Origin of the sequence: Pseudomonas frederiksbergensis, from assembly GCF_017114915.1 — a bacterium.
Taxonomy (GTDB): domain Bacteria; phylum Pseudomonadota; class Gammaproteobacteria; order Pseudomonadales; family Pseudomonadaceae; genus Aquipseudomonas; species Aquipseudomonas frederiksbergensis_I.
This window is the reverse complement of the sequence record NZ_JAAUOE010000014.1, coordinates 1-55924: the sequence shown is the minus strand read 5'-3', so window position 1 is coordinate 55924 and position 55924 is coordinate 1. Positions and strand designations below refer to the sequence as shown.

59 protein-coding genes (1 of these 59 cut by a window edge) are annotated in these 55924 nt (G+C 60.2%); 32 read left to right on the top strand and 27 right to left on the bottom strand.

Going from position 1 to position 55924, the window contains the following annotated elements:
• The 6 genes from folM to HCU66_RS12830 all read left to right on the top strand — a co-directional run.
• Positions 1-612, top strand: partial view of a dihydromonapterin reductase gene (folM, locus tag HCU66_RS12855; RefSeq protein ID WP_205888836.1) — the 3' portion only. Its footprint begins 99 nt before the window's first position; only the last 612 of its 711 coding nucleotides appear in the window; the start codon falls outside the window, past its left edge; its stop codon occupies positions 610-612.
• Positions 613-634: 22 nt separating this feature from the next.
• Entirely contained in the window at positions 635-1195 is a 561-nt protein-coding gene (folE, locus tag HCU66_RS12850; protein WP_205888835.1) for a GTP cyclohydrolase I FolE, read from the top strand.
• Between the two features lie 2 nt (positions 1196-1197).
• Positions 1198-1569 carry a dihydroneopterin triphosphate 2'-epimerase gene (gene folX / locus HCU66_RS12845; RefSeq protein WP_205888834.1) on the top strand — a complete coding sequence of 124 codons (372 nt, stop codon included), beginning with the start codon at positions 1198-1200 and terminating at the stop codon, positions 1567-1569.
• A 97-nt stretch (positions 1570-1666) separates the two neighbouring features.
• The gene (locus tag HCU66_RS12840; RefSeq protein ID WP_018927179.1) at positions 1667-1963 is read left to right on the top strand and encodes a DUF1244 domain-containing protein; all 297 of its coding nucleotides are present in this window, start codon (positions 1667-1669) and stop codon (positions 1961-1963) included.
• Positions 1956-2294 carry a HopJ type III effector protein gene (locus HCU66_RS12835; RefSeq protein ID WP_205888833.1) on the top strand — a complete coding sequence of 113 codons (339 nt, stop codon included), beginning with the start codon at positions 1956-1958 and terminating at the stop codon, positions 2292-2294. The genes HCU66_RS12840 and HCU66_RS12835 overlap by 8 nt, the downstream gene beginning before the upstream one ends.
• A gap of 259 nt (positions 2295-2553) precedes the next feature.
• On the top strand, positions 2554-3804 hold the full coding sequence (locus tag HCU66_RS12830; RefSeq protein WP_205888832.1) for a 2-aminoadipate transaminase: 1251 nt from the start codon (positions 2554-2556) through the stop codon (positions 3802-3804).
• Positions 3805-3863: 59 nt separating this feature from the next.
• Here HCU66_RS12830 and trxB read toward each other — a convergent pair whose 3' ends face one another.
• Positions 3864-4826 (bottom strand): thioredoxin-disulfide reductase, encoded by a 963-nt coding sequence (gene trxB, locus HCU66_RS12825; protein WP_205888831.1) that lies wholly within the window; start codon positions 4824-4826, stop codon positions 3864-3866.
• Between the two features lie 314 nt (positions 4827-5140).
• Between trxB and cysZ the strand changes: the two genes are divergently transcribed.
• Complete coding sequence (cysZ, locus tag HCU66_RS12820) at positions 5141-5896, top strand: sulfate transporter CysZ (RefSeq protein WP_205888830.1); 756 nt, start codon at positions 5141-5143, stop codon at positions 5894-5896.
• Positions 5897-5936: 40 nt separating this feature from the next.
• A complete protein-coding gene (locus tag HCU66_RS12815) occupies positions 5937-7148 on the top strand; it encodes a glycosyltransferase family 4 protein (RefSeq protein WP_205888829.1) in 1212 nt (403 codons plus the stop codon).
• A gap of 89 nt (positions 7149-7237) precedes the next feature.
• Here HCU66_RS12815 and HCU66_RS12810 read toward each other — a convergent pair whose 3' ends face one another.
• The 3 genes from HCU66_RS12810 to HCU66_RS12800 form a co-directional block, all read right to left on the bottom strand.
• Positions 7238-8341, bottom strand: coding sequence for an NADH:flavin oxidoreductase (locus HCU66_RS12810; protein ID WP_205888828.1), 1104 nt, complete (start codon positions 8339-8341; stop codon positions 7238-7240).
• A gap of 208 nt (positions 8342-8549) precedes the next feature.
• Entirely contained in the window at positions 8550-9032 is a 483-nt protein-coding gene (locus HCU66_RS12805; RefSeq protein ID WP_205888827.1) for a glutathione peroxidase, read from the bottom strand.
• A gap of 124 nt (positions 9033-9156) precedes the next feature.
• Complete coding sequence (locus HCU66_RS12800) at positions 9157-9642, bottom strand: FKBP-type peptidyl-prolyl cis-trans isomerase (protein ID WP_007986735.1); 486 nt, start codon at positions 9640-9642, stop codon at positions 9157-9159.
• Here HCU66_RS12800 and HCU66_RS12795 point away from each other — a divergent pair.
• Genes HCU66_RS12795 through HCU66_RS12785 form a run of 3 tightly spaced genes read left to right on the top strand, consistent with a single transcriptional unit; the run spans position 9611 to position 13014 of the window.
• The gene (locus HCU66_RS12795) at positions 9611-9949 is read left to right on the top strand and encodes a DUF3565 domain-containing protein (protein WP_205888826.1); all 339 of its coding nucleotides are present in this window, start codon (positions 9611-9613) and stop codon (positions 9947-9949) included. The genes HCU66_RS12800 and HCU66_RS12795 overlap by 32 nt on opposite strands.
• A gap of 59 nt (positions 9950-10008) precedes the next feature.
• Positions 10009-12108, top strand: coding sequence for a phosphate acetyltransferase (gene pta, locus HCU66_RS12790; RefSeq protein WP_205888825.1), 2100 nt, complete (start codon positions 10009-10011; stop codon positions 12106-12108).
• Positions 12109-13014, top strand: a complete 906-nt coding sequence (locus tag HCU66_RS12785) for an acyltransferase (protein WP_205888824.1) — start codon at positions 12109-12111, stop codon at positions 13012-13014. It begins immediately after the preceding gene.
• Positions 13015-13268: 254 nt separating this feature from the next.
• Here the strand turns inward: HCU66_RS12785 and cysN are convergent, their stop codons facing one another.
• The 3 genes from cysN to HCU66_RS12770 all read right to left on the bottom strand — a co-directional run bounded on the left by cysN (position 13269) and on the right by HCU66_RS12770 (position 17102).
• Positions 13269-15167: a sulfate adenylyltransferase subunit CysN gene (gene cysN, locus HCU66_RS12780; protein ID WP_205888823.1), complete on the bottom strand. Its 1899-nt coding sequence runs from the start codon at positions 15165-15167 to the stop codon at positions 13269-13271.
• 9 nt (positions 15168-15176) lie between these two features.
• Positions 15177-16094 (bottom strand): sulfate adenylyltransferase subunit CysD, encoded by a 918-nt coding sequence (cysD, locus tag HCU66_RS12775; protein WP_205888822.1) that lies wholly within the window; start codon positions 16092-16094, stop codon positions 15177-15179.
• Positions 16095-16343: 249 nt separating this feature from the next.
• Complete coding sequence (locus HCU66_RS12770) at positions 16344-17102, bottom strand: Nif3-like dinuclear metal center hexameric protein (protein WP_205888821.1); 759 nt, start codon at positions 17100-17102, stop codon at positions 16344-16346.
• Positions 17103-17205: 103 nt separating this feature from the next.
• Between HCU66_RS12770 and algW the strand changes: the two genes are divergently transcribed.
• The 3 genes from algW to HCU66_RS12755 all read left to right on the top strand — a co-directional run bounded on the left by algW (position 17206) and on the right by HCU66_RS12755 (position 20012).
• Entirely contained in the window at positions 17206-18366 is a 1161-nt protein-coding gene (gene algW / locus HCU66_RS12765) for a Do family serine endopeptidase AlgW (RefSeq protein ID WP_205888820.1), read from the top strand.
• Positions 18367-18747: 381 nt separating this feature from the next.
• Positions 18748-19476: a DUF4198 domain-containing protein gene (locus HCU66_RS12760; protein WP_205888819.1), complete on the top strand. Its 729-nt coding sequence runs from the start codon at positions 18748-18750 to the stop codon at positions 19474-19476.
• Positions 19477-19628: 152 nt separating this feature from the next.
• Positions 19629-20012 carry a hypothetical protein gene (locus HCU66_RS12755; RefSeq protein WP_205888818.1) on the top strand — a complete coding sequence of 128 codons (384 nt, stop codon included), beginning with the start codon at positions 19629-19631 and terminating at the stop codon, positions 20010-20012.
• Between the two features lie 86 nt (positions 20013-20098).
• Here HCU66_RS12755 and hisC read toward each other — a convergent pair whose 3' ends face one another.
• From hisC to HCU66_RS12705, 10 genes are all read right to left on the bottom strand, one after another.
• Entirely contained in the window at positions 20099-21151 is a 1053-nt protein-coding gene (gene hisC / locus HCU66_RS12750) for a histidinol-phosphate transaminase (protein WP_205888817.1), read from the bottom strand.
• Between the two features lie 2 nt (positions 21152-21153).
• The gene (gene hisD, locus HCU66_RS12745; RefSeq protein WP_205888816.1) at positions 21154-22479 is read right to left on the bottom strand and encodes a histidinol dehydrogenase; all 1326 of its coding nucleotides are present in this window, start codon (positions 22477-22479) and stop codon (positions 21154-21156) included.
• Positions 22480-22604: 125 nt separating this feature from the next.
• Positions 22605-23240 carry an ATP phosphoribosyltransferase gene (hisG, locus tag HCU66_RS12740; protein WP_007941260.1) on the bottom strand — a complete coding sequence of 212 codons (636 nt, stop codon included), beginning with the start codon at positions 23238-23240 and terminating at the stop codon, positions 22605-22607.
• 126 nt (positions 23241-23366) lie between these two features.
• Positions 23367-24632, bottom strand: coding sequence for a UDP-N-acetylglucosamine 1-carboxyvinyltransferase (gene murA, locus HCU66_RS12735; protein ID WP_205888815.1), 1266 nt, complete (start codon positions 24630-24632; stop codon positions 23367-23369).
• A gap of 22 nt (positions 24633-24654) precedes the next feature.
• The gene (locus tag HCU66_RS12730; protein ID WP_205888814.1) at positions 24655-24894 is read right to left on the bottom strand and encodes a BolA family protein; all 240 of its coding nucleotides are present in this window, start codon (positions 24892-24894) and stop codon (positions 24655-24657) included.
• A gap of 114 nt (positions 24895-25008) precedes the next feature.
• Positions 25009-25314 carry an STAS domain-containing protein gene (locus tag HCU66_RS12725; RefSeq protein WP_205888813.1) on the bottom strand — a complete coding sequence of 102 codons (306 nt, stop codon included), beginning with the start codon at positions 25312-25314 and terminating at the stop codon, positions 25009-25011.
• Entirely contained in the window at positions 25311-25964 is a 654-nt protein-coding gene (locus HCU66_RS12720; protein ID WP_205888812.1) for an MlaC/ttg2D family ABC transporter substrate-binding protein, read from the bottom strand. Before HCU66_RS12720 ends, HCU66_RS12725 begins: the two co-directional genes overlap by 4 nt.
• A gap of 11 nt (positions 25965-25975) precedes the next feature.
• On the bottom strand, positions 25976-26443 hold the full coding sequence (gene mlaD / locus HCU66_RS12715) for an outer membrane lipid asymmetry maintenance protein MlaD (RefSeq protein ID WP_205888811.1): 468 nt from the start codon (positions 26441-26443) through the stop codon (positions 25976-25978).
• Positions 26443-27240: a lipid asymmetry maintenance ABC transporter permease subunit MlaE gene (gene mlaE / locus HCU66_RS12710; protein WP_205888810.1), complete on the bottom strand. Its 798-nt coding sequence runs from the start codon at positions 27238-27240 to the stop codon at positions 26443-26445. Before mlaE ends, mlaD begins: the two co-directional genes overlap by 1 nt.
• Positions 27240-28049 carry an ATP-binding cassette domain-containing protein gene (locus tag HCU66_RS12705; protein ID WP_205888809.1) on the bottom strand — a complete coding sequence of 270 codons (810 nt, stop codon included), beginning with the start codon at positions 28047-28049 and terminating at the stop codon, positions 27240-27242. Before HCU66_RS12705 ends, mlaE begins: the two co-directional genes overlap by 1 nt.
• 276 nt (positions 28050-28325) lie before the next feature.
• Here HCU66_RS12705 and HCU66_RS12700 point away from each other — a divergent pair, with 276 nt between their 5' ends.
• From HCU66_RS12700 to HCU66_RS12655, 10 genes are all read left to right on the top strand, one after another.
• Positions 28326-29300, top strand: coding sequence for a KpsF/GutQ family sugar-phosphate isomerase (locus HCU66_RS12700; RefSeq protein WP_205888808.1), 975 nt, complete (start codon positions 28326-28328; stop codon positions 29298-29300).
• Positions 29300-29824, top strand: a complete 525-nt coding sequence (locus HCU66_RS12695; protein ID WP_205888807.1) for a KdsC family phosphatase — start codon at positions 29300-29302, stop codon at positions 29822-29824. The genes HCU66_RS12700 and HCU66_RS12695 overlap by 1 nt, the downstream gene beginning before the upstream one ends.
• Before the next feature lie 7 nt (positions 29825-29831).
• Positions 29832-30404: an LPS export ABC transporter periplasmic protein LptC gene (gene lptC / locus HCU66_RS12690; protein WP_205888891.1), complete on the top strand. Its 573-nt coding sequence runs from the start codon at positions 29832-29834 to the stop codon at positions 30402-30404.
• Positions 30391-30939, top strand: coding sequence for a lipopolysaccharide transport periplasmic protein LptA (gene lptA, locus HCU66_RS12685; protein ID WP_205888806.1), 549 nt, complete (start codon positions 30391-30393; stop codon positions 30937-30939). Before lptC ends, lptA begins: the two co-directional genes overlap by 14 nt.
• Complete coding sequence (gene lptB / locus HCU66_RS12680; RefSeq protein WP_205888805.1) at positions 30939-31664, top strand: LPS export ABC transporter ATP-binding protein; 726 nt, start codon at positions 30939-30941, stop codon at positions 31662-31664. The genes lptA and lptB overlap by 1 nt, the downstream gene beginning before the upstream one ends.
• Before the next feature lie 184 nt (positions 31665-31848).
• On the top strand, positions 31849-33342 hold the full coding sequence (locus HCU66_RS12675) for an RNA polymerase factor sigma-54 (RefSeq protein WP_205888804.1): 1494 nt from the start codon (positions 31849-31851) through the stop codon (positions 33340-33342).
• 73 nt (positions 33343-33415) lie between these two features.
• Positions 33416-33724, top strand: a complete 309-nt coding sequence (gene hpf, locus HCU66_RS12670; RefSeq protein WP_039010540.1) for a ribosome hibernation-promoting factor, HPF/YfiA family — start codon at positions 33416-33418, stop codon at positions 33722-33724.
• Positions 33725-33736: 12 nt separating this feature from the next.
• Entirely contained in the window at positions 33737-34201 is a 465-nt protein-coding gene (ptsN, locus tag HCU66_RS12665) for a PTS IIA-like nitrogen regulatory protein PtsN (protein WP_205888803.1), read from the top strand.
• Between the two features lie 2 nt (positions 34202-34203).
• Positions 34204-35061: an RNase adapter RapZ gene (rapZ, locus tag HCU66_RS12660; protein ID WP_205888802.1), complete on the top strand. Its 858-nt coding sequence runs from the start codon at positions 34204-34206 to the stop codon at positions 35059-35061.
• 15 nt (positions 35062-35076) lie between these two features.
• Positions 35077-35349: an HPr family phosphocarrier protein gene (locus HCU66_RS12655; protein ID WP_205888801.1), complete on the top strand. Its 273-nt coding sequence runs from the start codon at positions 35077-35079 to the stop codon at positions 35347-35349.
• 68 nt (positions 35350-35417) lie between these two features.
• Here the strand turns inward: HCU66_RS12655 and pmbA are convergent, their stop codons facing one another.
• A complete protein-coding gene (gene pmbA / locus HCU66_RS12650; protein ID WP_019581170.1) occupies positions 35418-36764 on the bottom strand; it encodes a metalloprotease PmbA in 1347 nt (448 codons plus the stop codon).
• Between the two features lie 108 nt (positions 36765-36872).
• Here pmbA and yjgA point away from each other — a divergent pair, with 108 nt between their 5' ends.
• The gene (gene yjgA / locus HCU66_RS12645) at positions 36873-37397 is read left to right on the top strand and encodes a ribosome biogenesis factor YjgA (protein ID WP_205888800.1); all 525 of its coding nucleotides are present in this window, start codon (positions 36873-36875) and stop codon (positions 37395-37397) included.
• Between the two features lie 46 nt (positions 37398-37443).
• Here the strand turns inward: yjgA and tldD are convergent, their stop codons facing one another.
• The 8 genes from tldD to mreB form a co-directional block, all read right to left on the bottom strand.
• Positions 37444-38886, bottom strand: a complete 1443-nt coding sequence (gene tldD, locus HCU66_RS12640; protein WP_205888799.1) for a metalloprotease TldD — start codon at positions 38884-38886, stop codon at positions 37444-37446.
• Positions 38887-38898: 12 nt separating this feature from the next.
• Entirely contained in the window at positions 38899-39753 is an 855-nt protein-coding gene (locus HCU66_RS12635) for a carbon-nitrogen hydrolase family protein (protein WP_205888890.1), read from the bottom strand.
• 67 nt (positions 39754-39820) lie between these two features.
• Positions 39821-43624 (bottom strand): YhdP family protein, encoded by a 3804-nt coding sequence (locus HCU66_RS12630; protein ID WP_205888798.1) that lies wholly within the window; start codon positions 43622-43624, stop codon positions 39821-39823.
• A 75-nt stretch (positions 43625-43699) separates the two neighbouring features.
• Entirely contained in the window at positions 43700-45157 is a 1458-nt protein-coding gene (rng, locus tag HCU66_RS12625) for a ribonuclease G (protein WP_105340071.1), read from the bottom strand.
• A gap of 57 nt (positions 45158-45214) precedes the next feature.
• Positions 45215-45811, bottom strand: coding sequence for a Maf family protein (locus tag HCU66_RS12620; RefSeq protein ID WP_205888797.1), 597 nt, complete (start codon positions 45809-45811; stop codon positions 45215-45217).
• Positions 45812-46013: 202 nt separating this feature from the next.
• On the bottom strand, positions 46014-46505 hold the full coding sequence (gene mreD, locus HCU66_RS12615) for a rod shape-determining protein MreD (protein ID WP_205888796.1): 492 nt from the start codon (positions 46503-46505) through the stop codon (positions 46014-46016).
• On the bottom strand, positions 46505-47629 hold the full coding sequence (gene mreC, locus HCU66_RS12610) for a rod shape-determining protein MreC (protein WP_205888889.1): 1125 nt from the start codon (positions 47627-47629) through the stop codon (positions 46505-46507). The genes mreD and mreC overlap by 1 nt, the downstream gene beginning before the upstream one ends.
• 142 nt (positions 47630-47771) lie before the next feature.
• The gene (gene mreB, locus HCU66_RS12605; RefSeq protein ID WP_002555108.1) at positions 47772-48809 is read right to left on the bottom strand and encodes a rod shape-determining protein MreB; all 1038 of its coding nucleotides are present in this window, start codon (positions 48807-48809) and stop codon (positions 47772-47774) included.
• 210 nt (positions 48810-49019) lie between these two features.
• On the opposite strand from mreB, the gene gatC reads away from it, so the two are divergent.
• The 6 genes from gatC (at position 49020) to HCU66_RS12575 (ending at position 54223) form a co-directional block, all read left to right on the top strand.
• Positions 49020-49307, top strand: coding sequence for an Asp-tRNA(Asn)/Glu-tRNA(Gln) amidotransferase subunit GatC (gene gatC, locus HCU66_RS12600; protein ID WP_007901429.1), 288 nt, complete (start codon positions 49020-49022; stop codon positions 49305-49307).
• 15 nt (positions 49308-49322) lie between these two features.
• Positions 49323-50774: an Asp-tRNA(Asn)/Glu-tRNA(Gln) amidotransferase subunit GatA gene (gene gatA / locus HCU66_RS12595; protein WP_205888795.1), complete on the top strand. Its 1452-nt coding sequence runs from the start codon at positions 49323-49325 to the stop codon at positions 50772-50774.
• 10 nt (positions 50775-50784) lie between these two features.
• Positions 50785-52230 carry an Asp-tRNA(Asn)/Glu-tRNA(Gln) amidotransferase subunit GatB gene (gene gatB, locus HCU66_RS12590; protein WP_205888794.1) on the top strand — a complete coding sequence of 482 codons (1446 nt, stop codon included), beginning with the start codon at positions 50785-50787 and terminating at the stop codon, positions 52228-52230.
• 129 nt (positions 52231-52359) lie between these two features.
• On the top strand, positions 52360-52734 hold the full coding sequence (locus tag HCU66_RS12585) for a septal ring lytic transglycosylase RlpA family protein (RefSeq protein ID WP_205888793.1): 375 nt from the start codon (positions 52360-52362) through the stop codon (positions 52732-52734).
• A gap of 50 nt (positions 52735-52784) precedes the next feature.
• Positions 52785-53846, top strand: coding sequence for a calcium/sodium antiporter (locus tag HCU66_RS12580; RefSeq protein ID WP_205888792.1), 1062 nt, complete (start codon positions 52785-52787; stop codon positions 53844-53846).
• Positions 53843-54223 carry a carboxymuconolactone decarboxylase family protein gene (locus tag HCU66_RS12575; RefSeq protein WP_007941215.1) on the top strand — a complete coding sequence of 127 codons (381 nt, stop codon included), beginning with the start codon at positions 53843-53845 and terminating at the stop codon, positions 54221-54223. Before HCU66_RS12580 ends, HCU66_RS12575 begins: the two co-directional genes overlap by 4 nt.
• A gap of 30 nt (positions 54224-54253) precedes the next feature.
• Here the strand turns inward: HCU66_RS12575 and HCU66_RS12570 are convergent, their stop codons facing one another.
• Positions 54254-55195: an AEC family transporter gene (locus tag HCU66_RS12570; protein WP_205888791.1), complete on the bottom strand. Its 942-nt coding sequence runs from the start codon at positions 55193-55195 to the stop codon at positions 54254-54256.
• 225 nt (positions 55196-55420) lie between these two features.
• Between HCU66_RS12570 and HCU66_RS12565 the strand changes: the two genes are divergently transcribed.
• The gene (locus tag HCU66_RS12565; RefSeq protein WP_205888790.1) at positions 55421-55795 is read left to right on the top strand and encodes a hypothetical protein; all 375 of its coding nucleotides are present in this window, start codon (positions 55421-55423) and stop codon (positions 55793-55795) included.
• Positions 55796-55924: the final 129 nt, after the last annotated feature.

The window sequence follows — 55924 nt, the reverse complement described above, 5'->3', positions numbered from 1 at the left end:
TTCAGCTACCGCAGCGAACGCCCCGGCGTAAAGACCCTGCGCGACCTGGGAGCGACGGCGGTGTTCGCGGACTTTTCCAGCGAAGGCGGGATCCTCGCCTTCATCGGCGAACTGAAGAACCACACCGACAGCCTGCGGGCGATTATCCATAACGCCTCCGAATGGCTGGCCGAGACCCCAGGCACCGAAGCCGCATCCTTCACCCAAATGTTCAGCGTACACATGCTGGCGCCCTATCTGATCAACCTGCACTGTGCCGACTTGCTCAAACGCTCAAGCCCCGCCGACATCGTCCACATTAGCGATGACGTGACTCGCAGGGGCAGCAGCAAACACATCGGCTACTGCGCCAGCAAAGCCGGGCTCGACAGCTTGACCCTGTCCTTTGCCGCGAAATACGCCCCAGCCATCAAGGTCAACGGTATCGCGCCAGCCCTGCTACTGTTCAATCCCGACGACGACGCGGCGTACCGCGCCAGGGTTCTGGCCAAATCGGCACTGGGTATCGAGCCTGGCAGCGAAGTGATTTACCAGAGCCTGCGTTATTTGCTCGATAACCCTTATGTCACCGGCACGACCCTGACCGTCAATGGCGGACGGCACGTCAAGTAATCCGCCCTTGCGAGGATGTTCCATGAACTTATCCCTGCCCCAAAACTTTCGCGAGATCCTGATCGGCCTCGGTGAAAATCCCGACCGCGAAGGGCTGCAAGACACCCCGGTGCGCGCCGCCAAGGCGATGCAATACCTGTGTCATGGCTATGAACAAAGTGTTGAAGAAATCGTCAACGGCGCGCTGTTCGCCTCCGACAACGATGAAATGATCATTGTCGACAACATCGAGTTGTACTCGCTGTGTGAACATCACATGCTGCCCTTCATCGGCAAGGCGCATGTGGCTTATATTCCGACGGGCAAGGTGCTGGGCCTGTCGAAAATTGCGCGGCTTGTGGATATGTTCGCCCGCCGCCTGCAAATCCAGGAAAACCTCACCCGGCAAATCGCCGAAGCCGTGCAGCAAGTGACCGACGCCGCCGGTGTCGCGGTGGTCATCGAAGCCCAGCACATGTGCATGATGATGCGCGGCGTCGAGAAACAGAATTCGACCATGAACACCTCGGTGATGCTCGGTGCCTTCCGCGAGTCGAGCAACACCCGCCAGGAGTTCCTGCAATTGATTGGACGGAGCAAGTAGCAATGCCACAACTTCAACCAGGAATGGCACGCATCCGGGTCAAGGACCTGTGTTTGCGGACTTTCATCGGGATCAACGAGGACGAAATCCTCAACAAGCAGGACGTGCTGATCAACCTGACCATCCTGTATGCCGCCCAGGATGCAGTACGAGACAACGACATCGATCATGCGTTGAACTACCGCACCATCACCAAGGCGATCATCGCCCACGTGGAGGGCAACCGCTTCGCCCTGCTCGAGCGGCTGACCCAGGAGTTGCTGGACCTGGTCATGGTCAACGATTCGGTGCTATACGCCGAAGTCGAAGTCGACAAGCCCCACGCCTTGCGCTTCGCCGAGTCAGTATCGATTACGCTTGCAGCGAGACGCTAGCTTCAAGCTTCAAGCGCCAGGCTGTAAACTTCGAGCCACCGCAACCTATCCTGCAGCTCGAAGCTTGCCGCTTGCAGCTGTCTTGCAGAGACCTCTCATGAACGATCAACAACGCCTGGAACTTGAAGCCGCCGCCTTTCGCCGGCTGGTTGCCCACCTGGACAGCCGCAAGGACGTGCAGAACATCGACCTGATGAACCTCTCGGGTTTCTGCCGCAACTGCCTGTCCAAGTGGTACAAGGCCGCCGCCGATGAACGCCAGATCGACGTCAGCCTCGACGAAGCCCGCGAAGTGGTTTACGGCATGCCGTACGCCGAGTGGAAAGCCCAATACCAGAAAGAAGCCAGCGCCGACCAACAAGCGGCGTTCGCCAAAGGGAAACCCAATGAGTGATTTGAACACCCTGCGCGCCAGCCTCAAGAGCGGCGAACATGCTTTCGCCGATACCCTGGCGTTCATCGCCGCCGGTTACGACTATCAACCCCAGGCCTTCAACAACGGCGGTGTGGAAAATGCCGCCGGGCAGAACGAAGGTTCGTGCAAGACCCTGGGTCTGGCGCTGCTGGAAGGCCTGAGCGATGAAGAGGCTCTGCTGGCATTCGGTGAGCATTACCGCTCGGTGGTGGCCACGCCGGAAGGCAGCGACCACGGCAATATCCGGGCGTTGATTGCCCATGGCCTGGCCGGCGTCAAGTTCACTCAGCAGCCGCTGACACGCCTGTAGGAGCTGGCTTGTGTAGGAGCTGGCTTGTGTAGGAGCTGGCTTGTGTAGGAGCTGGCTTGCCAGCGAAGGCATCCTGAAGAGCGATACACATTCAAGGCCCCCTTCGCCAGCAAGCCGGCTCCTACGGATTGGGTACACCATCAATCCCGATCCACATCCCGACTTTTAAGATTGACCCGGCAACTTTATTTCGTTTGCCGGGCACCTCTGCTCGCGGCTTAGATAAAAAGAAGCCCCCCTTCTTCAGAGTCAGCCCTCCATGCGCAGCGAATCCATCAGCCAGTCGATCTCCATCGTTCACCCTGTCAGCCTCAGCCACGGCAAAAACGCCGAGGTCTGGGACACCGACGGCAAACGCTACATCGACTTTGTCGGCGGCATCGGCGTGCTGAACCTCGGCCATTGCCATCCGCGCATCGTCGAGGCCATTCGTGAACAGGCCACCCGACTGACCCACTACGCGTTCAACGCGGCTCCCCATGTGCCTTACCTCGAACTCATGGATCGCCTGGCTGCGTTCATTCCGGTGGATTACCCGGTCAGCGGCATGCTCACCAACAGCGGCGCGGAAGCGGCGGAAAACGCCCTGAAGATTGTCCGTGGCGCCACCGGGCGCACCGCGATCATTGCCTTTGACGGCGCCTTCCACGGTCGCACGCTCGCCACCCTCAACCTCAACGGCAAAGTCGCCCCCTACAAACAGAAAGTCGGCGTGCTGCCAGGCCCGGTGTACCACCTGCCCTTCCCCAGCAAAGATAATGACGTGACCTGTGCCGAGGCCCTGAAGGCCATGGATCGGCTGTTCAGCGTCGAGATCGACGTGAATGACGTGGCCTGTTTTATCGTCGAGCCGGTGCAGGGCGAAGGCGGCTTTCTGGCGATGGATGTGGAGTTCGCCCAGGCGCTGCGGCGATTCTGTGATGACAAAGGCATCCTGCTGATCGCCGATGAAATCCAGTCCGGCTTCGGCCGCACCGGCCAGCGGTTTGCATTCTCGCGCCTGGGCATTGAGCCGGACCTGATCCTGCTGGGCAAAAGCATTGCCGGCGGCGTGCCGCTGGGTGCGGTCGTCGGGCGCAAATCGCTGGTCGACAACTTACCCAAGGGCGGATTGGGCGGCACCTACTCGGGCAATCCCATCGCCTGCGCCGCCGCGTTGGCGACCCTGGACGAAATGAGTGATGTACATCTGCACACATGGGGCACGCAACAGGAAGAAGCGATTGTCAGCCGCTACGAGACCTGGCGAACCCGCGAACTGTCACCGTATCTGGGCCGTTTGACTGGCGTGGGTGCAATGCGTGGCATCGAACTGATCAATGCCGACGGCACACCGGCGTCGGCGCAGCTGACACAGCTGCTGGCCCTGGCGCGAGACTCGGGTTTGCTGCTGATGCCCAGCGGCAAGTCGCGTCACATCATTCGGCTGCTCGCGCCATTGACCACTGAGGCCGCCGTGCTGGAGGAAGGGCTGGATATTCTTGAGGCGTGCCTGGCGAAATTGTCCTGAGGCCGAATCGTCTGCCCACAAAAAAACCGGCCAAGGCCGGTTTTTTGTTTTCTACGCAATCAGAACGAAGCGTTCTGCAGACCGTCGAGGTAACGCTCGGTGTCCAGGGCCGCCATGCAACCGGCGCCGGCCGAGGTGATGGCTTGACGGTAAACGTGGTCAGCCACGTCACCGGCAGCGAAGATGCCTTCGACGCTGGTGGCAGTAGCGTTGCCATCACGGCCGCCCTGTACAACCAGGTAGCCGTCTTTCAACGTCAGCTGACCTTCGAACAACGAAGTGTTCGGGGTGTGGCCGATGGCGATGAACACGCCGTCGACTTTGATTTCGTCGAAGCTGCCATCGTTGTTCTTCAGGCGAGCACCGGTCACGCCCATGTTGTCGCCCAGCACTTCATCCAGGGTCGCGTTCAGCTTCAGGATGATCTTGCCCTCGGCAACCCGGGCATTGAGCTTGTCGATCAGGATCTTCTCGGCGCGGAAAGTTTCGCGACGGTGAATCAGGGTCACGGTGCTGGCGATGTTGGCCAGGTACAGCGCTTCTTCGACAGCGGTGTTACCGCCACCGACCACAGCCACTGGCTTGTTGCGATAGAAGAAACCGTCGCAGGTTGCGCAGGCCGAAACGCCTTTGCCCATGAAGGTTTCTTCCGACGGCAGGCCCAGGTAACGCGCGCTGGCACCGGTGGCGATGATCAGGGCATCGCAAGTGTAAGTCGCGCTGTCGCCGATCAGGGTGTACGGCTTGGCGGCGAAGTCCACGGCATTGATGTGATCGAACACGATCTCGGTTTCAAAGCGCTCGGCGTGTTCCTGCATGCGCTGCATCAGGGCCGGGCCGGTCAGGCCATGGACATCGCCTGGCCAGTTGTCGACTTCGGTGGTGGTGGTCAGTTGACCGCCGGCCTGCATGCCGGTGATCAGCAGTGGCTTGAGGTTGGCACGGGCCGCATAGACCGCGGCGCTGTAACCGGCAGGGCCGGAACCGAGAATAATCACTCGCGAATGACGAACTTCAGACATGACCTGCTCCTGTTGACCGGCCCGAAACACTGGGCGCGGAACGCCGGATTGCCGGCGGGAATAAAAAAGGACCGTTGAAAGCACTTGGGGAAGGCTTGGGCTCGACAGTCCTGTAAAAAGATTGGGTGCAGCGTATCGAGGGGGCGAAGATTAAGGAAATACGGTTTAACAATCCAGCTCATAGGCGGTCTCTATGTCGTTGCCATGAATGCATAGACGCCTTTGTTACCGTTAATGTCGATGCCACTACCGCGCTTTCGCCTGTCAGGCAAAGCCGGTAAGGTCGGCGCGTTTACCTCTGCTAGGAGCACGTTATGCCCGCCCCTGTTCTGTCCGGCCCGCAATACCTGCGCGAAGGCCTCAAACTGATCCTGAGTCCCGGCCTGCGTCTGTTCGTGTTGTTGCCGCTGGCAATCAATCTGGTGCTGTTCGTCGGATTGATCTATCTGGCCGGCCATCAGTTCAGCCTGTGGGTCGATACGCTGATGCCGTCCCTGCCCGATTGGCTGAGTTTTCTCAGCTACATCCTCTGGCCACTGTTCGTGGTGCTGGTGGTGCTGATGGTGTTCTTTACCTTCACGATGCTCGCCAACGTCATCGCCGCGCCGTTCAACGGCTTCCTGGCGGAGAAAGTCGAAGTGGTGGTGCGCGGCACCGACGACTTCCCGGCCTTCAGCTGGGGCGAACTGATCGCCATGATCCCCCGCACCCTGGCCCGGGAAATGCGCAAGCTCGGTTACTTCCTGCCAAGGGCCATCGGGCTGTTCATCCTGTCGTTCATCCCGGTGGTCAACATCATCGCCGCGCCGCTGTGGCTGCTGTTCGGGGTGTGGATGATGGCGATCCAGTACATCGACTACCCGGCAGACAACCACAAGCTTGGGTGGAACGAGATGCTCGCCTGGCTGCGGCAGAAACGCTGGCAGAGCATGAGCTTCGGCGCGATGGTGTATCTGGTACTGATGATTCCGGTGGTCAACATCCTGATGATGCCGGCGGCCGTGGCCGGTGCGACGTTGTTTTGGGTGCGTGAGCGTGGGGCGGAGAATCTGGTGGCAGAGCGCCGTTAACCGCGTCACAAATCCGTCTTTCAACCGTCACAATGACGACATGGCCTCAGCCGACACTGAGGTCATGACGACAGCTCTGCATATCACTCTGATCACCGAAACCTTCCCACCGGAAATCAACGGCGTGGCCAATACCCTTGGCCGCTTGTTCGACGGTTTGCGCGCGCGTGGACATCAGGTGGAGTTGATACGGCCACGTCAGGGCGGCGACCCAGTCATGGGCAGTAACGATGAGTTGCTGCTGTGTCGGGGCTGGCCGCTGCCGGGTTATCCCGGCTTGCAATGGGGTCAGTCGTCGATGCACAAGCTGCTGCGGCGCTGGAAGCGTCATCGCCCGGACGTGTTGTACATCGCCACCGAAGGGCCGCTGGGGTTGTCGGCGTTACGCGCGGCGCGGCGTCTGGGGATTTCGGTGGTCAGCGGTTTTCATACCAATTTTCAGCAGTACTCCAGCCAGTATGGGCTCGGGTTGCTGACGCGCTTGCTGACCCACTACTTGCGCTGGTTTCACAATCGCTCAACCCTGACCCTGGTGCCCAGCGCCAGCCAGCGACTGGAACTGGAGCGTCGCAGTTTCGAGCGCCTGGCGTTGCTCTCTCGCGGCGTCGACAGCCAGTTGTTTCATCCGGCCAAACGGCTGAAGCCGCTGCGTGAGCAATGGGGACTGGCCGAGGATGACATTGCCTTCATCCACGTAGGACGCTTGGCTACAGAAAAAAATCTAGGCTTGCTCAAGCGCAGTTTCGACACACTGAAAACGACTTATCCACAGCGCAACATGAAATTGATTGTGGTCGGTGACGGCCCGCAACGATCGGAGCTGGAGAAGGCCCTGCCCGAGGCGATTTTCTGCGGTTCCCAACGCGGCGAAGCCCTGGCCAGTCACTATGCGTCGGGGGATGTGTTTCTGTTTCCGAGCCTGACCGAAACCTTTGGCAATGTGGTGCTTGAAGCATTGGCCTCGGGATTGGGGGTGGTGGCGTACGATCAGGCCGCGGCGGCTCAGCATATTCGCCATGGCTACAACGGCGTACTGGCCATGCCCGGGGATGAACAGGCGTTTTGCGATGCGGCACGTTGGCTGCTGGAGGAACGCGAAACCTTGCGCTGCGTGCGGCTCAATGCCCGTCAGCATGCAAGCCGTCAGGGCTGGGCGGCGATTATCGAGCAGTTCGAGGGGCAGTTGCGGGGGGCTTGCCACGATCCTCGTGGCGAGGGGGCTTGCCCCCGTTCGGCTGCAGAGCAGTCGTAAATCCGGGTACTGCGGTGTGCCTGGTAGAAATGAGTTGCCAGGGTCAGGGGCCGCTTCGCGGCCCAACGGGGGCAAGCCCCCTCGCCACATTAAACCAGCGTCATCAACGCCTCACGGCTGAACGGCAAAATGTCCTGCTCACGACCGTCGCGCACTTTGTGCGCCCAGTCCGGGTCCACCAGCAATGCACGACCCACCGCCACCAGATCGAACTCATCGTTATTCAACCGCTCCAGCAGTTTTTCCAGGCTGGCCGGCTGCGCGATCTTGTCGGTGTTGACCATGAATTGCAGGAACTCGCCATCCAGGCCGACGCTGCCGACGGTGATGGTCGGCTTGCCGGTGAGCTTGCGGGTCCAGCCGGCCAGGTTCAGTTCGGAACCGTCGAACTCCGGCTCCCAGAAACGCCGCGTCGAGCAGTGGAAAATGTCCACGCCGGCGTCGGACAACGGCTTGAGGAATTCGCCCAACGCCTCCGGTGTCTGCACCAGACGCGCGGTGTAGTCCTGCTGCTTCCACTGGGAGAACCGGAAGATGATCGGGAATCCCTCTCCGACCGCTGCACGTACCGCCTGAATCAATTCGATGGCGAAGCGCGAACGGTTGGCCAGGCTGCCACCGTATTCGTCGGTGCGCTGGTTGCTGCCTTCCCAGAAGAACTGATCCACCAGATAACCGTGGGCACCGTGGATTTCCACGCCGTCCATGCCGATGCTCCGGGCGTCTTTGGCCGCCTGGGCGAACGCGGCGATCACGTCCTGGATATCCTGTCGGGTCATGCCGTGAACCACGACCTGACCGTCCTTCAACTTTTCCGACGGACCGTAACCCGGCACGCTGGCATCCGGCTCGGTGCCGATACGACGAACGCTGCCCACATGCCACAGTTGCGGAACGATCTTGCCACCCTCGGCATGCACCGCGTCGACAACTTTCTTCCAGCCAGCCAATGCGGCTTCACCGTAGAAGTGCGGCACGTTCGGGTAGCCGTTGGAGGCCTTGTGACCGACGGTGGTGCCTTCGGTGATGATCAGGCCAACACCGGCGGCGGCGCGACGACGGTAGTATTCGATCACTTTGGAATTGGGCACGCCGCCCGGCGAAAACGAGCGGGTCATCGGTGCCATGACGACGCGGGTCGGCAGTTCGAGAGCGCCGAGGTGAAAAGGCTTGAACAGGGCTTTGACAGGCATGGGACGCTCCACGGGACATAGACTTTATGACGCCGATAATATGGAGAGTATCCAGCCTTGAACAGCACTATTGATTTGGGTGATTAAGAGTCAAAAGACAGAACGGATTGTAGGAGCGAGGCTTGCCCGCGAAGGCGTCATGTCAGTCAGCAATGATGTCGACTGACATGACGCCTTCGCGGGCAAGCCTCGCTCCTACAAGGGGATATCAGCTCAACGCTTTTTCGATAGCCTGGACGACAGAAGGATCATCCGGCGCCGTACGCGGCGAGAACCGCGCCAATACGCGACCGTCCTTGCCCAGCAGGAATTTTTCGAAGTTCCAGGTGATATCGCCCGGGAATTCCGCGCCCTCGCCCGCCAGAAGGCGGTACAGCTGATGACGATCATGACCGTTGACTTCCAGCTTGCTGGACAACGGAAAGGTCACGCCATAGTTGAGGCTGCAGAACGCCTGGATCTCCTGTTCGGTGCCCGGTTCCTGCCCGGCAAACTGGTTGCACGGCAAGCCCAGCACACTGAAACCCTTGTCCTTGTATTGCTGGTAGAGGTTTTCCAGCGCCGCGTATTGTGGGGTCAAACCACATTTGGAGGCGACGTTGACCACCAGCACGACACGCCCCTTGAAGGGCGCCAGAGGTAGCTCCTGACCATCCAGGGCTGTCAGTTTAAGGTCGTGAAAAGCACTCATGACGAACTCCAAATTCCTGTGTTCTTCTCAAAACAGCCACTTGGCGGTGCCACCGGAGGACAGCCGCGGACTAAAAAGGCGCCCTCGGGCGCCTCTCCAGCTCTCGAAAGCTTAGCGCAGAAAATCAGTGGTGATGGCCACCTTCGCCATGGACGTGACCATGAGCGATTTCTTCCTGGCTGGCATCACGGATGGCAACGATCTTGACCTGGAAATTCAGGCGCTGACCGGCCAACGGGTGGTTGCCGTCGACGGTGACATCGTCGCCGTCCAGATCGCGAATGGTGACGATCTGCATCTGGCCATCCGGAGCGGAAGCGTGGAACTGCATGCCCACTTCCAGTTCGTCGACGCCTTCGAACATGCTGCGGCTCAGGGTGCTGACCAGTTCGGCGGCGTATTCGCCGTAGGCATCTTCAGGTTCTACGGCGACAGTCAGTTCGTCACCGACTGCTTTGCCTTCCAGTGCCCTTTCCAGGCCCGGGATGATGTTACCTGCGCCTTGCAGGTAGACCAGCGGCGCGCCGCCGGCGGAGCTGTCGATGACCTCACCAGCGTCGTTGGTCAGGGTATAGTCGATGGAGACAGCCTTATTGGCGGCGATCAGCATGGGGCGAGACCTTTTGCATAAGAAAGATGAATGTCCAAGTTTAGCGAAGCAATCGCCCGAAAGCGAACACAACCCGGACAGACGGGTCGCGACGAAAGCCTCGACCATCACAGGTTTCCATCAGGACGAGGATGGGCACTGGGTGGCCGAGCTGTCCTGCGGCCATACCCAACACCTGCGGCACCAACCACCGTGGCAATCCCGGGCCTGGGTGCTGGACCCTTTGCGGCGCCATGAAAAAATAGGCCAGCCCTTTGATTGCGGTTGGTGCGCACAGGGCTCGGTTAGCGATAACCTTGACCACTGAATATCGGTAGACCGCCAACCATAGGCGTTCACCATTGCCTGCTCCCTTAGAGAATCCGCATGCAAACTTTTTTTATCGCGCCCACCGATTTTGGTGTGGGTCTGACCTCCATCAGCCTCGGGCTGGTGCGCACCCTTGAGCGGGCCGGCCTGAAAGTCGGCTTTTTCAAACCGATTGCCCAGCCGCACCCGGGCGACACAGGCCCTGAACGCTCCACTGAACTGGTGGCCCGCACCCACGGCTTGAAACCGCCTCAGCCGCTTGGCCTGGCCCACGTCGAGCGGATGCTCGGCGACGGCCAGCTGGACGAACTGCTCGAAGAAATCATCACCCTGTATCAGCAAGCCGCTGTCGGCAAGGACGTGCTGATCGTCGAAGGCATGGTCCCGACCCGCAGCGCCAGTTACGCGGCGCGGGTCAATTTGCATTTGGCCAAGAGCCTCGATGCCGAGGTGATTCTGGTTTCGGCACCGGAAAACGAAGTGCTGACCGAATTGTCCGGTCGGGTGGAATTGCAGGCGCAGTTGTTCGGTGGGCCGAAAGACCCGAAAGTGCTGGGCGTGATCCTCAACAAGGTCAAGACCGACGAAAGCATGGACGCCTTCGCCTCGCGTTTGAAGGAGCACTCGCCGTTGCTGCGCAGTGGCGACTTCCGCCTGCTCGGCTGCATCCCCTTTCAGCCCGAACTGAATGCGCCACGCACCCGCGACGTGGCCGATCTGATGGGCGCTCAGGTGCTCAACGCCGGCGACTACGAAACCCGGCGCATGACCAATATCATCATCTGCGCCCGCACCATGCGCAACACCGTGGAGCTGCTCAAGCCCGGCGTGCTGGTGGTGACCCCTGGCGATCGCGACGACATCATCCTCGCGGTCAGCCTCGCGGCGATAAACGGCGTGCCCCTGGCCGGCCTGTTGCTGACCAGCGACACCCTGCCCGACCCGCGCATCATGGAGCTGTGCCGAGGCGCCTTGCAGGCCGGCCTGCCGGTGTTGTCGGTGAGCACCGGCTCCTACGACACCGCCAACCAATTGAACGGTTTGAACAAGGAAATCCCGATCGACGATCGCGAACGCGCGGAGATCATTACCGACTTCGTCGCCGGCCACCTGGACGCCAACTGGCTGCACCAGCGCTGCGGTACGCCACGGGAAATGCGCCTGTCGCCAGCAGTATTCCGCTATCAACTGATCCAGCGCGCCCAGGCTGCCAACAAGCGCATCGTATTGCCCGAAGGCAGCGAACCGTTGACCGTGCAGGCCGCCGCCATCTGCCAGGCGCGGGGCATCGCCCGTTGCGTGTTGCTGGCCAAACCGGCGGACGTCGAAGCCGTCGCCCGCGCCCAGGGCATCGAGTTGCCGCCAGGGCTGGAAATCCTCGACCCGGACCTGATTCGTGAGCGTTACGTCGAGCCAATGGTCGCGCTGCGCAAGACTAAAAGCCTCAACGCGCCGATGGCCGAGCAGCAACTGGAAGACACCGTGGTGATCGGCACCATGATGCTGGCGCTGGATGAAGTCGACGGGCTGGTGTCCGGGGTCATTCACTCCACGGCCAACACCATCCGCCCGGCCCTGCAGCTTATTAAAACGGCGCCGGGCTGCACCCTGGTGTCGTCGGTGTTCTTCATGCTGTTTCCCGAAGAGGTGCTGGTCTATGGCGACTGCGTGATGAACCCGCATCCGAGCGCCAGCGAACTGGCCGAGATCGCCTTGCAAAGCGCCGATTCGGCAGCGGCGTTCGGCATTACTCCACGGGTGGCGATGCTCAGCTACTCCAGCGGTGAGTCGGCCAGCGGCGAAGAAGTCGAGAAGGTTCGCGAGGCCACCTTGCTCGCCCATGAACAGCAAAATTCACTGTTGATCGACGGTCCGTTGCAGTACGACGCCGCCGCCAACGAAACCGTGGCCCGGCAACTGGCGCCGAACAGTCAGGTGGCCGGTCGCGCCACGGTGTTCGTGTTCCCCGACCTGAACACCGGCAACACCACCCACAAAGCCGTGCAACGCAGCGCCGACTGCGTCAGCCTCGGGCCGATGCTGCAAGGCCTGCGCAAACCGGTGAACGACCTGCCGCGCGGCGCGCAGGTCGACGACATTGTCTACACCATCGCGTTGACCGCGATTCAAGCGGCCAACCGACCCATGGATGTTTAAATGCTGGATTTTCTCCCTGCACCCGTACGCGGCGTAATCGCCTCGCTGCTGTTGGCGCTGAATACGATTCTGCTCTGCTCGTTTCTGTTCTGTGTGGCACTGTTCAAAGTGTTGCCGTTCGCCCTCACCCAACGTTTCGCGCGCTGGCTGATGAGCCATACCCACGAAGCGTGGATCAGTAACAACAAAGGCTGGATGAATCTGGTTGGCCGCACTCGCTGGCACCTCAGCGGTTTGCAAGACCTCGACTATCGGCACTCCTATCTGATCACCAGTAACCACCAGAGCTGGGTCGACATCATGGTGTTGCAGTACGTGCTCAACCGTCGCATCCGCCCGCTGAAGTTCTTCCTCAAACAGGAACTGATCTGGGTGCCGGTGATTGGTCTGGCGTGGTGGGCGCTGGGTTTTCCGTTCATGAAGCGCTACTCCAAGGCCTATCTGGAAAAGCATCCCGAGAAGAAAGGCAAAGACCTGGAGACCACCCGCAAGACCTGCGACACGTTCCGCGATAACCCGGTGGGGATTTTCAACTTCGTCGAAGGCACGCGCTTCACCGAGGGCAAACACGCCCAACAAGGCTCACCGTTCCGCTACCTGCTCAAGCCGAAAGCGGGCGGTATTGCGTTCGTGCTGGATGCCATGGGCGACCAGTTGGAAGCCATCGTCAACGTGACCATTCACTATCCGGCCGGGCGTCCGGGTTATTGGGATTTGCTCTGCGGCAAAGTGAAAGATGTCGTGGTGCACTTTCAGGAACTGAAGATTCCACCGCAGTTTATTGGCAAGAACTACGAGCAGGATGGGGTGTATCGCCTGGAGTTTCAGGGGTGGATCAATCAGTTGTGGAATGACAAGGATGCGTTGTTGGGGCAGATGCATCGGGAGTATCCGGCCAAAGTTTGAGGTGCTTGTACCGGCCTCNGCAGATGCATCGGGAGTATCCGGCCAAAGTTTGAGGTGCTTGTACCGGCCTCTTAACTGATCGTTCCCACGCTCTGCGTGGGAATGCATCCTGTGACGCTCTGCGTCACGCTTGCGAAGGGACGCGGAGCGTCCCGGGCGGCATTCCCACGCAGAGCGTGGGAACGATCATCACCAGACACAAAAAAACCCGCAGACGATCACTCGTCTGCGGGTTTTTCATTTGCAGCTAACGCTTAGATCGCGCCACGCTTGCGCAGCAGATCCAGCACTTGCTTGACGCTTTCTTCCAGTGACAGCGACTGGGTGTCGATCACCAGATCGGCATCCAGCGGCACGTCGTACGGGAAGGATTCGCCCGGGATGTTGTCGCCACCCGCCGCGTACAGACCTTGCGGATCGCGTTCGGCGCAGACCGTCGGCGACGCCTGGACGTAGACCGTCAGCAGACGCTCCTTGCCGATCAGTTCCCTGGCCTGCTCGCGACCTTCGGCACTCGGGGCAACAAACGCCGCCAGTGTCAGCAGGCCGGCTTCGTTGAACTGACGCGCAACGTGCGCCGCACGACGCCAGTTTTCGGTACGCCCGGCGCGATCATGCGGCAGGCCTTTGTTCAGGTCATGACGCAGGTTCTGGCCATCGAGCACAAACACCGCGCGGCCCATGTCGAACAGCTTGCGTTCAACCGCGTAGGCCAGGGTGCTTTTGCCAGCGCCCGACAGACCGCTGAACAACACGGTGGCCGGTTGCTGGCCGAAGCGCTGGGCGCGCTCTTCGGTAGCCACGTGGGCAAGCTTGCCGTGGTGGGTGCTGCTGCCATGCGCCAGCGGCTGAGCGATGATCATGCCGGCCGCGACCGTACCGTTGGTCAGTCGATCGATGACGATGAACGAACCGGTGGTGCGGTTGCTGTCGTAACCGTCCAGTGCGATGGCCGCGTCGAGGCTGATCTTGACCCGACCGATCTCGTTCAGCTGCAGCGAGCTGGCGGGACCTTCGGCCAAGGTGTTCACGTCCACGCGATTGACGATGCTGGTGATCGAACCCGGCACGTAAGTCGTGGCGCGCTTGATGTCGTATTTCTTGCCCGGCAGCATCGGCTCTTCGGCCATCCACACCAGCATGGCATCGAAGGCGTCGGTCACTTGCGGCTGGTTATCGGCATGCACCAACAGGTCGCCACGGGAGATGTCGATCTCGTCTTCCATGGTCAGCGTCACCGCTTGACCAGGACCTGCGTGCTCCAGTTCACCTTCGAAGGTGACAATGGATTTCACGCGGCTGCTCTTGCCCGACGGCAACACAACGACTTCATCGCCCTTGTGCACGACGCCGCTGGCCAGGGTGCCGGCGAAACCACGGAAGTTCAGGTTCGGACGGTTGACGTACTGCACCGGGAAACGCAGGTCGGTGTAGTTGCGGTCGCTGGCGATTTCGACGGTTTCCAGGATTTCCATCAGCGACTGGCCGGTGTACCACGGCGAGCGCTCGGACTTGTTCACCACGTTGTCGCCCTTGAGCGCGGACATCGGCACGAACGCCATGGTGGTCGGCTTGAACGCGATGCCTTCGGCGAACTTCAGGTAATCGGCCTTGATCGACTCGAACACGCTTTCGTCGAAGCCATTGAGGTCCATCTTGTTGATGGCGACCACGATGTGCTTGATGCCCAGCAACGAGGCGATAAAGCTGTGGCGACGGGTCTGGGTCTGCACGCCGTAACGGGCGTCGACCAGGATAATCGCCAGGTCACAGGTGGAGGCACCGGTGGCCATGTTGCGGGTGTACTGCTCATGGCCGGGGGTATCGGCGATGATGAATTTGCGCTTGGCGGTGGAGAAATAGCGGTAGGCGACATCGATGGTGATGCCTTGCTCACGCTCGGCCTGCAAGCCGTCGACCAGCAACGCCAGGTCAATGTCTTCGCCGGTGGTGCCGACTTTTTTCGAGTCGCGGGTAATGGCTTCCAGGTGATCTTCGTAGATCATTTTGGAGTCGTGCAGCAGGCGCCCGATCAGGGTGCTCTTGCCGTCGTCGACGTTGCCACAGGTCAGAAAGCGCAGCATTTCCTTGCGTTCATGCTGGCCCAGGTAGGCGAGGATGTCCTCGCTGATCAAATCAGATGCGTGCGACATGACAACCCCTTAGAAATAACCCTGACGTTTCTTTTCTTCCATCGAGCCTGCGCCATCGTGATCGATGACCCGGCCCTGGCGTTCGGAAGTTCGCGTCAGGAGCATTTCCTGAATGATGTCGGTCAGGCTGGTGGCCTCGGACTCGACCGCACCGGTCAACGGGTAGTCGCCGAGCGTACGGAAACGCACCTTCTTCTTGACGATGCGCGCCTTGTCTTCGTCGCTCAGGTGATTGAGCAGGCGCTCGTCGTCGATCATGATCCAGGTGCCGTTCATCTCGATAACGTCGCGTTCGGCGGCGAAATACAACGGCACGATCGGGATGCCTTCCAGGTAGATGTACTGCCAGATGTCCAGCTCGGTCCAGTTCGACAACGGGAACACGCGGATCGATTCGCCCTTGTTGACCTTGCCGTTGTAGACGTTCCACAGCTCCGGGCGCTGGTTTTTCGGGTCCCAGCGGTGCTTGCTGTCACGGAAGGAATACACGCGCTCTTTGGCCCGGGATTTTTCTTCGTCGCGACGGGCGCCACCGAATGCCGCATCGAAACCGTACTTGTCGAGGGCCTGTTTGAGGCCTTCGGTCTTCATGATGTCGGTGTGCTTGGCACTGCCGTGGGTGAGCGGGTTGATACCCTGCGCGATGCCCTCGGGGTTGACGTGGACCAGCAGGTCCAGGCCGAGCTCTTCGACCATGCGGTCGCGGAACGCGTACATTTCCTTGAACTTCCACTGGGTGTCGACGTGCATCACCGGAAACGGAAGTTTGCCCGGGAAGAATGCCTTGCGCGCAAGGTGCAGCATCACGGCGGAGTCTTTACCGACGGAGTACAGCATCACCGGGTTATCGAACTCGGCGGCGACCTCGCGGATGATGTGGATGCTTTCGGCCTCCAGCTGTTTCAGATGCGTCAGTTTGTCGACCATGGCTACTCACGAAAACGATCTTATGGACGGCCTTCGGGCCGTGTTCGAGCGGGGAATCCTAGCACAGCGCCCTCTTCTAATCAGGGCCGCGACTAGATCGAAAGGGTATATGAATATACCCCCTCGTTTGGGCACGATCGCGACCTCGTAGGAGCTGGCTTGCCAGCGAAAGCGGCCTTGAATCTTGCAGCGCTCTCAAGGCCGTCTTCGCTGGCAAGCCAGCTCCTACGACGACGGTCCTTCATCGATTCAAATAGGATTCGGGCAATCGATGAAGATGTGCTCGAGGGCGAAACGGCGCGCCAGATAATCGCCCAAGGCCTGCACACCGTAACGCTCGGTGGCGTGGTGACCGGCGGCGATGAAGCTGATGTCGTTTTCCCGGGCGCTGTGGAACGTCTGCTCGGAGGCCTCGCCGCTGAGGTACAGATCAACGCCGGCCAACACTGCCTGATCAATGTATCCCTGGCCGCCACCGGTACACCAGCCAACCCGACGAATCATCGCGCTGCCTTCGATCAGCAACGGCTCGCGCCCCATGACTTCCTGCACGCGGCGGGCGAAATCGCGGGGGGTCATCGCTTCGCTCAACGAGCCGACCAGGCCGACGATTTTCAGGTTGTCCGGATCCAGCGGGCCTTCGACGGTAATGTCCAATTGCCGGGCAAGCTGTACGTTGTTGCCGACTTCAGGATGCAGGTCCAGCGGCAAGTGATAAGACAGCAGGCTGATGTCGTGCTTGAGCAGGGTTTTCAACCGGCGTTGCTTCATGCCGGTGATGCACGGGTTCTCGTCTTTCCAGAAATAGCCGTGATGCACCAGCACCAGATCGGCCTGGGCCTCCACTGCGGCGTCCAGCAACGCCTGGCTGGCGGTGACACCGCTGACGATGCGCATTACTTGCGGCCGGCCTTCGACCTGCAAGCCGTTGGGGCAGTAATCGGCGATCTTCGCACTTGCCAGGTAGCGGTCGGCTTCTTCGACCAGGGTGCTCAGGGCGACGGCCATAAAAGACTCCTAAATATCCCGTTCAGAGGCACGCGCGGCCTCGTATAATGCGCGACATTATGGGCGGTCTCACACCGCCTGCAACTTCTGTAGGACGTGCTTAATGCTCAAGGCGCTGCGTTTTTCCGGCTGGCCGCTGTTGGCCGGCGTGCTTATCGCTCTATTGATTATGCAGCGTTACCCGGAGTGGGTCGGGTTACCGAGTCTGGATGTCAATCTGCAACAGGCCCCGCAAACCCTCGGTCTGCAACAGGGCCCTGTGTCGTATGCCGACGCGGTGACCACGGCCGCGCCGTCGGTGGTCAACCTGTACACCACCAAGGTGGTCAACAAGCCCAGCCATCCGCTGTTCGAGGATCCGCAGTTCCGCCGCTTCTTCGGCGACAACTCGCCCAAGCAGAAGCGCATGGAGTCGAGCCTCGGTTCTGGCGTGATCATGAGCCCGGAAGGTTACCTGCTGACCAACAACCACGTGACCAGCGGTGCCGACCAGATCGTGGTGGCGCTCAAGGACGGCCGTGAAACCCTGGCGCGGGTCATCGGCAGCGACCCTGAAACCGACCTCGCGGTGTTGAAGATTGACCTGAAAAACCTGCCGTCGATCACCGTCGGCCGCTCCGACAACATCCGCATCGGCGACGTGGCCCTGGCCATCGGTAACCCGTTCGGCGTCGGCCAGACCGTGACCATGGGCATCATCAGCGCCACCGGGCGCAATCAGCTCGGGCTGAACAACTACGAAGACTTCATCCAGACCGATGCCGCGATCAACCCCGGCAATTCCGGCGGTGCACTGGTGGACGCCAATGGCAACCTGACCGGTATCAACACGGCGATCTTCTCCAAGTCCGGCGGCTCTCAGGGCATCGGCTTTGCGATCCCGGTCAAACTGGCGATGGAAGTGATGAAGTCGATCATCGAACACGGCCAGGTGATTCGCGGCTGGCTCGGCATCGAAGTGCAACCGTTGAGTCAGGAGCTCGCGGAATCATTCGGTCTGTCGGGACGTCCGGGGATTGTGGTCGCGGGGATTTTCCGTGACGGCCCCGCGCAGAAGGCCGGCCTGCAACTGGGCGACGTGATCCTCAGCATCGACGGTGAACCGGCCGGCGACGGTCGCAAGTCAATGAACCAGGTAGCGCGAATCAAGCCGACCGACAAGGTCACGATCCAGGTCATGCGCAACGGCAAAGAGCTCAAGCTCACGGCAGAAATCGGTCTGCGCCCGCCACCCGCGCCGATCAAGGAAAAAGAAGAAGAGTAAGCCACAGGAGCTGCCGAGTTCGGGCCGCGTTCGGACGATCTTTTACGCCCTCGGCCGCTCCACAACTCCACAATTGCTAACAGCATACATTCTCATTAGACATGCTATATTGTTTCAATATCACGATTGGAACAACGTAACATGTCGTCTCGAGCAAGGCCCGCAGTCAACAGGGACGACCTGGAAATCACCGGGCAAGTGACCGACACCGCGCGAGTGATCGGCGCCTTCGCTTACATCGACCGCCGACATCACCCAAGGCGACAAAACAGTTCCCACCGGCAGCCGAATTCTCGGCGTGGCCCCAGCAACAACGCCACCTTCAGCCCTGCGCAATTTCAACATCAGCCCGATACTCAACCTGTAAAAGGAAAAACCGTCATGCAACACGCCAAATCACTGGTTCTGCTGGGTCTGCTCGGCGCGATGTTCGCCACTCACGCCTCGGCCCACGGCCTGTGGACCGAACAACGTCGCGGCAATATCGAAGTCATCTATGGTGATGGCGCCGAGGACGATGCCTTCAAGGCGCAGAAAATCAGCGGCGCCTGGGCCTATGACGCCGAGGGCAAGATGATCCCGGTTACCGTGCAACGCCTGGCCGACCATGCGCGCCTGCAGCCACTCAAACCACCGGCGGCGCTGGCAGTCGCGCTGAACAACGGCATGTGGTCGCAGACCGCCGACAAAAAGTGGATCAACGAAGGACGCAGCAAGGTGCCGGGCGCGATCGAGTCGACCGAGACGTTCAAGTACAGCCTGGCGATCTACCAGCCGGGGGCAAAGTTGCCGAAGCTCGACCAGATGAAATTGCTGATTCTGCCGGAGGTTGATCCGCTGACCGTCGGGCCGGGCAAGTCGTTGCCGGTACGGGTGCTATTGGACGGTAAACCGGCGGCGGGCGTGAAGTTGGTGGGCGACTATCGCAGCGCGCCGAATACCTTGAGCACCGAAACCGACAAGGATGGCCGGGCGCAGGTACTGGTGCGTAATGAAGGGTTGAATGTGATTGCGGCGCAGGTGGAAATGCCGGTGAAGGACAGTGCGGATGTGGCAACGCGTGGGCTGTTCAGTTCGCTGACGTTCCTGGGTGAAGCGCATCATGAGTGAGGGCCAGTCATAACCATTTAGCAGGAAGACTAATAAAGCTGAGAAAAACGGTATTAACTACTGTCATTTCTGTCAGTAGCTCAGTCCTGTTCGAGCCCATAGCCTAATCCCTGTCATTGGAGGTATCTATTCATCAACGCAGGGATTGGAAAATGGGCATTTCTACCGAATTTGAAAATAAACTTAAAAACTCGAAAAGCACTGGCACATTGAGTGTTCGGCTCAGTCACGGGGAGCGTGTTGATGCCGTTATTGTCACTTTGTTACCAACGGCCGATGGCGGCGGCATTATCCTGGGTGCGAATGGATCAGACAATGTGAGGCTTGGCCACCCGAAACTTCCGGCCGGTACTCACACGGTAACGTTCAGCAGCGGTGATGCAGGCACGTCCATCAAGGGTGTCTCATACACAGCTGAGACCGGAGAGATGACTCTGACAGTGGATGATCCATTGACTGCTGCGAAGGGAACATTCAAGTTCACAACAGAAGATGGCATTGATGCAGAGGGCGAGTTCGATATAAAACCCGTATAGATATCAGCGACAAGGATTGCACTATAAACATCAATTTGCCCCCGTTCCTGCGAAAATCAGGAATCGGGGGTAAACGCTTTCAGACGTTACAAATCGCCTAACCCATCGATCAACGCCTGATTCTGCTCCGGCGCGCCAATCGAAATCCGCAGGAACTGCGCAATCCGCTCCTGCTTGAAGTGCCGAACGATAACGCCTTGCTCACGCAACTTTGCCGCCAGCCCTGCCGCATCGTGCTTCGGGTGACGGGCGAAAATGAAGTTCGCCGCCGACGGCAGCACTTCAAAGCCCTTCGCTTGCAACTGCGCGACCACCTGCTCGCGACTCTCGATGACCAATCGGCAAGTCTTGTCGAAATACTCGCGATCTTCGAACGCCGCCGCAGCCCCCACAATCGCCAGGCGATCCAGCGGATAGGAGTTGAAGCTGTTCTTGATCCGCTCCAGCGCCTCGATCAGGTCCGGATGCCCCACCGCCAGGCCCACCCGCAGGCCCGCCAAAGAACGGGACTTGGACAGGGTCTGCGTCACCAACAGGTTCGGATAACGGTCCACCAGGGTGATCGCCGTTTCACCACCGAAATCGATGTAGGCCTCATCCACCACGACCACCGAATCCGGGCTAGCCTTGAGGATTTGCTCGACAGCCTCCAGCGCCAGCAGGCAACCGGTCGGCGCGTTCGGGTTGGGGAAAATGATCCCGCCGTTCGGCTTGGCGTAGTCCGCCGGGTTGATCTGGAACTGTTCGTCCAACGGCACTGCGTCAAACGTAATCCCGTACAACCCGCAGTAAACCGGGTAGAAGCTGTAGCTGATGTCCGGGAACAGCAGCGGTTTATCGTGTTGCAGCAAACCGTGAAAAATGTGCGCCAGGACTTCATCGGAACCGTTGCCGAGGAACACCTGATTGCCCTGCACGCCGTAATACCTGGCAACGGCTTGCTTGAGCAGATCGCTGTTCGGGTCCGGGTACAAACGCAGGTTGTCATTCAGTTCGGTCTGCATCGCCGCCAGGGCTTTTGGCGAAGGACCGTACGGGTTTTCGTTGGTGTTGAGCTTCACCAGTTTCGCCAGCTTCGGCTGCTCGCCCGGCACGTAAGGCACCAGGTTCTTGACGAACGGGCTCCAGAATTTACTCATGTTCAGTTCCCCTGCTTGTCATCAAGAATGCGGTATTCAGCACTGCGGGCGTGGGCGCTCAGCGATTCGCCACGGGCCAGCACGGAGGCGGTCTTGCCCAGTTCGGAGGCACCCTGCTCGGAGCAGAAAATGATCGACGAGCGTTTCTGGAAGTCGTACACGCCCAGCGGCGAGGAGAAGCGCGCAGTGCCGGAGGTCGGCAGCACGTGGTTGGGACCTGCGCAGTAGTCGCCCAAGGCCTCGCAGGTGTGACGGCCCATGAAGATCGCGCCGGCATGACGGATCTGCGGCAGCCAGGCCTGCGGATCGGCGACCGACAGCTCCAGGTGTTCCGGGGCGATGCGGTTAGCCACTTCGATGGCCTGCTCCATGTCCCGAACCTTGATCAGCGCACCACGGCCATTGATCGAGGTTTCGATGATTTCGGCGCGTTCCATGGTTGGCAGCAGCTTGGCGATGCTGGCGGCCACCTTGTCGAGGAAGTCGGCGTCCGGGCTGACCAGAATCGCCTGGGCGTCTTCGTCGTGCTCAGCCTGGGAGAACAGGTCCATGGCAATCCAGTCCGGATCGGTCTGACCGTCGCATACCACCAGAATCTCTGACGGGCCGGCGATCATGTCGATGCCGACCTGGCCGAACACGTGGCGCTTGGCGGTGGCGACATAGATGTTGCCCGGGCCGACCACTTTGTCGACCTTCGGCACGCTTTCGGTGCCATAAGCCAATGCGGCAACGGCTTGAGCGCCGCCAATGGTGAACACCCGGTCGACGCCGGCGATGCAGGCCGCGGCCAGCACCAGTTCGTTGACTTCACCGCGCGGGGTCGGCACGACCATGACCACTTCGGTCACGCCCGCCACTTTGGCCGGAATCGCATTCATCAGCACCGACGACGGATAGGACGCCTTGCCGCCCGGCACGTACAGACCGGCGCGATCCAGTGGCGTAACCTTCTGGCCCAACACCGTGCCATCAGCTTCGGTGTAGCTCCAGGAGTCCTGTTTCTGTTTTTCGTGATAGCTGCGCACGCGGGCCGCGGCTTTTTCCAGGGCTTCGCGCTGAGGCACGGTGATACGGGTCAACGCCAGTTCCAGGCGTTCGCGCGGCAAAATCAAATCCGCCATGGACGCCACTTGCAGGCCGTCGAACTTCTGGGTGAACTCGACCACTGCCGCATCGCCGCGCTCGCGCACAGCCTTGATGATGTCCAGCACCCGCTGATTGACCGAGTCGTCAGACACACTTTCCCAGCTCAGCAAATGATCCAGATGATGTGCGAAATCCGGGTCAGCAGCGTTGAGTCGGCGAATTGCAGTCGGTGCGGTCATAGCGAGAGCCTCATAGGATTGGCAAAAACTCGGGCGCCCTAAGCTAGCCGTTGATCCGCTTGGGCACCCGAGAATTCTGGCTATGAGGCGGATAGACGGGCGCGACTCAAGGTCGCGCAGGTGAATCAGCCGCGGTGTCGAGACTCCACTGCCTTGCGCAGGGTGTCGATCAACGCCTGGATACGGGCGTGCTGCATTTTCATCGAGGCTTTGTTGACGATCAGCCGCGAGCTGATGGCAGCGATGAAATCCTGTGGCTCCAGGCCGTTGGCCCGCAGCGTGTTACCAGTGTCGACCACGTCGATGATCTTGTCCGCCAGACCGATCAGCGGCGCCAGTTCCATCGAGCCATAGAGCTTGATGATGTCGACCTGACGGCCCTGTTCGGCGTAGTAGCGCTTGGCGACGTTGACGAACTTGGTGGCGATGCGCAGACGGCCCTTGGGCTCGACCGCGCCGACTTTGCCGGCCGTCATCAGTTTGCACTGGGCGATTTGCAGGTCCAGCGGTTCGTACAGCCCCTGGCCGCCGTATTCCATCAGCACGTCTTTACCGGCGACGCCCAGGTCGGCGGCACCATGCTCGACATAGGTCGGCACATCGGTGGCGCGCACGATCAGCAAGCGCACATCGGCCTGGGTCGTGGGGATGATCAGCTTGCGGCTCTTGTCCGGATTCTCGGTCGGCACGATGCCCGCTTCAGCCAGAAGCGGCAGGGTGTCGTCAAGGATGCGGCCCTTGGACAGTGCGATAGTCAACATGGGAAACGTCAGTCCTTATCAAGGTACTCATGCCCGGTCGCAAATGGCGCCGGACACTCATCGAGCCTGAAACAGGCTCGACTTCAACAAATCAACGGACACGTCCCTGTGCCCATGCAGCAGAAACTAGCCCGGTACGCGGCGGATCTTGGCGCCGAGCATCTGCAGTTTCTCTTCGATGCACTCGTAACCACGGTCGATGTGGTAGATGCGGTCGATCAGGGTATCGCCTTCGGCGATCAGCGCCGAGATCACCAGGCTGGCCGAAGCACGCAGGTCGGTGGCCATGACTGGCGCGCCTTTGAGCTTTTCGATGCCGGTGACGATGGCGGTGTTGCCCTCGACCTGGATGTGCGCGCCCATGCGGTGCAGTTCGTAAACGTGCATGAAGCGGTTTTCGAAGATCGTCTCGATCACCGCACCAGTGCCTTCGGCAATGGCGTTGAGGGAGATGAACTGCGCCTGCATGTCGGTCGGGAAAGCCGGGTAAGGAGCGGTCCGCACGTTGACGGCTTTGGGCCGTTTGCCGTGCATGTTCAGCTCGATCCAGTCTTCGCCGGTGGTGATTTCGGCGCCCGATTCGCGGAGCTTTTCCAGAACCGCTTCGAGGATGGTCGGATCGGTGTCCTTGACCTTCACGCGCCCGCCGGTGACCGCCGCCGCCACCAGGTAGGTGCCGGTCTCGATACGGTCAGGCATCACTTTGTAAGTGGTGGTGTGCAGACGTTCGACGCCATCGATGGTGATGGTGTCGGTGCCGGCGCCGGAAACCTTCGCGCCCATGGCGTTCAGGAAGTTCGCCAGGTCGACGACTTCAGGCTCGCGAGCGGCGTTGGCCAGAACGCTGCGCCCCCTGGCCAGAGCGGCCGCCATCATGATGTTTTCGGTACCGGTCACACTGACAGTGTCGAAGAAGAAGTGCGCGCCGCGCAAGCCGCCTTCAGGAGCCTTGGCCTTGATGTAGCCGCCTTCGACGTCGATGACCGCGCCCATGGCTTCGAGGCCACGGATGTGCAGGTCGACCGGACGCGAACCGATGGCGCAACCGCCAGGCAGTGCGACTTCGGCTTCACCGAAACGGGCAACCATCGGGCCCAGTACCAGGATCGAAGCACGCATGGTTTTAACCAGTTCGTACGGAGCGACCAGGGTCTTGATGGTGCGCGGGTCGATTTCGACGCTGAGCTTCTCGTCGATCACAGGCTCGATGCCCATGCGACCGAACAGCTCGATCATGGTGGTGATGTCGTGCAGGTGTGGCAGGTTGGCCACGGTCACCGGGCCATCGCACAGCAAGGTGGCAGCCAGGATCGGCAGGGCAGAGTTCTTTGCCCCGGAAATGCGGATCTCGCCATCAAGACGAGCGCCACCGGTAATAATCAATTTATCCATAAGAATCTCGACGCCCTTGGGCTCAGGTGCGCTCGGCCCAGGCCGCGCTGCTGAAAAATTTCATAGTGACCGCATGGATGCTGCCATCGGTGATCCATGGGTTCAAATGGGCATAGATCTGCTGCTGACGCTTGACCGGGCTCAACGCCGCCAGTTCATCGCTAATCACATTCAGCTGAAAGTTGCAGCCTTCGCCCTCAACTTCTACCTGAGCTCCGGGCAGCTTTCCTTCAAGAAAGCTCTTCACTTCGTTGGCCTGCATGCTCAACCTCAATCGGCGCCCTGTGCGCGCGGGTCGGACATCATACAAAAAAGCCCCGCGCCTGCGAACCCCGCGAAGCAGGACTCTGACGGGGGGCTTCTTTATTGATGTGGTTCAGGGATGCGCCAACAGCTCGGTCAGTTCGCTGACCTGAGCGATTTCGCGCATATCGTCGGGCATCGCACGAATGCTCAGGGCCTTGCCGGCCGCCTGGGCATCGCGCATGAAACACAGCAGCAGCGACAAGCCGACACTGCTGGACTTCTCCACCGCGGAGCAATCGACCACCAGCGCAGCGGCGTTGCTGGACTTGATCAGCGCCTGACCCTGCTTGCGCAGGTCCGGGCCTGTCCGGTGATCCAGCACGCCGCTGAGCAGCAGCTCGCCGGTTTCGCTCATGCGAATGGCCGACTCACTCATTGGGCTTGATTCACGGTGGATTTTTCGGTGGCTTCCTTGGCTTTGGCGACTTCCCCGGCCCAACCGTTGATGGTCTTGTCCAGGTCGTTGCCATTGCGCTGCATCGCGTCAGCGAACTGATCGCGGAACAGCTTGCCGATGTTGATGCCGTTGATGATCACATTGCGCATTTTCCACTCGCCGTTGATCTTTTCCAGCGTGTAAGACACAGGATAGATCGCGCCGCTGCTGCCTTTGACCGTCATGCCAACGCTTGTACGGTCTCCCGACTCATCCTTGGCAGGCTCGACGACGATGCCCTGGTTGTCGTACTCCAGCAAGGCATTGCCATAGAACTGAAACAGGCCTTTTTTGAAGTTTTCCTGAAATGTGCGCATTTGTTCAGGTGTGGCTTTGCGCGAGTACTTGACCGTCATGATGCTCTTGGAAATGCCCTCGGCATCCACAACGGGCCCCACGATGCTGTTCAGCGCCGCATAAAAGTCCTGCGGGTCCTGCTTGTACTTTTCCTTGTTGGCGGCAAGATCCGCCAGCAACCGGGTGGTGGTGTCCTGTACCAGATCATGCGCGGAAGGCGCCGCCACGGCGTTAGCCATCAACGGCAGGGCCGCGAGTAATACCAACAGGCCACGTCGCAAGATAGAGATCATTCAAAAGCTCCTCATTTGGCGTCTTTGCTAACGGTATTGAGCAGGAATTTACCGATCAGGTCCTCAAGCACCAGCGACGACTGCGTGTCATGGATGGTTCCACCATCCTTGAGTGGGGTTTCTTCACCGCCCACGCTGATGCCGATGTATTTCTCACCCAACAGGCCAGCGGTCAGGATAGATGCAGTGGAGTCAGTCGGCAGGTTATCTACGCGCTTTTCCAGTTGCATGGTCACCCGGCCGGTGAAGCTGTCGCGGTCCAGATCGATCGCCGTGACCTTGCCGATGGTCACACCGGCCATGGTCACTTTAGCTCTGACAGTCAAACCGGCGATATTGTCGAAATATGCATAAAGTTTATAGGTGTCGGTGCTCGGGCTTGGGGACAGACCACTGACCCGCAACGCAAGCAACAGCAAAGCCAGGATGCCAGCCAGCAAGAAAAGGCCGACACCGATTTCCAGGGTGCGGTTTTGCATCAGAAATCTCCAAACATCAAGGCGGTCAAAATAAAGTCCAGGCCGAGTACAGCCAAAGAGGCATACACCACGGTCTTGGTAGTGGCACGACTGATCCCCTCGGAAGTGGGCTCGCAGTCATAGCCTTGGAATACGGCGATCCAGGTCACGACGAAGGCAAAAACGATGCTTTTGATAATGCCGTTAAGCACATCGTCGACGAACGTCACGCTGTTTTGCATGTTCGACCAGTAGGAGCCTTCGTAGACCCCCAGCCAGTCGACGGCCACCCACGAACCGCCCCAGATACCCACCACGCTGAAAATCATTGCCAGCACCGGCAGGGAAATGAAACCGGCCCACAGGCGCGGGGCAATGATGTACTTGAGCGGGTCGACCCCGATCATTTCCAGGCTGGACAACTGCTCGGTGGACTTCATGTTGCCGATTTCGGCGGTCAGCGCCGAACCCGCGCGCCCAGCGAACAGCAAGGCCGTGACCACCGGCCCCAGCTCACGCAGCAGCGTCAGCGCTACCATCTGCCCGACGGCCTGCTCCGAGCCGTAGCTGGACAGAATGTTGAAGCCTTGCAGCGCCAGCACCATGCCGATGAACACCCCGGAGACCACGATGATCACCAGGGACATCACGCCCACCGAATGCAGTTGCTTGACCAGCAGGCCAAAACCGCCGCCGATGCCGCCACGACCGACCAAGGCATGAAACAGGAACAGCGCCGAACGCCCGAACACCGCCAGCACATCGATGCCGGCAGAGCCGAACCGACGCACTCTCTCTATTAATGAAATCTTGCGCATCAGCGCTTCCCCAGAAGATCTGCGCGGTAATCCGTCGCTGGAAAGTGGTAGGCGACCGGGCCGTCGGGTTCGCCTGTCATGAATTGACGGATACGTGGCTCGTCGGAGGTCATCAACTCCTTGGGTGTGCCCTGCCCCAACACTTGCCCGTCGCCCACCACAATGATGTGGTCGGCGATGCTCGCGGTCTCGGCCAGATCGTGGGAAACCACGATGCTGGTGATGCCCAGCGCATCGTTGAGCAGGCGGATCAGGCGCACCAGCACGCCCATGGCGATCGGGTCCTGGCCGACAAAGGGTTCGTCATACATGAGGATTTGCGGATCGAGGGCAATCGCCCGGGCCAGCGCGACGCGACGCTTCATGCCGCCGGACAATTCGTCGGGCATCAGGTCGATGGCGCCCCGCAAGCCCACGGCCTGCAATTTGAGCAGGACAATGTCGCGAATCATTTCTTCCGGCAGCGAGGTATGAACACGCAATGGAAAGGCGACGTTCTCGAACACATCGAGATCGGTAAACAATGCGCCGCTCTGAAACAGTACGCCCATGTGCTTGCGCGCATCGAACAGATCGCTGCGCGACAACGTTGGCAGGTTCTGGCCATTGACCCAGACTTCGCCGCTGGTAGGACGCAATTGTGCGCCTATCAGCCGTAACAATGTGGTCTTGCCACACCCGGAAGGCCCCATGATGCCGGTGACCTTGCCGCGCGGGATGCGGATATCGACGTTATTGAAAATGCTACGCGCACCGCGCTTGAAGGTCAGTCCCTTCAGCTCGACCGCGTAGGCGTTATCGGCACTCATCTAAACTCCTTGCGATGCAGCCTCTCACTCGGACGCCTGGCTTTCTGGCGAAAGCACATACCTTCCCGGGCAGGCCGAACTGGCGGCGAACTATATCACTGCAAAGGCCAAGCGCCCAAGGGCCAAGCCGGGCACATCAGGCGAGATGACAGCCTGGAATCACCTATTTAGAGGGATTCGGTAACAAGGAATGACAAACCGCGACGAACTAGCGTGAGGGTTTTGATCATTACCGTTATAATCGCCGCCTTTTCATCAGGCTATACGATTTCTGACATGAGCCCATCCAGCGACCTGATTCAATCTGCACAACGCACCATCCGCCTCGAACTGGAAGCCGTACAAGGCTTGCTGCCCCATATCGACGCAGATTTCGTACGCGCTTGCGAGATGATTCTGGCCAGCAAGGGCCGCGTGGTCGTGGTCGGCATGGGCAAGTCGGGGCACATCGGCAACAAGATTGCCGCCACCCTGGCCAGCACTGGCACCACGGCTTTCTTCGTGCACCCGGCCGAGGCCAGCCACGGCGACATGGGCATGATCACGCGTGACGACATCATCCTGGCATTGTCGAACTCCGGTTCCACCAATGAAATCGTCACCCTGCTGCCGCTGATCAAGCGCCTGGGCATCAAATTGATCAGCGTCACCGGCAATCCCGATTCAGCGCTGGCCAAGGCGGCCGAGGTCAATCTCAACGTTCACGTCGAGCACGAAGCCTGCCCGCTGAACCTGGCTCCGACCTCATCGACCACCGCCGCTCTGGTGATGGGCGATGCCCTGGCGGTGGCGCTGCTGGAAGCCCGCGGCTTTACCGCTGAAGATTTCGCCTTTTCCCACCCCGGCGGCGCGCTTGGCCGACGTCTGCTGCTGAAAGTGGAAAATGTCATGCACGCCGGGCAAGAGCTGCCGCAGGTTCAGCGCGGTACCCTGCTCAAGGACGCGCTGATGGAAATGACCCGCAAGGGCCTGGGCATGACCGTGATCCTTGAGGCCGACGGTAAACTCGCCGGGATCTTCACCGACGGCGATCTGCGCCGCACCCTGGACCGCAGCATCGACATCCACAGTGCCACCATCGAGCAGGTCATGACCGCCCACGGCAAGACTGCCCGCGCCGAAATGCTTGCCGCCGAGGCGCTGAAGATCATGGAAGACCACAAGATCAACGCGCTGGTGGTGGTCGACAGCGAAGACCGCCCGGTCGGCGCCTTGAACATGCACGACTTGCTGCGCGCGGGAGTAATGTAATGAGCACAGACCTGCTGCAACGCGGCCAACAGATCAAACTGGCGGTATTCGACGTCGACGGCGTGCTGACCGACGGGCGCCTGTACTTCCTCGAAGACGGCAGCGAATTCAAGACCTTCAACACCCTCGACGGCCAGGGCATCAAGATGCTGATGGCAGCCGGCGTGCAGACCGCTATCATCAGCGGTCGCAAGACCCCGGTGGTCGAACGGCGAGCGAAGAACCTCGGCATTCCACATTTGTTCCAGGGTCGAGAAGACAAACTGGTGGTGCTCGACGGGCTTCTGGCCCAACTCAACCTAAGCTATGAACAAGTGGCCTACCTCGGCGACGACCTGCCAGACCTGCCGGTGATTCGCCGCGTCGGCTTGGGCATGGCCGTGGCCAACGCAGCCAGTTTCGTGCGCGAACATGCCCACGGCATCACCCAGGCCCGTGGTGGCGAGGGTGCCGCTCGCGAATTCTGCGAATTGATCCTGCGCGCCCAGGGCCGCCTTGATGCGGCCAACGCCGCATACCTGTGAGCCCATCATGCTGAGCAAAAAGATTCGCAACACCCTGATATTCGGTTGCATCGCAGCGCTGTTCGCCGCGGTCGGCTATTGGAATATCAGCCCGGAACGCTTCCTCGACAAGCCGGTTGCGCATGTCGATGAAGCCATGATCGACTACTACGCCACCAACGCCCACAGCGTGCAGTACCTGCCGGACGGCAAACTGCAATACGAGATGACGTCGGACAAGGTCGAGCATGTGAAAGCAACCGATGTGACGCTGCTGACCAAGCCCGACCTGAACATGTTTCGCGGCACCGAGTTCCCGTGGCACGTGCAGAGCGAGCGTGGCGAGGTCAATCCTGGCGGCACTGAAGTGGAACTGATCGATTCGGTACGTATCGCGCGCACCGACGAGAAAAACCGCAAAACCCTGATTACCACCACCCGCATGACGGTGTTCCCGCAGCAGCAATATGCGCAGACCGAGCAACCCGTTAGAATCGACGGCGCTGGCGGTGTATCGACTGGCAAGGGAATGAAGGCGTATTTGAAAGAAAGCAGGATACACCTGCTATCGAACGTAAGAGGACAGTATGAGGCTCGTTAAAACCCTCCCTATTTTGCTCGGTCTGAGCGCAGCACTGGGAAGCGTGAGCGCCTGGGCCCTGCCGACCGATAGAGATCAGCCTATCCGCATTCAGGCCGACGACGCCCAACTGGACGACAAGAACGGTGTTGCCACCTATAAAGGCGACGTGATCATCACCCAGGGCTCGATGAAGGTCACCGGCAATACCGTGACCATCACCCGCACTCAGGCCGGTGACATCGACGTGGTGACTTCGGTGGGCAACCTCGCCTACTTCGAGCAACTGCAAACTGCCGGTGACACCAAACCTGTCCAGGGTTGGGGTGTGACTATCCAGTACCACGCCTCGCAAAACCGCGTTGTGCTGATCGACAAAGCAAAAGTCGTCGACAAGGATAACAACACCACCCAAGGCGAGAAAATCGTCTACGACACAGTCAAGAAGCTGGCGAGTGCCGGTCGCGCCACCGGCAACAAGGTGACCGAGTCGCGCCCACGCATCGACATGGTGATCCAGCCGAAAAAGAAAACCGATGAGCAAAAGGCCCAGTAATGGCAACTCTTAAAGCTCAGCATCTGGCCAAGAGCTACAAGAGCCGCCAGGTCGTGCGTGACGTCAGCCTGTCCATCGACAGCGGTCAGATCGTCGGTCTGCTTGGCCCCAATGGCGCCGGCAAAACCACCTGTTTCTACATGATCGTTGGCCTGGTGCAAGCCGATCAGGGCCGCGTGCTGATCGACAACCTGGACGTCAGCCACCAGCCGATGCACGGTCGCGCGAAGGCCGGCATCGGCTACCTGCCGCAAGAAGCGTCGATCTTCCGCAAGCTTTCGGTATCCGACAACATCATGGCCATTCTCGAAACCCGCAAGGAGCTCGACAAGACAGGTCGCCGCAAAGAGCTGGAAAGCCTGCTGCAGGAATTTCACATCCACCACATCCGTGACAGCCTTGGCATGAGCCTGTCCGGCGGTGAGCGCCGCCGCGTGGAAATTGCCCGGGCACTGGCCACCAACCCGAAATTCATCCTCCTCGACGAACCCTTTGCCGGCGTGGACCCGATTTCGGTGGGCGACATCAAGCAGATCATCCATCACCTCAAGGCCAAAGGCATTGGCGTGCTGATCACCGACCACAACGTCCGTGAAACCCTGGATATCTGTGAAACCGCCTACATCGTCAACGATGGCCAACTGATCGCCGAAGGTGACTCTGCCACCATCCTGGCCAACGATCTGGTCAAGGAAGTGTATCTGGGCCATGAATTCCGCTTGTAAGCGCTGAGGTGCCAGGCCAGTCGCCCGAGCGCTCATTGCAATAAAAAATCAATATATTTTTATTGTTACAGCGCTCTAGGCAAACACTTCAGTTTCAGGCATATAATTTGCTTAAGTTTGGCGCTTCGGCGCCCTGTAGTGGATGGCGCATGCGCGCCGGCGAATAAGGTGTTAAGCCCCTGCCATGAAACCATCGCTAGTCTTGAGAATGGGCCAGCAGCTGACGATGACACCGCAGCTGCAACAGGCCATCCGCCTGCTCCAATTGTCGACCCTGGACCTGCAACAGGAAATCCAGGAGGCCCTGGAGTCCAATCCGATGCTCGAACGCCAGGAAGAAGGCGACGACTTCGATAACGCCGACCCCTTGGCCGACAAAGCCGAACAACAACCCAGCGCCGACATTCAGGAACCCTCCTACCAGGAAGCCGCCCCGACGGTGGATAACCTTGAAGAAGGCGACTGGAACGAGCGCATACCCAACGAACTGCCTGTCGACACCGCTTGGGAAGACGTCTACCAGACCAGCGCCAGCAGCCTGCCGAGCAACGATGACGACGAGTGGGATTTCACCACCCGTACATCGGCCGGTGAAAGCCTGCAGAGCCATCTGCTATGGCAGCTGAACCTGGCACCGATGTCCGACACCGATCGCCTGATCGCCGTGACCCTGATCGATTGCATCAACAATCAGGGCTACCTGGACGAAACCCTCGAGGAAATCCTTGAGGCCTTCGATCCGGAACTGGACATTGAGCTGGACGAAATCGAAGCCGTCCTGCACCGCATTCAGCAATTCGAGCCCGCCGGCATCGGCGCCCGCAACCTGGGCGAATGCCTGCTGCTGCAACTGCGCCAACTGCCCGCCAAGACCCCTTGGCTGGCGGAGGCCAAGCGCCTGGTCACCGATTACATCGACCTGCTCGGCAGCCGCGACTACAGCCAGCTGATGCGACGCATGAAGCTCAAGGAAGATGAACTGCGTCAGGTCATCGAACTGGTCCAGAGCCTCAACCCGCGCCCGGGCTCGCAAATCGAGTCCACCGAAGCTGAATATGTCGTTCCCGACGTGATCGTGCGCAAGGACAACGAGCGCTGGCTGGTGGAGCTGAACCAGGAGTCGGTGCCTCGCCTGCGGGTCAACGCGCAATACGCCGGTTTCGTGCGCCGCGCCGATACCAGTGCCGATAACACCTTCATGCGTAATCAGTTGCAGGAGGCTCGCTGGTTCATCAAGAGCCTGCAAAGCCGCAACGAAACGCTGATGAAAGTGGCCACTCAGATCGTCGAGCATCAACGCGGCTTTCTGGAGTACGGCGACGAAGCCATGAAGCCGTTGGTGCTGCATGACATCGCCGAGGCGGTGGGCATGCACGAATCGACGATTTCACGGGTGACCACGCAAAAATTCATGCATACCCCACGGGGCATCTATGAACTGAAATATTTTTTCTCCAGTCACGTCAGCACCTCCGAAGGCGGTGAATGCTCGTCCACGGCGATTCGCGCGATCATCAAAAAACTGGTTGCCGCGGAAAATCAGAAAAAGCCGTTGAGTGACAGCAAGATCGCTGGTTTACTGGAGGCACAAGGCATTCAGGTGGCTCGCCGCACCGTCGCCAAGTACCGCGAATCCCTCGGGATCGCGCCTTCGAGCGAACGCAAGCGGTTGATGTAAGCCACGCCACAGCGTTCCAGTGGTAGATCATCTGATCTACCGCTTTATGCACTGGCAACGAAGGAGAAGCTGTATGCAAGTCAACATCAGTGGACACCAACTGGAAGTGACCGAACCTCTGCGCACCTATATCGGCGAAAAACTCGAACGATTAGAGAGGCATTTCGACAAGATCACCAACGTGCAGGTCACGATGAACGTCGAGAAGCTGCTGCAGAAAATCGAAGCCACGCTGCATATTCCCGGCGGAGAAGTGGTCGCCAATGCCGAGCATACGGACATGTATGCCGCTATTGACCTGCTGACCGACAAGCTGGATCGCCAACTCAAAAAGCATAAGGAAAAGACCCAGAGCCTCCTCCAGGGCGCGACCGGTCGTTAACATCCCCAATCCATGATCCGACTTGAAAGCATCCTGACCCCCGGCCGTTCCCTCGTGAACGTGCCGGGCGGCAGTAAAAAACGCGCCCTCGAACAGATTGCCAACCTTATCCACAAAGAAGTGCCGGATCTGGAGATGCAAGATGTCTTCGAGGCTCTGATTGCCCGTGAAAAACTCGGCTCTACCGGTTTTGGCAACGGTATCGCCATCCCCCACTGCCGCCTCAAGGGCTGCGAATCGCCCATCAGTGCCTTGATGCACCTGGATGCCCCCATCGATTTCGACGCCATCGACGGAGCGCCGGTTGACCTGTTGTTTGTACTACTGGTCCCGGAAGCCGCCACCGATGCGCACCTGGAGTTGCTGCGCCAGATCGCCAGCATGCTTGATCGCAAGGAAGTACGTGAAAAGCTGCGCAGTGCCCAGAGCAACCAAGCCCTGTATCAAGTTGTCCTTGACGAGCAAAACGGTCACTAATCATGCGCCTGATCATCGTCAGCGGCCGCTCCGGCTCCGGTAAAAGCACTGCCCTCGATGTTCTCGAGGACAACGGCTATTACTGCATCGACAACCTGCCTGCCGGCTTGCTGCCGGAACTGGCCGAACGCGCGCTGATTCACACTGAACTGGCACAACCGCTGGTGGCCGTGTCCATCGATGCTCGCAACTTGCCGAGCCACCTGTCACGCTTTCCCGAACTGCTGGAAGAAGTCCGCAGTCGGCATATCCAGTGCGATGTCCTGTACCTGGACGCCGACGAAGAGACCCTGCTCAAACGTTTTTCGGAAACCCGCCGTCGTCACCCGCTGAGCAGCGCCAATCGCTCGCTGGCGGAGGCGATAGAGGACGAAACCAATTTGCTGGGGCCGATCGCCGATCTGGCCGACCTCAAGGTCAACACCACCCATCTGAACCTGTATCAACTGCGCGATACCATCAAGCTGCGCCTGCTGAATCAGCCAGAGCCCGGTACTGCGTTCCTGGTGGAGTCTTTCGGGTTCAAGCGTGGCATGCCGGTGGACGCCGATCTGGTGTTCGATGTGCGCTGTCTGCCCAACCCTTACTGGAAACCGGAGCTACGGGCACAATCCGGGCTCGATCAACCGGTGGCCGAGTACCTGGCGGCACAGCCGGACGTCGAGGAGATGTTCCAGGATATTTCCTCGTACCTGCTCAAGTGGCTACCCCGCTTTGCCGCCAGCAACCGCGCCTATGTCACCATTGCCATTGGCTGCACTGGCGGCCATCACCGCTCTGTCTACCTGACCGAACGTCTGGGTCAGGTCCTGCAACAATCCCTGAAGAACGTCCAGGTTCGCCACCGCGACCTCAGCTAAAGGATTCACATCGCGATGCCTGCTCGGGAAATCGAAATCATCAACAAATTGGGCCTGCATGCCCGCGCGTCCGCCAAATTCGTTGGGGTGGCCGGGCAGTTCCCGTGCCAGATCAGGGCCGGCCGCACTCCGGAATCGATGGTCGACGGTAAAAGCATCATGGCCATGATGATGCTGGCCGCGGGCAAGGGCACCACAATCCACCTGAGTACCGAAGGTGAGCAGGCTGACGAGGCGCTGCAGGCATTGGTGGACTTGATCAACAATTTCTTCGACGAAGGCGAGTAAACGTCAAAAAGATCCAAAAAAAACGCCACCCGATCGGGTGGCGCTTTTTTTTGTGCAGCAATCGCAGCTTAGCTACCCGCCACCGTCATCCGCTCGATCAACACCGAACCGGTGCGAATGTTGCTGCGCAATTCCAGGTCATTACCCACCGCAATGATCTGCTTGAACATGTCGCGCATGTTGCCGGCGATGGTCACTTCCTGGACCGCGAACTGGATTTCGCCGTTCTCGACCCAGAAACCCGCTGCGCCACGGGAGTAATCGCCAGTGACCATGTTCAGGCCCTGCCCCATCAATTCAGTGACCAGCAGGCCACGACCCATGCGGCGCAACAGGGCCGCCTGATCTTCGTCGCCATGGGTGACGAACAGGTTGTGCACGCCGCCGGCATTCGCGGTGCTCGGCATGCCCAGCTTGCGGCCGGAATAGGTGCCAAGCACGTAGGACACCAGCTCGCCGTTTTCCACGAACGGCTTGGCGTAGGTCGCCAGGCCATCGCCGTCGAAGGCAGAGCTGCCCAAAGCGCGCATCAAGTGCGGACGTTCATCGATGGTCAGCCATTCCGGGAACAGTTTCTGCCCCAGCGTGCCTTCGAGGAACGAAGACTTGCGATATAGACTGCCGCCGGAAATCGCCGAGAGGAAACTGCCGAACAAACCGCCGGCCAGTTCCGCAGAAAACAGCACCGGCACTTCGCAGGTCGGTACCGGGCGTGCGCCCAAGCGGCTCGCCGCCCGTTGCGCGGCACGCTGGCCGATGCTCTCCGGGCTGGCCAACAAATTGCCCTGCCGGTTCACGTCGTACCAGTAATCACGCTGCATCTGGCCATCGGCCTCGGCGATCATCACGCAGCTGAGGCTGTGACGGGTCGAGGCGTAACCGCCGATAAAACCGTGGCTGTTGCCGTACACACGGCAACCCTGATGAGTGCTGAGGGTGGTGCCGTCGGCGTTCTTGATCCGACTGTCGGCGGCAAACGCCGCCGCTTCACAAGCCAGGGCCTGCTCGATGGCTCGCTCCGGCGTGATACTCCATTGATGGAACAGGTCGAAATCCTGCAGTTCCTTGGCCATCAGCGCGGCATCCGCCAAGCCTGCGGCTTCGTCTTCAGACGTGTGCTTGGCAATCGCCAGTGCAGCAGCGACGGTTTCGCGAATCGCTTCCGAACCGCTGGCCGAGGTGCTGGCCGATCCTTTGCGCTGCCCTACATACAAAGTGATGCCAAAGCCTTGATCGCGGTTGAACTCGACGGTTTCGACTTCCCGCTGACGCACCGTGGTCGACAGACCCTGCTCCAGCGACACCGCCACTTCACAGGCACTGGCGCCCTGGCGCTTGGCTTCAGCGATGATCTGCTCGACTTGTTCTTGCAGTGCCGGCAACGCTTGTGGGCCGACGCTTTCAACTGCACTCATGCTGTTCTCCACTCAAATTCTGCTTTCGGTAACGGTCATCGAGCGACCGGGCCGGACAAGCGGCCCCCGACTGGTTATCATGGCGGCGTTTCTTTGCGGACGGCCACCATGGTTGATTCTTACGACGACTCCCTCGATACGGGAGAAAAAAGCAAATCCCAGGTTAAACGCGAGCTGCATGCTCTGGTTGACCTCGGCGAGCGCCTTACAACACTCAAGCCTGACTTGCTGGCAAAACTGCCCTTGACCGACGCCTTGCGCCGGGCTCTGGCCGAGGCGCCCAAGCACACCGCGAACATCGCGCGTAAACGGCACCTTCAGTTCATCGGCAAGCTGATGCGCGATCAGGACACTGACGCCATTCTGGTGTTGCTCGATCAACTCGATGCCTCCACTCGCCAGTACAACGAGCGCTTCCATAATCTGGAGCGCTGGCGTGATCGCCTGATTGCCGGTGACGACGCCGTACTGGAAAAATTCGTTGTCGACTACCCGGACGCCGATCGCCAGCAATTGCGTTCCCTGATCCGTCAGGCCCAGCACGAGGTTGCGCAAAACAAGCCTCCTGCTTCCAGCCGTAAAATCTTCAAGTACATCCGTGAGCTGGACGAGACTCAACGCGGTCTGCGTTAAATCTCGAATCGGGTGAGTTGCCTGGCAACTCACCCGAAGCTTCACTTTATGCGCCCGTGCCACCCACGGTAATCGCATCGATTTTCAGCGTTGGCTGGCCGACACCCACCGGCACCGATTGCCCATCCTTGCCGCACGTCCCCACGCCGCTGTCCAGCGCCAGATCGTTCCCGACCATCGACACCCGACTCATGGCTTCCGGCCCATTGCCGATCAACGTTGCGCCTTTGACCGGGGCGGTAATCTTGCCGTCTTCGATCAGGTACGCCTCGCTGGTGGAGAACACAAACTTGCCGCTGGTGATGTCCACCTGACCGCCGCCGAGGTTGGCGCAGTAGATGCCTTTTTTCACCGAGGCGATGATTTCCGCCGGGTCGCTTTCGCCACCGAGCATGTAAGTGTTGGTCATGCGCGGCATCGGCAGGTGCGCGTAGGATTCGCGACGACCGTTGCCGGTGCGGGCCACGCCCATCAGGCGCGCGTTGAGCTTGTCCTGCATATACCCCTTGAGCACGCCGTTTTCGATCAGCGTGGTGCACTCAGTCGGCGTGCCTTCGTCGTCGACGCTCAGCGAACCACGGCGCCCGGCGAGGGTACCGTCATCGACGATGGTGCAAAGCTTCGAGGCGACCATCTCGCCCATGCGCCCGCTATAGGCCGAACTGCCCTTGCGGTTGAAATCGCCTTCCAGACCATGGCCGACGGCTTCGTGCAGCAATACGCCGGACCAACCCGAACCCAACACCACCGGCAACGTACCGGCCGGCGCCGGAATGGCTTCCAGATTCACCAGCGCCTGACGCAACGCTTCACGGGCATAGCCCATGGCGCGGTCTTCACTGAGGAAATAGCGGTAATCGGTACGACCGCCACCGCCATGACCGCCACGCTCACGACGACCGTTCTGCTCGACGATCACACTGACATTGAAACGCACCAACGGCCGTACATCCGCCGCCAGGCCGCCGTCGGTGGAGGCGATCAAAATTCGCTCCCAGACCCCGGCCATGCTCACGGTGACTTGCTGGATACGCGGGTCGAGAGCGCGGGTCGCCACGTCGATACGCTTGAGCAGCTCGACTTTCTCGGCGCGGGTCAGCACTTCCAGTGGGTTGTCCGGCCCATACAATTGGGCGACATCCTGGGTGGTGAATGCCTGCACGGTGCCGTTCTGCCCGGCCCGGGAGATCGAACGCGCCGCACGGGCTGCCGCGCCCAGCGCTTCGAGGGTGATCGCATTGCTGTAGGCAAAACCGGTTTTTTCACCCGATTGCGCCCGCACGCCGACACCCTGGTCGAGGTTGAAGCTGCCTTCTTTGACGATCCCGTCTTCCAGCGCCCAGGACTCGGAAATCTGCCCCTGGAAATACAGGTCGGCGGCATCGATGCCCGGGCCGGCCAGATCGCCGAGCACACCCTGCAGGCTCTCGATCGTTACGCCGCCGGGCGCCAGGAGGTGTTCACTGACGGAGGACAACAACTCGCTCATATGCTTTACGCCTTAAATTCGTCGTTCTGATGCAGGTCGCTGGGCGCCCTGCGAGAAAAATCGCCGGTGAGTGGACACCGGCATCCGCGCCCTGATGGACGCCTGTTCGCTGCTGTCGCGTTCGGCCAGCAGCACGGCCTCGCCCTGATCCTGTTGTGCCAGCACCCGGCCCCATGGGTCGATAATCGCGGCATGACCATAGGTTTCTCGTGACCCCGGATGCGTTCCACCCTGGGCGGCCGCGAGCATGTAACACTGAGTCTCGATGGCCCGTGCGCGAATCAGCACGTCCCAATGGGCCGCGCCGGTTACCGCGGTAAAGGCCGATGGAGCGGTAATCAGCTCCGCGCCGGCCGCACGCAATTCGTTGTACAGCTCCGCAAATCGTAAGTCGTAACACACCGTCAGGCCGATTCGGCCGACCGGCGTATCGGCGACCACCACGCCATTGCCATAAGCATAGTCATCGGACTCGCGATAACGCCCGCGATTGTCCGCCACGTCCACGTCGAACAGGTGCAGCTTGTCGTACCGCGCCACGGTCTCGCCCTGATCATCGACCAGCAACGAGCACGCATGCGCTTTGGCCGTCGGTTGATCCGCTGGCGGCAACGGCAACGTGCCGGCCACTATCCATAACTTGAGGTCGCGGGCGGTCTGTTTCAACCACGGCAGGATCGGCCCTTCACCCAAGGCTTCGGCGCGGCCGATGTCGGCAATGTCGCGACGGCCCATGGCGGCGAAGTTTTCTGGCAGCACGGCCAGCCGCGCGCCACCACTTGCCGCCTGCTCGAGCAGGCGACGGGCCTGGGCCAGATTGGCCAGCACGTCGCTCTGGCTGACCATTTGAATCACCGCTACAGACATGGCGCGCTCCTTAATGTATGCCGCCATGCTACTCCATAGGCCCGAAGAGTGCCTTTTCAAAAAGAATTCAAAAAGGCTTGTCGAAGGTGATTTTCGGCTCTTTCCACGGGCCTTTGACGGTGTATTTGACACTGGCGAAACGCGCCACGCGGTCACCGATCAGCTTGTCGATCAGGAACAGTGCCCCACCGACGGCCGGCGCACCGACAATCAGCGCGGCAATCGGCAGATTGTTGGTCACCGGCAAAGTCACCAACAACTTGGCATCGACCTGATCAGCTACCAGGTCCAGGGTGCCGTTGAGTTCCACATTGCTCGACGGGCCAGTCAGCAGGATCGGCTCACGGGTCACGTAGACCCCATTGCTCGCGACCAGCAGGCCTTTGACCCGGTCATAGCTCAAGCCTTTGCCGAACAGGTCGGAAAAGTCCAGGCGCAAGCGGCGACCGATGGAGTTGAAGTTGAGCAGACCGAATACCCGCAGCGCCTGGGCACTGCCCTCGACCTCAACGAACTGACCTTTTTTGAGCGAAGCATCAAGGCTGCCGGAGAAGCGCTTGGTGGCCAGCCACGCCGGTGAGCCGGGCCAGCGACCATCAACATCCATATGAAACTCTTCGCTGGTGACGCTCGGCGCAAACCCCCAGCCCTTGAGCACGTCAGCGAGGTTCTTGCCACTGACCCGGCCCTTGTACCAACTGCTGGAATTGCCCGGCGTGCCTTCCCAACTGCCGCTGCCCTGCAGGAGGATGCCCTTGAGGCCCAGATCCAGGCTATTGAAGGCAATGCCCTTGGCGGTCGGGCGAACTTTCAATTGCCAGGCGCCCACCAGATCCTGCCCTTGGAACAGCTGATTGATAGTGACATCCAGCGCCGGGATCTTCGTTGGGTCCACGGTGGCCAGCGGATCCGGCGAATTCTCGTCGGCCAGCACCGTCGGGTCTGGTGCCGGCAAACGTACGTATTGCAGATTGACCGCAATCGGTGCGCCTTTCGCATCGGGGATACCGACGGTGCCCCTGGTCTGCTGACTGTCGAGTTGCAGGGCCCAGGTGGCCGGTTTGCGCGTCACCTGCACCGACGCCTGGTCGAGGGTGGTGCCGAAACCACTGAGTTTGCCAACCTTCAAATCCGCGCCACTGAGCAACTGCTTGGCGCTGCCGCCCGGATCCTGGCCGGCATACTTGTTGACAAGATCCTGCCAGGGAGCGACATCCAGCTCGGACAGTACACCGCGCACGCGCAAGCCTTTGGTCCCGGGCAACACGGCATTGCCGCCACCAAGGAACAATTCACCGCGACCATCAATGAAATTGCCGGTCGGGGCGGCAAACGTGAAGTCCGCCAGCTCACCGTAATTGACCCAGTAGCGCCGCTCCGGTCCTTGCAGGGTCATGCGGAACACGGTGTCGCGCCCGACGTCGGCCGCCATGCCGAACGGCGCCGGCAAATCCACCGCCACGCCCTTCAGACTGGAAGTGACCATCAACTGGCTGTCGGCACCATCAAGGTTCAGTTGCAGTTGATAAGGGACCACGCCAGACACCGGCAACGGCTGAGTGACGTTCAGCCATTCGGTGAGTTTCTTGACCTCGACCTGACCCGATGCGTCGACCCGGGTATTGAGCTTGCCCGCACTGCCCTCGGCGAAAATCTGTGCGGTCACGGGTTTGTCGAACGCGCGCGCCGTGATCTTTTGTCCACTCAACCCCTTGGCACTGTCGAAACGGAAATCGCCCTTGAGTTGCGTCAGCTCCAGAGTGGGCTCGCTGAGCTTCAAACGGGCCTTGCCGGTCTTGAAGTCGACGAGGATTTTCGGCTTCTCGCCTTTGACCAACGGGATATCAAGTTTGAGCTGGCCTTGCAGATCGCCCTCGCCTTCCCAGCCGGCGAACGTGTCGGCGGTGCCGATCGGCGCTTGCTGCAGAATCTTCAGGCCATCACCCAACCCGCCCGCGAATGCGCCATCGAGGAACAGGTGAGGGCTCTGACCGGCAGGCGCCCGGGGAATATTGACGTAAATGTCGCTGACCTGGGTGTCGAGCAATTGGCCCTTGCTCGCGAGGATCCGCACGCCGCTGTCTTCGACGAACACATCGCCGCTGACCTTGCTGACATGCGGCCAGCCCGGTTGAAACGCCAGCTCGGCATCGTGAACCTTGAAAAACAGGCTGATGCTGCGCGCCGTTTCGGGGGCGCCGTGGTTCAGGGAGCCCTGGTACTGGAAGAAACCTTCATCCACCGCGCCTTTGAGAATCGCCGTGCGCAGCCATTCGTCCAGCGCCGGGCTCAACACGGCCGGCAGGTACTTGGCGGTGTAACGACCGTCGCCGTCGACCAGGCCGACCCGCAGGTCCATGTAGTCTTCCTGGGTGTGATCGAAATGCAGGCGAATCAGGAAATCGCCGGCAATCTTGCCCTCCTCGCCCAACACCTTCAGGTACGGCGCGATCAGGGTGAAACCTTCTTTGTCGAGTTTCCAGGTCAGCCGGGCGTTGGCCTGAATGTATTGCCATGGCTTGGCGAAAATCGGGTCCAGGTGCAGGGAAAAGTCCTTGCTGTCCATGCGCAACTCGCCCTGCCCGAGATCGCCGCTGATGCTGCCACTGACATTTCGTGCCGCCGGCGCACCGTGATAAGCGTCGAAACCGACCCGATCCAGATTGGCGGCAAAACTGAATAGGCTGTCATCGGTTGCCTTGGGTCGTATGTCGATCAGCACATTGCGCAAAACCCCGGTGACCTTGAGTCGCTCGACCGCCGTGGCGACACCTTCAGGCAGTGGGCCCAGTGCGTTCAGCAAAGGCGTGAGCGGTGTGAGATCGAGGCGATCAGCTTGCAAATGCAAGAGCTCTAGCGATGTGTCGGTCGCCGCGGTTTGTTGAAATTGCAGTTTCGATTCCCAGCGGGTGTCGCCCAGGCTCATGGCCAGAGAATCCAGGGTCACCAGCACGCCTGTAGAACTGCGCTGGAAATACCCGTTAAGCGCCAGATTGTTGATCTGGATCGGTTTGCGCTCGGCGTAGGCGCCCTTGAGTTGCGGCGCGTTCAAACGGATCGCGGCGCTTTGCAGGGTGCCCTCGCTCCAGCTCACCCAGAGCTCGCCACCGGCCTTGATCTCGGAAAAATTCCAATTCTGGGTCAGGCGCTCGGGCAACCATTTCGACCAATCGCTTTGCGGCAGGCTCAGGTAAGCGTCCACCGCACCGTCCTTCCACTGGCCTGCGCGCAAGCGGGTGCGCACACTCATCGCCACCGGCTGACCATCGGGCAAGGTCAGACGGGCATCGAGCCGCTGACGCGACACGCCGGTTTTCAGGTTCAGGCCGACATAAGTCAGCGTCAGAGGTTGCTCTTCCAGAGGCTGCAAGGTCACCTGGCTGTCGAGTACCGACAATTGCCGGATCATCTGCATGCGATTGAGCAGTTGCTCCGGGTCGAGCGGTTGATCCTGCCGCACCGGCAAACCTTCCAGCGCCCAATGACCGCCTTCGCCTTCCTTGAGGCTGATCTTCAAACCACTGAGTTCCAGGTGTGCGATGCGCACTTCGCGAGCCAGCAGGCTGCCCCACAGATCCGGCACCGCGCGCACCTGATCCAGGCGCAGGGCATTGGAGCCCTCGCCGACCATCACGTCATGGGCCAGCAGAACCGGGTCGAGACCGCTCCAGTTGCCTTCCAGTTCGCCGATGTGCAACGGCATGCCCAAGGCAGCACTGGCTTTGGTTTCGACCTCGGCACGGTACTCGGCCACCAGCGGCGTCAACTCCCGACCGAGGCTGACGAACAGCGCCGTCAACACTAAAACCAACGCGCACAGGCCCAGGCCCCAGCGGGTCAGTGCGGCCAAAATGCGTGTCAGACCGTCCATGTCAGTTGGCTCCCATGGCAAAAACACTGCAAAAAGCTGAGGCCAGCCGTTCTAGTGGGGTTGAAACACAACGATTCAGAGCAGCACCACGTCGTATTGTTCCTGGGAATACATGGTTTCTACCTGGAACCGAATAGTACGCCCGATAAAGCCTTCAAGTTCGGCGACGTTGCCCGACTCTTCATCGAGCAAGCGGTCGACCACTTTCTGGTTCGCCAGCACCCGATAGCCTTCGGCCTGATAGGCCCGTGCCTCGCGCAGGATTTCGCGGAAGATCTCATAGCACACGGTTTCCGGGGTCTTGAGCTTGCCGCGTCCCTGGCAGCTGCTGCACGGTTCGCAAAGCACCTGTTCAAGACTTTCGCGGGTGCGCTTGCGGGTCATCTGCACCAGGCCCAGTTCGGTGATGCCGATGATGTTGGTCTTGGCGTGATCGCGCTCCAGTTGCTTCTCAAGGGTACGCAATACCTGACGCTGATGCTCCTCGTCCTCCATGTCGATGAAGTCGATGATGATGATCCCGCCCAGGTTACGCAGACGCAGTTGACGGGCAATGGCGGTGGCGGCTTCGAGGTTGGTCTTGAAGATGGTTTCTTCGAGATTGCGATGACCGACGAACGCCCCGGTGTTGACGTCGATGGTGCTCATGGCTTCCGCCGGATCGACCACCAGATAACCGCCGGACTTGAGCGGCACCTTGCGTTCCAGGGCTTTCTGGATTTCGTCCTCGACGCCGTACAGGTCGAAAATCGGTCGTTCGCCCGGGTAATGCTCCAGACGGTCAGCGATTTCCGGCATCAGCTCGGCGACAAACTGCGTGGTTTTCTGGAAGGTTTCCCGGGAGTCGATGCGGATCTTCTCGATCTTCGGGCTTACCAGGTCGCGCAAGGTACGCAACGCCAGGCCGAGGTCTTCGTAGATCACACTCGGTGCGCTGATGGTTTTGATCTGGGCGTTGATCTGGTCCCAGAGCCTGCGCAGGTAGCGGATGTCCATGAGGATTTCATCGGCCCCGGCCCCTTCGGCGGCGGTGCGCAGAATGAAACCGCCGGCTTCCTTGATGCCTTCTTTTTCCACGCAGTCGGTGACCACTTGCTTGAGGCGTTCGCGCTCGGCTTCGTCTTCGATCTTCAAGGAAATGCCGACATGGGCAGTGCGCGGCATGTACACCAGATAGCGCGACGGGATCGACAGTTGCGTGGTCAGACGTGCGCCTTTGGAGCCGATCGGGTCCTTGGTGACTTGTACCACCAGGCTTTGACCTTCGTGAACCAGCGCGCTGATGCTCTCCACCGCCGGACCTTCGCGCAGGGAAATTTCCGAGGCGTGAATGAACGCGGCGCGGTCCAGCCCGATATCGACGAAAGCGGCCTGCATGCCCGGCAATACCCGCACGACCTTGCCTTTATAGATGTTGCCGACGATCCCGCGTTTTTGCGTGCGCTCGACATGGACCTCTTGCAGGACACCGTTTTCGACCACCGCCACGCGCGATTCCATCGGCGTGATGTTGATCAGGATCTCTTCACTCATGGCAGGGTCTCGTTCAGGCATGTTCACGATAATGGCCGCATCTTGTCAGTACGACGCTCAGCGCGCGTTAAGGGTTTGCCAACAGGGTATGCCGAAATGGCCGAGCAGTTGCGCGGTTTCGCACAGCGGTAATCCAACCACCGCCGAGTAACTGCCATTGAGCCCGGCGACGAACACCGCGCCCAATCCTTGAATACCATAGCCGCCTGCCTTGTCCCGGGGTTCGCCGCTGGCCCAGTAGGCCGCCGCTTCGTCGCGGCCGATGGCGCGAAAACGCACCAGACTGCGCACCACCAAAGACTCGCATCGCTCGCCGTCCTGCACTGCAATCGCCGTCAATACTTCATGCTCACGTCCGGACAGCAGCATAAGCATGGCGCACGCCTCGGCTGCGTCCACCGGTTTGCCGAGAATTTTCCCGTCCAGCACCACGGCGGTATCGGCACCCAACACGCAGAAATCCGCGTCGGACACGACCGCCCCACGCCCAACCTCAGCCTTGCCGCGCGCCAGACGCTCGACATAGGCCGAAGGGGATTCTTCAGGGAAAGGGGTTTCATCGATGTCCGCGCTGATGGCGGTGAACGGCACGCCGATCTGCGTGAGCAGTTCACGCCGACGCGGCGAGCCTGAGGCGAGGTACAACGATTTCATCAAGACATCTCCCTGTCCAGTGCCCTGTCTCACAAATACTGTTCCTTTTTGGCGGCGTCTGTTGTTGCCACACTGCGTTGCCGCTCCTCGACATAGCGAGCTATGACTCGTCGCGGCGCCTTGTCTGGCAACAACAGCCACTCGCCAAAAAAGGAACGTATTTGCGAGACAGGGCACCGGTACGGGCACATGCCTGACCGAATCAATTGATTTTGTAGCGTCGACGCAAACCGCGCAAACCGAAGCTGATCCATGGCCAGAGCAACGCACTGACCAGTGCCGGCAACACCAGCGCCAGGGTCGGCTGACGATTGCCGGTCAGGGCGCTGAGCCACAACTGAACCAGTTGGGCCAGGCCGAAGATCACCAGGATCACCAGGCTCTGTTGCCACATCGGGAACATGCGCAGGCGTTGTTGCAGCGACAGCACCAGGAACGTGATGAGCGTGAGGATCAGCGCGTTCTGGCCCAGCAACGTGCCATACAGCACGTCTTCGGCCAGGCCCAGGCACCAGGCGGTGACCATGCCGACTTTATGCGGCAGGGCCAATGCCCAGAACGCCAGCAGCAAGGCGAGCCACAGAGGACGCAGGATTTCCATGAATTGCGGCAACGGCGAAATGCTGAGCAGCATGCCGATGGCGAAGCTCAACCAGACCATCCAGCCGTTTCGGGTTGACGTTGTACCGCCCATTATTCTCTTCCCCCAGTGGTGGCCGGCGCGGAGACAGGCGGTTTGGCAGCAGGCTTCACCGCCGCGGGTTTGGCGGCCGCCGGCGCCGTCGCGGGTGGCTTGGTGGCGGCAGGATGGGCCGCGTCAGGTTTGACCGGGGTTGCGGCGGCAGGTGCAGCAGGTGCAACAGCCGGAGCCGCGACGGCAGCCGGTATCACTGACGCGGCCGGTCTCGGCACCGTTGCAGGAATGATCGGTCCACCGCCGTGCTGGTCCAGAGCCTCTTGAGCCTGGGCGGCTTCGTTGGCGCGCTCCTCGGCTGTGCGACCATCACTGAATACCAGCAACAGATAACGACTGCGGTTCAGCGCGGCGGTCGGTACGGCACGCACGATGGCGAACGGTTGACCGGAATCGTGGATCACTTCCTTGACCGTCGCCACCGGGTAACCCGCCGGAAAACGCTGCCCGAGGCCGGAGCTGACCAGCAGATCGCCCTCTTTGATGTCGGCGGTATCGGCCACATGACGCAGCTCAAGACGCTCCGGGTTGCCGGTGCCGCTGGCAATCGCCCGCAGACCGTTACGGTTCACCTGCACCGGAATGCTGTGGGTGGTATCCGTCAGCAACAGTACACGAGAGGTGTATGGCATCAACTCCACCACCTGGCCCATCAGGCCGCGGGCATCGAGCACCGGCTGACCGAGGATCACACCGTCGCGCTCACCTTTATTGATGATGATGCGATGAGTGAAAGGGTTGGGGTCCATGCCGATCAGCTCGGCCACTTCGACCTTCTCGTTGACCAGTGCCGAAGAATTGAGCAACTCGCGCAGCCGAACGTTCTGCTCGGTGAGGGCCGCCAGCTTTTGCATGCGCCCCTGCAACAGCAGGTTTTCGGTTTTAAGTTTTTCGTTTTCGGCGACCAGCTCGGTCCGGCTGCCGAATTGGCTGGCCACACCCTGCCATAGCCGCTGCGGCAGGTCGGTGATCCAGTAAGACTGCATCAGCACCAGCGACATTTGGCTACGCACTGGCTTGAGCAGTGTGAAGCGGGCATCGACCACCATCAGCGCGACCGATAGCACGACCAACACCAACAAGCGCACGCCCAGTGAGGGACCCTTGGTGAAAAGCGGTTTAATAAGCCGCTCCTCCCAGGCAAATGTTCTCTTTATTCATACGGCATCAAACCGGCCTGGATGCAGACTGACAGAAGATAAACGCCAACAGGCAGCACTGCAAAGTGCTGCCTGCGCGCCAACAGCATAGATGCAAGCCAACGACTTATTCGCTGGAGAGCAGGTCCATGGTGTGTTTATCCATCATTTCCAATGCACGGCCACCGCCGCGAGCAACGCAGGTCAGCGGGTCTTCGGCGACGATCACCGGCAGACCGGTTTCCTGGGCCAGCAACTTGTCGAGGTCACGCAGCAGGGCGCCACCGCCGGTCAGTACCAGGCCACGTTCGGCGATATCGGAAGCCAGCTCCGGAGGCGATTGCTCCAGCGCGCTTTTCACCGCCTGAACGATGGTGGCCAGGGACTCTTGCAGAGCTTCCAGCACTTCGTTGGAGTTCAGGGTGAATGCCCGTGGAACGCCTTCGGCCAGGTTACGGCCACGAACGTCGACTTCACGAACTTCGCCGCCCGGGTAGGCGGTACCGATTTCCTGCTTGATGCGCTCGGCGGTGGATTCGCCGATCAGGCTGCCGTAGTTGCGACGCACGTAGGTAATGATCGCTTCGTCGAAGCGGTCGCCGCCAACCCGTACGGATTCGGCATAGACCACACCGTTGAGGGAGATCAGCGCGATTTCTGTGGTACCGCCACCGATATCGACCACCATCGAACCGCGGGCTTCTTCAACCGGCAGGCCGGCACCGATCGCAGCAGCCATTGGCTCTTCGATCAGGAACACTTCACGGGCACCGGCACCGAGGGCCGACTCACGGATGGCACGACGCTCAACCTGGGTGGACTTGCATGGAACGCAGATCAGCACACGAGGGCTAGGCTGCAAAAAACTGTTTTCATGAACCTTGTTGATAAAGTACTGCAGCATCTTTTCGCAGACGCTGAAGTCGGCGATCACGCCGTCCTTCATCGGACGAATGGCGGCAATGTTGCCCGGCGTACGACCGAGCATGCGCTTGGCTTCGGTGCCGACAGCCACGACACTTTTCTGGTTACCGTGTGTCCGAATAGCCACAACCGATGGCTCATTCAGGACGATACCGCGCTCGCGCACGTAAATAAGGGTGTTGGCAGTGCCCAGGTCAATGGAAAGATCGCTGGAAAACATGCCACGCAGTTTCTTGAACATGGGAAAGGGACCCTAGGCAACGCGTGGGTAAAAAAGTGCGGCAAACTCTAACAACGACAGGGATTTTGGGCAAGGCGCCAATATGTTAAATTGGCCGCTTTTCTGTGCACCAAGCCCCACAATCGCGGCCCTGAGACCGTAGATATGCGGTAGTGTTCCGACAATCTAACACACGGACGCCGTCCGTCCTGTTTTCCACTGGAGAATCCCATGGCGCTTGAACGCTCCGACGTGGAAAAAATCGCTCATCTGGCCTGCCTTGGCCTCAATGATGCCGATCTTCCACACATCACTTCGGCCCTGAACAGCATTCTCGGGCTGGTCGACGAAATGCAAGCGGTCAATACCGACGGTATCGAGCCGCTGGCCCATCCACTGGAAGCCAGCCAGCGCCTGCGTGCAGACGTCGTGACCGAGACCAATCACCGCGAGGCCTATCAGTCCATCGCACCAGCGGTCGAAAACGGCCTGTACCTGGTTCCGAAAGTCATCGACTAAAGGGAAAGAGCCTCAATGCATCAATTGACTCTGGCCGAGATCGCCCGCGGACTCGCCGATAAAAAGTTTTCTTCCGAAGAGCTGACCAAAGTCCTGCTGGCGCGCATCGCCCAACTCGACCCGCAGCTCAACAGTTTCATCAGCCTCACCGAAGACCTGGCGCTGCAGCAGGCCAAAGCCGCTGACGCTCGTCGGGCCAACGGTGAGAGCGGCGCCCTGCTCGGCGCGCCGATCGCCCACAAAGACCTGTTTTGCACCCAAGGCATCCGCACCAGCTGCGGCTCGAAGATGCTCGACAACTTCAAAGCCCCGTACGACGCCACCGTGGTCGCCAAACTGGCGGCTGCCGGGGCCGTGACCCTGGGCAAGACCAACATGGACGAATTCGCCATGGGGTCGGCCAACGAGTCGAGCTACTACGGCGCGGTGAAAAACCCGTGGAACCTGGAATACGTTCCGGGCGGTTCGTCCGGCGGTTCGGCGGCGGCGGTGGCCGCTCGTCTGTTGCCGGCGGCGACGGGCACCGACACCGGCGGTTCGATTCGTCAGCCTGCCGCGCTGACCAACCTCACCGGCCTGAAACCGACGTACGGTCGCGTTTCGCGCTGGGGCATGATCGCCTACGCGTCCAGCCTCGATCAGGGCGGCCCACTGGCCCGCACCGCCGAAGACTGCGCGATCCTGCTGCAAGGCATGGCCGGCTTCGACCCGCAGGACTCCACCAGCATTGACGAGCCCGTGCCTGATTACAGCGCCGGCCTCAACGGTTCGCTGCAAGGCCTGCGCATCGGCGTGCCGAAGGAATACTTCAGCGCCGGTCTGGACCCGCGTATCGCCGACCTGATCATGGCCAGCGTCGAAGAGCTGAAAAAGCTCGGCGCCGTGATCAAGGACATCAGCCTGCCGAACATGCAGCACGCGATTCCTGCGTACTACGTGATCGCCCCGGCGGAAGCCTCTTCCAACCTGTCGCGTTTCGACGGCGTGCGTTTCGGCTATCGCTGCGAAGCCCCGAAAAACCTGGAAGACCTGTACAAACGTTCCCGTGGCGAAGGTTTCGGCCCGGAAGTGCAGCGCCGGATCATGGTCGGCGCCTACGCGCTGTCGGCCGGTTACTACGACGCCTACTACCTGAAGGCGCAGAAGATCCGTCGCCTGATCAAGAACGACTTCATGGCCGCCTTCAATGAGGTCGACATCATCCTCGGCCCAACCACGCCGAACCCGGCCTGGAAGCTCGGCGCCAAGAACAGCGACCCGGTCGCCGCGTACCTGGAAGACGTCTACACCATCACCGCCAACCTCGCCGGTCTGCCGGGCTTGTCCATGCCTGCAGGTTTTGTCGATGGCTTGCCGGTCGGCGTGCAACTGCTCGCCCCGTATTTCCAGGAAGGTCGCCTGTTGAACGTTGCCCATCAGTATCAGCAGAACACTGACTGGCACACCCGCACCCCAACCGGCTTCTGAGGAGAAACACATGCAATGGGAAGTCGTGATCGGGCTGGAGATTCATACCCAGCTCACCACCCGGTCGAAAATCTTTTCCGGTAGTTCCACCACGTTCGGTTCCGAGCCGAACACCCAGGCCAGCCTGGTAGACCTGGGCATGCCCGGCGTATTGCCGGTGCTGAACCAGGAAGCGGTGCGCATGGCGGTGATGTTCGGCCTGGCGATCGATGCCGAGATCGGTCAGCACAACGTGTTCGCCCGCAAGAACTACTTCTACCCGGACCTGCCCAAGGGCTACCAGATCAGCCAGATGGAATTGCCGATCGTCGGCAAGGGCCACCTGGACATCGCTCTGGAAGACGGCACGGTCAAACGCGTCGGCATCACCCGCGCGCACCTGGAAGAAGACGCCGGTAAAAGCCTGCACGAAGAATTCGGCGGCGCCACCGGCATCGACCTGAACCGTGCCGGCACGCCGCTGCTGGAAATCGTGTCCGAGCCGGACATGCGCAGCGCCAAGGAAGCCGTGGCTTACGTCAAGGCGATCCACGCGCTGGTGCGTTACCTGGGCATCTGCGACGGCAACATGGCCGAAGGCTCGCTGCGTTGCGACTGCAACGTGTCGATCCGTCCAAAAGGCCAGGCCGAGTTCGGCACGCGCTGCGAGATCAAGAACGTCAACTCGTTCCGCTTCATCGAGAAGGCGATCAACAGCGAAGTGCAACGCCAGATTGAGCTGATCGAAGACGGCGGCAAGGTGATCCAGCAGACCCGCCTGTACGATCCGAACAAGGACGAAACCCGTCCGATGCGCAGCAAAGAGGAAGCCAACGACTACCGTTACTTCCCCGACCCGGACCTGCTGCCGGTGGTCATCGAGGACTCGTTCCTCAACGACGTGCGCGCCACCCTGCCGGAACTGCCACCGCAGAAACGCGAGCGCTTCCAGGCGCAGTTCGGTCTGTCGGTCTACGACGCCAGCGTCCTGGCCACCAGCCGCGAGCAAGCCGATTACTTCGAGAAAGTCGTGAACATCAGTGGCGACGCCAAACTGGCGGCCAACTGGGTCATGGTTGAACTGGGCAGCCTGTTGAACAAGCAAGGCCTGGACATCGACCAGTCGCCGGTTTCAGCCGAGCAACTGGGCGGCATGCTGTTGCGCATCAAGGACAACACCATCTCCGGCAAGATCGCCAAGGTAGTCTTTGAAGCCATGGCCAACGGCGAAGGCAGCGCGGACGAGATCATCGACAAGCGCGGCTTGAAGCAAGTGACCGACACCGGCGCGATCTCGGCGGTGCTGGACGAAATGCTCGCGGCCAACGCCGAACAGGTCGAACAGTATCGCGCGGCAGACGAAGCCAAGCGCGGCAAGATGTTCGGCTTCTTCGTCGGTCAGGCCATGAAAGCCTCCAAAGGCAAGGCCAACCCGCAACAGGTCAACGAACTGCTCAAAAGCAAGCTCGAAGGCTAACCACAGTGATCGTTCCCACGCTCTGCGTGGGAACGCCTCATTGGACGCTCAGCGTCCGCTTTATGTGACGCGGAGCGTCACGGGCTGCATTCCCACGCGGAGCGTGGGAACGATCATGGGGTCACCCTAATGAAACGTCTGCTCAGCGCTTGCGCCCTGCTCTCCCTGCTGGCCGGTTGTGCCAGTACCGATACCGTCGATCCACACGGCTACGACAAGACCGGCACGGCTTCGTATTACGGCGCCAAACATCATGGCAAACGCACCGCCAGCGGTGAGCGTTTCAACCAGCACGGCTTGACCGCCGCCCATCGCCAGTTGCCGTTCGGCACCCGGGTGAAGATTACCAACCTGAATAACGACAGGTCCTGCGTGGTACGCATCAACGACCGCGGACCATATTCCCGTGGACGCCTGATCGACGTGTCCCGTGAAGCGGCCGAACAGTTGGGCATGCTGCGCAGTGGCACCGCGAAGGTTCGCGTGCAAGCCCTCGACGACTGATAGACGGAGCGCTGACTATTTTCGGACTGGCCGATTTACCCCTGATCAGCGTGATTGAATTGCTCAGTGGTCTGTTTTTACTGATCGCCGGCGCCGAACTGATGGTGCGCACCGCCGTACGCCTGGCCGCGCGCTTGCATGTGCGACCACTGATCATCGGCCTGACCATCGTGGCCCTGGGCAGCAGCGCGCCGCAGATGGCGGTCGGCCTGCAAGCCACCCTGGCGCAAAACGCCGACATCGCCGTCGGCAGCGTGATCGGCAGTAGCATCTTCAACATCCTCGTCACCCTCGGACTCTCCGCGCTGATTACTCCGCTGCGGGTTTCGCGGCAGTTGGTGCGCCTGGATATTCCGCTGATGATCGGCGCCAGCCTGCTGGTGTTCGTACTGGCGTGGAACGAAGAACTGACTCGGGCCGATGGCGTGATGCTGCTGACAGCGCTGGCGCTGTATCTGGGCTTGCTGCTGCGTCAGTCGCGGCACTCGACCCGTCCGTCATCGGCGGCGCATGAAGCGCCGCAGGCGCCGTGGATCAGCAGCCTGCTGATGATTGTCGCCGGGCTGGCGATGCTGGTGTTCGCCGGGCACTTGCTGCTCGGCGCCGCCGTGGCGGTCGCGACCGACCTGGGCTTGTCGGAGCGGATCATCGGCCTGACCATCGTCGCCGTCAGCACTTCCCTGCCGGAACTGGCCACGTCGTTGATCGCCGCGTTGCGCGGTCAACGGGACATCGCCGTGGGCAACGTGATCGGCAGCAACCTGCTCAACCTCTTGGGCGTGCTCGGGCTGACCGCGTTGATCGCACCGTCGCCGCTGTCGGTCTCGCCCAACGCGCTGGATTTCGATTTGCCGGTGATGCTCGGTGTCGCGGTGCTGTGCCTGCCGGTGTTCTATTCCGGCTACCGGGTGACACGCGCCGAAGGCCTGCTGTTTTTGGGTTTGTACCTGGCCTATGGGCTGCACGTGGTGTCGTTCACCACGGGCATGCCGCTGGCCGGCAAACTTGAACACCTGATGCTGTTTTTCGTCCTGCCGGCGCTGGTGGCGTTTTTGCTGTTCACCTCGCTACGCGCCTGGCGCCGCCAACACCACAAGAGGGAATTGCCATGAGCACTGATAAAAAGCCTGGGGTTGAAATCCGCCGCCAAGTAATGGGCGACGCCTTCGTCGACCGCGCCTTGGGTAACGCCACCGAGTTCACCCAACCGTTGCAGGACTTTGTCAATGAGCACGCCTGGGGCGGTGTGTGGAACCGCGAAGGCTTGCCGCTGAAAACCCGCAGCCTGATCACCCTCGCCGCGCTGACCGCGTTGAAGTGCCCGCAAGAATTGAAAGGCCATGTGCGCGGTGCGCTGAACAATGGCTGCACCGTGGAGGAGATTCGCGAAGCGCTGCTGCATTGCGCGGTGTATGCCGGCGTGCCGGCGGCAATCGATGCGTTTCGGGCGGCGCAGGAAGTGATCGATACTTATCAGAAGCCGGAGTAGGAGATCTGAAGAACACCGCAAATCCTGAGGTTAAATCCACCCACCCCACTGCAACAAAAAGATCCCGATGTTGGTAGTAACCGCCGCCATCAGCGTGGTTATCACGATGATCGCCGCCGCCAGTTCATGATTACCGTTGGCCTGACGGGCCATGACGAAACTGGCCGCGGCGGTCGGGCTGCCGAAGTACAGAAACAGAATCCCCAACTCCGCCCCGCGAAAGCCCCAGAGCCAGGCGCCCAGTGTCGCCAGCACCGGCAGGCCGATCATCTTCATCAGGCTTGAACTCAGCGCCATCGGGCCACTCTTGCGCATCGCCGCCAGGGACAACGTGCCGCCAATGCAGATCAGCGCCAATGGCAAGGTGGTTTGCGCCAGGTATTGGCCGGACTTCTCCAGCCATCCCGGCAAGCCGATCTGGAACCAGGCAAATGGCGTCGCCGCAAATACGCTGATCACCAGCGGATTGACCATCACACTTTTGCAGATGCTCCACGGATCAGACTTGATCACCGGGCTGTAGACCGCCAGCACGATGGTCGAGAGCGTGTTGTAGAACAGGATTACCAGCGCCGCGAGAATCGCCCCCAGCGAAATCCCGTAATCGCCATACATGCTCGCCGCCAGGGCCAGGCCAATCACCCCGTTGTTACCGCGAAACGCGCCTTGGGTGTAGATACCCCGGTCTTCCCGAGGGCACTTCCAGATCGCCCAACCCCAGGCAATCGCAAAGCACGCCAGGGTCGCGACCGAGAAGTAGGTCAGCAGCGCCGGTTGCAACGCGGCGTGCAGGTCGGCATGCAGGATGCCCAGAAACAGCAACGCCGGCATGGTGACGTTGAACACCAGGGCCGACGCGGTGTGGATGAAGTTGTCGTTGATCCAGTCGATGCGCTTGAGCAGCACCCCCAGTAACAACATGGCAAACACCGGCGCGGTGATGTTCAGGGTTTCGAGGAAAATAGCCAGCATGCCGGGGGGAACCTTGGGGTGGACGTCGTTAGGGGGCTAATGATAAGCCACTTTCACCCGGATCGCCGGATCGTTCCCACGCGCCCCGGGACAATTGCCTGCGTACGATGTTGAACCTTGAAATGCCTGGTCATGATCGGATTCGGCAGATCACCGATGCGCCCGGTAAAGTGCGACGACTGCCGCGAAGGATCGCGGCAGATCTTTCAAGGAGAGCGATTCAACATGACTTTTGCCATTGCCTACCTTCCGCAATTCCCGGATCACCCCGCCGATCAGGCAACCATCCCGCTATCGACCCTCAGCGAAGACTTGATCGTCCGCGTCCCGGATCCGAACGATATTCCGCCGAACTGGGATGTCTACCCGATCCTCGGCACGAACACGGAAGAACCTGACTGGGAGGGTCTCGCAGAGCCGACCGGCGTCTGGGATGAGGCCAGCGACGACATGGTAAAACTGACGGGGATTGAACTGCGAGTCCCGAAATCGGAACTGGAAAAGTACCTGAACACAGAGGTGGAATTGCGCTACAAATTTGCGGATGAGTCGAGTCTGGAGCCGTGTTCGGAGCCCCTGAGACTGTATATCGAAGCCTGATTTTTCTTCGCGCCTGATCGTTTATCGGTCAGGCGTTTTTTGTGCTGAACGTCTTCGTGTCGTGAATACCGTTCGTCGAAACTGTTATTTCTAACAGTAGCCCGCTCGCTGTTGCCTCAGCCTAAATGG

Bases quoted from the DNA above. Each gene is read 5' to 3' on its own strand.
- folE (WP_205888835.1), top strand. From the start codon at position 635: ATGAACTTATCCCTGCCCCAAAACTTTCGCGAGATCCTGATCGGCCTC.
- folX (WP_205888834.1), top strand. From the start codon at position 1,198: ATGCCACAACTTCAACCAGGAATGGCACGCATCCGGGTCAAGGACCTG.
- HCU66_RS12840 (WP_018927179.1), top strand. From the start codon at position 1,667: ATGAACGATCAACAACGCCTGGAACTTGAAGCCGCCGCCTTTCGCCGG.
- HCU66_RS12835 (WP_205888833.1), top strand. From the start codon at position 1,956: ATGAGTGATTTGAACACCCTGCGCGCCAGCCTCAAGAGCGGCGAACAT.
- HCU66_RS12830 (WP_205888832.1), top strand. From the start codon at position 2,554: ATGCGCAGCGAATCCATCAGCCAGTCGATCTCCATCGTTCACCCTGTC.
- trxB (WP_205888831.1), bottom strand. From the start codon at position 4,826: ATGTCTGAAGTTCGTCATTCGCGAGTGATTATTCTCGGTTCCGGCCCT.
- cysZ (WP_205888830.1), top strand. From the start codon at position 5,141: ATGCCCGCCCCTGTTCTGTCCGGCCCGCAATACCTGCGCGAAGGCCTC.
- HCU66_RS12815 (WP_205888829.1), top strand. From the start codon at position 5,937: ATGGCCTCAGCCGACACTGAGGTCATGACGACAGCTCTGCATATCACT.
- HCU66_RS12810 (WP_205888828.1), bottom strand. From the start codon at position 8,341: ATGCCTGTCAAAGCCCTGTTCAAGCCTTTTCACCTCGGCGCTCTCGAA.
- HCU66_RS12805 (WP_205888827.1), bottom strand. From the start codon at position 9,032: ATGAGTGCTTTTCACGACCTTAAACTGACAGCCCTGGATGGTCAGGAG.
- HCU66_RS12795 (WP_205888826.1), top strand. From the start codon at position 9,611: ATGGAGACAGCCTTATTGGCGGCGATCAGCATGGGGCGAGACCTTTTG.
- HCU66_RS12800 (WP_007986735.1), bottom strand. From the start codon at position 9,642: ATGCTGATCGCCGCCAATAAGGCTGTCTCCATCGACTATACCCTGACC.
- pta (WP_205888825.1), top strand. From the start codon at position 10,009: ATGCAAACTTTTTTTATCGCGCCCACCGATTTTGGTGTGGGTCTGACC.
- HCU66_RS12785 (WP_205888824.1), top strand. From the start codon at position 12,109: ATGCTGGATTTTCTCCCTGCACCCGTACGCGGCGTAATCGCCTCGCTG.
- cysN (WP_205888823.1), bottom strand. From the start codon at position 15,167: ATGTCGCACGCATCTGATTTGATCAGCGAGGACATCCTCGCCTACCTG.
- cysD (WP_205888822.1), bottom strand. From the start codon at position 16,094: ATGGTCGACAAACTGACGCATCTGAAACAGCTGGAGGCCGAAAGCATC.
- HCU66_RS12770 (WP_205888821.1), bottom strand. From the start codon at position 17,102: ATGGCCGTCGCCCTGAGCACCCTGGTCGAAGAAGCCGACCGCTACCTG.
- algW (WP_205888820.1), top strand. From the start codon at position 17,206: ATGCTCAAGGCGCTGCGTTTTTCCGGCTGGCCGCTGTTGGCCGGCGTG.
- HCU66_RS12760 (WP_205888819.1), top strand. From the start codon at position 18,748: ATGCAACACGCCAAATCACTGGTTCTGCTGGGTCTGCTCGGCGCGATG.
- HCU66_RS12755 (WP_205888818.1), top strand. From the start codon at position 19,629: ATGGGCATTTCTACCGAATTTGAAAATAAACTTAAAAACTCGAAAAGC.
- hisC (WP_205888817.1), bottom strand. From the start codon at position 21,151: ATGAGTAAATTCTGGAGCCCGTTCGTCAAGAACCTGGTGCCTTACGTG.
- hisD (WP_205888816.1), bottom strand. From the start codon at position 22,479: ATGACCGCACCGACTGCAATTCGCCGACTCAACGCTGCTGACCCGGAT.
- hisG (WP_007941260.1), bottom strand. From the start codon at position 23,240: ATGTTGACTATCGCACTGTCCAAGGGCCGCATCCTTGACGACACCCTG.
- murA (WP_205888815.1), bottom strand. From the start codon at position 24,632: ATGGATAAATTGATTATTACCGGTGGCGCTCGTCTTGATGGCGAGATC.
- HCU66_RS12730 (WP_205888814.1), bottom strand. From the start codon at position 24,894: ATGCAGGCCAACGAAGTGAAGAGCTTTCTTGAAGGAAAGCTGCCCGGA.
- HCU66_RS12725 (WP_205888813.1), bottom strand. From the start codon at position 25,314: ATGAGTGAGTCGGCCATTCGCATGAGCGAAACCGGCGAGCTGCTGCTC.
- HCU66_RS12720 (WP_205888812.1), bottom strand. From the start codon at position 25,964: ATGATCTCTATCTTGCGACGTGGCCTGTTGGTATTACTCGCGGCCCTG.
- mlaD (WP_205888811.1), bottom strand. From the start codon at position 26,443: ATGCAAAACCGCACCCTGGAAATCGGTGTCGGCCTTTTCTTGCTGGCT.
- mlaE (WP_205888810.1), bottom strand. From the start codon at position 27,240: ATGCGCAAGATTTCATTAATAGAGAGAGTGCGTCGGTTCGGCTCTGCC.
- HCU66_RS12705 (WP_205888809.1), bottom strand. From the start codon at position 28,049: ATGAGTGCCGATAACGCCTACGCGGTCGAGCTGAAGGGACTGACCTTC.
- HCU66_RS12700 (WP_205888808.1), top strand. From the start codon at position 28,326: ATGAGCCCATCCAGCGACCTGATTCAATCTGCACAACGCACCATCCGC.
- HCU66_RS12695 (WP_205888807.1), top strand. From the start codon at position 29,300: ATGAGCACAGACCTGCTGCAACGCGGCCAACAGATCAAACTGGCGGTA.
- lptC (WP_205888891.1), top strand. From the start codon at position 29,832: ATGCTGAGCAAAAAGATTCGCAACACCCTGATATTCGGTTGCATCGCA.
- lptA (WP_205888806.1), top strand. From the start codon at position 30,391: ATGAGGCTCGTTAAAACCCTCCCTATTTTGCTCGGTCTGAGCGCAGCA.
- lptB (WP_205888805.1), top strand. From the start codon at position 30,939: ATGGCAACTCTTAAAGCTCAGCATCTGGCCAAGAGCTACAAGAGCCGC.
- HCU66_RS12675 (WP_205888804.1), top strand. From the start codon at position 31,849: ATGAAACCATCGCTAGTCTTGAGAATGGGCCAGCAGCTGACGATGACA.
- hpf (WP_039010540.1), top strand. From the start codon at position 33,416: ATGCAAGTCAACATCAGTGGACACCAACTGGAAGTGACCGAACCTCTG.
- ptsN (WP_205888803.1), top strand. From the start codon at position 33,737: ATGATCCGACTTGAAAGCATCCTGACCCCCGGCCGTTCCCTCGTGAAC.
- rapZ (WP_205888802.1), top strand. From the start codon at position 34,204: ATGCGCCTGATCATCGTCAGCGGCCGCTCCGGCTCCGGTAAAAGCACT.
- HCU66_RS12655 (WP_205888801.1), top strand. From the start codon at position 35,077: ATGCCTGCTCGGGAAATCGAAATCATCAACAAATTGGGCCTGCATGCC.
- pmbA (WP_019581170.1), bottom strand. From the start codon at position 36,764: ATGAGTGCAGTTGAAAGCGTCGGCCCACAAGCGTTGCCGGCACTGCAA.
- yjgA (WP_205888800.1), top strand. From the start codon at position 36,873: ATGGTTGATTCTTACGACGACTCCCTCGATACGGGAGAAAAAAGCAAA.
- tldD (WP_205888799.1), bottom strand. From the start codon at position 38,886: ATGAGCGAGTTGTTGTCCTCCGTCAGTGAACACCTCCTGGCGCCCGGC.
- HCU66_RS12635 (WP_205888890.1), bottom strand. From the start codon at position 39,753: ATGTCTGTAGCGGTGATTCAAATGGTCAGCCAGAGCGACGTGCTGGCC.
- HCU66_RS12630 (WP_205888798.1), bottom strand. From the start codon at position 43,624: ATGGACGGTCTGACACGCATTTTGGCCGCACTGACCCGCTGGGGCCTG.
- rng (WP_105340071.1), bottom strand. From the start codon at position 45,157: ATGAGTGAAGAGATCCTGATCAACATCACGCCGATGGAATCGCGCGTG.
- HCU66_RS12620 (WP_205888797.1), bottom strand. From the start codon at position 45,811: ATGAAATCGTTGTACCTCGCCTCAGGCTCGCCGCGTCGGCGTGAACTG.
- mreD (WP_205888796.1), bottom strand. From the start codon at position 46,505: ATGGGCGGTACAACGTCAACCCGAAACGGCTGGATGGTCTGGTTGAGC.
- mreB (WP_002555108.1), bottom strand. From the start codon at position 48,809: ATGTTCAAGAAACTGCGTGGCATGTTTTCCAGCGATCTTTCCATTGAC.
- gatC (WP_007901429.1), top strand. From the start codon at position 49,020: ATGGCGCTTGAACGCTCCGACGTGGAAAAAATCGCTCATCTGGCCTGC.
- gatA (WP_205888795.1), top strand. From the start codon at position 49,323: ATGCATCAATTGACTCTGGCCGAGATCGCCCGCGGACTCGCCGATAAA.
- gatB (WP_205888794.1), top strand. From the start codon at position 50,785: ATGCAATGGGAAGTCGTGATCGGGCTGGAGATTCATACCCAGCTCACC.
- HCU66_RS12585 (WP_205888793.1), top strand. From the start codon at position 52,360: ATGAAACGTCTGCTCAGCGCTTGCGCCCTGCTCTCCCTGCTGGCCGGT.
- HCU66_RS12575 (WP_007941215.1), top strand. From the start codon at position 53,843: ATGAGCACTGATAAAAAGCCTGGGGTTGAAATCCGCCGCCAAGTAATG.
- HCU66_RS12570 (WP_205888791.1), bottom strand. From the start codon at position 55,195: ATGCTGGCTATTTTCCTCGAAACCCTGAACATCACCGCGCCGGTGTTT.
- HCU66_RS12565 (WP_205888790.1), top strand. From the start codon at position 55,421: ATGACTTTTGCCATTGCCTACCTTCCGCAATTCCCGGATCACCCCGCC.